Genomic DNA, 57671 nt, shown 5'->3' with positions numbered 1-57671 from the left:
AGCTGAATCTGCATCGTTGAAATCTCCTTTCTTTGAGAGTTTGACAGATTTCTCAAGGCTGCACTGGGGAATCTTCGTAGCGCTTGCATGTGTGTTTATTATGTGGTTCTTGCTCGAAAAAACAACTCGTGGATATGAGCTTCGCTCTGTAGGATTTAACCAGCATGCATCTCAATACGCTGGGATGAATGTAAATGGCAATATCATTCTTTCAATGGTCATTTCAGGTGCCTTCGCAGGTCTTGCAGGGGCAATGGAAGGACTTGGAACATTCGGTTACGCATCAATCAAAGGCGGATTCACAGGTGTAGGATTTGATGGGATCGCCGTTGCATTATTGGGTGGTAACGTTGCAATCGGTGTTGTGTTTGCAGCACTCTTATTCGGTGGACTCAAGGTAGGGGCATTGAATATGCCGCTGGAAGCAGGTATTCCAAACGAGTTGGTCGATATTATCATCGCTCTTATCATTTTCTTTGTAGCTTCAGGCTATATGATCCGTTATTTAATTCAACGATTCAGTAAAAAGGGGGTGAAATAAGTGGGTATAATGGATATTTTATTAATACTTATCCCTTCTACATTATTATGGGCTTCGCCACTTATTTTCACTGCTTTAGGCGGAGCGTTTTCAGAACGATCCGGTATTGTAAATATCGGCCTCGAAGGTTTGATGGTCATTGGTGCTTTCTCCAGTATCGTTTTTAATATTGCGTTCGCTGATACGTTCGGTTCTGCAACCCCTTGGGTAGCACTTCTAGTGGCGATGTTAATGGGCGGGCTGCTGGCTGTTCTTCATGCTGTAGCTTCCATTACATTCAGAGCAGACCAGGTAGTATCTGGTGTAGCAATCAACTTACTGGCAATTGGTTTAACATTGTTCTTGGTCAAACGCATCTATGGAAAAGGTCAAACAGATATTATTTCTGAAGGCTTTGGTAAAGTGGATGTTCCACTCTTACACAAGATTCCAGTGATTGGTGACATCTTCTTCTCAAATACGTATTGGCCTCCATTTGTAGCCATTATCGTATCTGTCATCGTCTGGTATGTCATGTTTAAAACGCCATTCGGTTTACGCCTGCGTTCTGTTGGTGAACATCCGATGGCTGCTGATACAATGGGGATTAATGTAACTAAGATGCGTTATATCGGAGTTATCATTTCAGGTGCCTTCGCAGGTGTCGGCGGTGGAGTTTATGCTCAATCCATTTCTTCTGATTTCAGCCATGCTACGATCAGTGGACAAGGATTCATGGCACTTGCAGCTTTGATCTTTGGTAAATGGCACCCGCTTGGTGCAATGGGAGCAGCGCTATTCTTCGGATTTGCACAGAGCTTAAGCATTATTGGGAGCAGCATTCCATTATTCGAAAATATTCCAAGCGTGTATTTACTAATCGCTCCGTATGTGCTGACAATCTTAGCGCTGACAGGATTCATCGGCCGTGCCGATGCACCGAAAGCATTAGGAACACCATACGTAAAAGGAAGCCGTTAAAATAAGAAAAAGAGTGTCTATGTTGAAAAATCAACACGGGCACTCTTTTTTATATATTTGTAAATGATTATCAAATTAATATACATAGCTGATTTTATTAAAATTGAATGTGTTCTAATCATGTTAAGGGAGGTTCCAGCTGTTGATTGGAGTGCAAGACGAAGACTCCTGCGGGAAAAGCGAGACAGGTGAGACCCCGCAGGAGCAGAGCGACGAGGAGGCTCACCGGCGCCCGCGGAAAGCGAAGTCTTGCGCGGAAATCAACAGCGGTGTTTAACAGCCTATCATAGATATTCTTAACCTGTTCTTCTAAACATATAATGAATATCATGTGTCAATTTTCCCAACAGAGGAAGATGCTTGAATTCTTTCTATTATAACATGTATAGTTAAAATAAAATACCGCACAATAAAGGTGTTTATATCTTTTTCAGGTCTATGTGTATGTAAAAAAGAAAGTATGGACAAGGAGGACGGTACAATGACGGACATTAACGAAGTCGTTAAGAAAAAGCAAGGCTACACATTACATATCGTGAAGACGGATAAGTATAAAACGAATAACCTTGTGATGAAAATGAAAGCCCCCTTAGATCAGGAGACTGTCACACTGCGAGGGCTTCTGCCGCACGTCATGCAAAGCAGCACAAAGACGTATCCAAATACAACAAAACTCCGTACTTATTTAGATGAATTATATGGTGCCAGCTTTTTTACCGACTTAGCAAAAAAAGGCGAATATCATATAGTCAGCTTCTCGGTTGAAATAGCGAATGAGAAATTCCTGAAGGATTCAGAGCCGCTGTTGGAAAAAGGGCTGGAATTCCTTTCAGACGTGATATTGAACCCCAATATTGAGGACGATCAATTTGATGAGCGTACAGTAGAGAAGGAAAAACGGAACCAAAAGGTGAGAATTCAGGCTGTTTATGACGATAAGATGCGTTATGCCAATTCGAGGCTTGTAGAAGAAATGTGCAAAGATGAGCGGTTTGCACTTCATGTAAATGGAATGAAAGAGAACGTCGACTCGATTAACTCAAAAGAATTATATGAATATTACCAAAATGTGATCAGTGAAGATCAAATGGATCTCTATGTTATTGGAGACGTCGACATCGATCAGGTGGAAAATTTCTGTGACAGACTGTTTTCACTGCCGGAACGGAAAGCTGTTCAGGTCGATTCTTCAGAAGTTAAGCGTAAAGAAAAGGAAAATGTAGTAAAAGAAAAGCAGGATGTCAAACAAGGAAAGCTGAATATGGGATACCGCACAAATACCCAATTCGGTGACAAAGACTACTTTGCACTTCAAGTATTCAATGGGATTTTCGGAGGTTTTTCCCACTCCAAGCTGTTTATAAATGTCAGGGAGAAGGCAAGCCTGGCTTATTATGCAGCAAGCCGGCTGGAAAGTCATAAAGGACTCATGATGGTCATGTCCGGTATTGAATTTAAAAACTATGACCAGGCTGTCGGTATCATAAACGAGCAGCTGGAAGCAATGAGAAATGGTGATTTTACCGATGGGGAAGTTGAACAGACCAAGGCTGTCATCAAAAACCAGCTTCTTGAAACGGTGGACACTTCAAGGGGGCTTATCGAAGTCTTGTATCATAATGCTGTTTCCAATAAGCAAATCGACCTCAAGACATGGCTCGGCGAAGTTGAAAGAACGACGAAAGAAGAGATCATTGCAGCAGCGAACAAAGTGGAGCTTGATACAATTTACTTCTTAACAGGAATGGAGGAATAATGATGAAGAAAATTTCCTTCGATCAGATACAAGAAAATTTATATTATGAGAAGATGTCTAACGGACTGGATGTATACATTCTTCCGAAAAAAGGATTCAATAAGACCTATGCAACCTTTACAACGAAATACGGAAGCATCGATAATCATTTTGTGCCATTAAATGAGGACGATTTTGTGAAAGTGCCGGATGGCATTGCTCACTTTCTGGAACATAAGCTATTTGAAAAAGAGGACGGTGACGTATTTCAGCAATTCAGCCGTCAAGGGGCTTCTGCTAATGCCTTTACTTCTTTCACAAGGACTGCCTATCTATTCTCAAGCACAAATAATGTAGAAAGAAACCTTGAAACATTAATCGATTTTGTTCAAGATCCTTACTTTACCGAGAAAACGGTTGAAAAAGAAAAAGGCATCATAGGCCAGGAGATTACAATGTATGACGATAATCCGGATTGGCGTTTGTACTTCGGTGTTATCCAGAACATGTACAAGAATCACCCGGTTAAAATTGATATTGCAGGAACGATTGATTCGATTACTCCAATTACGAAAGATATGCTGTATCAATGCTACAATACTTTCTACCACCCGAGTAATATGCTTCTATTTGTAGTAGGTCCGGTGGATCCAGACCAGATTATGGACCAGGTCCGTTCAAATCAGGAAAAGAAGCCCTATGAAAAAATGCCGGAGATCAAACGTCAATTTGATGAAGAGCCGGATGCTGTTGCCGAAACAAAGCAAGTGCTTAAAATGAATGTTCAATCACCTAAGTGCCTGGTAGGTTTAAAAGCACCTGAACCGACTCAGCAAGGAAAAGAAATGCTGAAACAGGAACTCTCGATGAACGTCTTCCTGGATTTATTATTCGGAAAGAGCTCCACTTATTATTTCGACCTTTATAATGAAGGGCTCATTGATGAAACATTCCATTATGATTACACTCAGGAGAACGGCTTCGGATTTGTGACCGTCGGAGGGGATACTGAAAAACCAGACCTGCTTGCCGAGAAACTGAAGGAGCTTCTGTTGAAAGCAAAAGCAGAATCTCTGTTTACAGAAGAAGGTCTTGAAAGAACGAAAAAGAAGAAAATCGGTGCTTTCCTCCGAGCGGTGAATTCACCAGAATTCATTGCCAACCAATTCACACGGTATGCATTTAATGAAATGGATTTATTTGATGTAGTGCCTACATTGGAATCCTTGTCATATGATGATATTCAAAAAGTGGCGGACTCAATCATCAGTGAAGAGCGTTTCACTGTATGTCAAGTTGTTCCAAAATCATAATTACGATAGGAACTACCCTTGCAGCGGGGTGGTTCTTATCTTTGTAAGGGAGGCAGTGTATGAAATTTGCTTTAATTACAGGCGCTTCAGGAGGCATCGGAAGAAGTACGGCTTTGATACTAGCGAAACAGGGATGGAATCTTTATCTTCATTATCATACTGATCAGAATAGTATCGATGATCTAATGCTGGAAGTTAGGGAGATCGGGGTAGAAGCGATCCCAATAAAAGCAGATTTAACCCAGCCTGGTCAGGTAAAGAAGGTCGTTGATTCCATTTTTCGTATAGATGGTATTGTTTATTCCAGTGGAGTAGCGGGCTGGGGGCTTTTTCAGGATCAGACGGAACAGGAAATGGACAGAATGATCAATATACATGTGAAAAGTCCGATGATGCTTATTCAAGGGCTTCTTCCAAAGCTTATGGAGTATAAAGGAAATATTGTAATTGTCAGTTCGATCTGGGGCCAAATCGGCGGCGCTTGTGAAGTTGTTTACTCTACGGTAAAAGGAGCTCAGCTTTCCTTCGTCAAGTCGTTGGCAAAAGAAACGGCTTTAAATGGAGTCAGGGTGAACGCAGTAGCTCCTGGTGCAGTGGCTACGAATATGATGAAATCTTTTACCGATGAAGAAACCCGGCAGGTCATGGAAGATATACCAATGGGAAGACTGGCTATAAGTGAAGAAGTTGCTTCATCCATTTATTTTCTTTTATCTGAAGACTCCTCCTACATAACCGGTCAGACCTTAGCTGTTAACGGAGGATGGCATACGTAATAATTTCATCTTAATGCGCATATTTTCTCCTCGATGATACAAACTAACATTGTATTTCAATTAAGAGGAGGTTCATTACGATGTCTGTATTAGATAATTGGTCAGAGTGGAAAAACTTTTTAGGGGATCGCCTTAATCAAGCTCAGCATACTGGAATGGAAAACGAAACGGTTTCAGATTTAGCTTATCAAATTGGAGATTATTTAGCTAACCAGGTTGAGCCTAAGAACGATCAGGAAAAAGTTTTAGCGGATTTATGGTCTGTAGCTTCTCCTGAGGAACAACACGCTATTGCAAACATGATGGTAAAGCTAGTGAACAATAACGGCACTCGTTAAGGAGAGGGAATTTTCCTCTCCTTTTCTTATTCCCGTTTTTACAAATGGTGATGAGGGCTGCTTCTTTGTAATAAATTTAATCATCGGCTCCTCCTAAAGAACTGTTTAAGGATTGGTTATGCAGAAATTGTATGAATTCTATAGGTTTTCCTTTTCTATTAGATGAAAATCATTTATTATAAAAGCTAGATGTTTCAAGTGATAATATCGAAAAATCCCCTATGTTGTCGGAATATGTGGTCACATAGAATTTCAGGAGGTAACCAATGGAACGAAAAGAATGGTATTTAGAATATGAAATTCAAAAAAATCGTCCCGGCCTCTTAGGTGATATTTCCTCCTTATTAGGGATGCTTTCTATAAATATTGTGACGATTAACGGTGTTGACGAAGGAAGAAGAGGGATGCTTCTTCTTGCTAATAATGAAGAACAAATAACGCGTCTTGAATCGATCCTGCAGACAATGGATACGATAAATGTGACGAAATTAAGGGAACCTAAACTAAGAGATAGACTTGCGGTCAGGCATGGCCGTTATATTCAGCGTGATGCAGATGATAAAAAGACATTCCGATTCGTACGGGATGAGCTTGGATTGCTTGTGGACTTCATGGCCGAGCTTTTTAAGCAGGAGGGTCATAAGCTTGTAGGAATCAGGGGGATGCCACGTGTAGGGAAAACTGAGTCAGTGGTGGCTTCAAGTGTGTGTGCAAATAAGAAATGGCTATTTGTATCATCCACATTATTAAAGCAGACGATAAGGAGCAAGCTGATTGAAGATGAATATTCTTCAGAAAACCTCTTCATTATTGATGGAATCGTGTCCACTCGCCGTGCAAGTGAAAAACATTGGCAGCTGGTACGTGAGATCATGCGGCTGTCAGCTGTGAAAGTCATCGAACATCCTGATGTATTCGTTCAAAATTCAGAGTATTCATTAGATGACTTTGACTATATCATTGAGCTGCGAAACAATCCTGAAGAAGAAATTACATACGAATTAGTGGACCAAAATAATCTTTTTCAAAATTCCGATTTTGGAGGTTTTGATTTTTAATATTGGAAGGTGTTAAATAGTGACGGAATTAGGAAAACGTCTGAAAGAAGCGCGTGAAGCCAAAGATTACAGTCTTGATGACTTACAGAGAGTAACGAAAATACAAAAACGATATCTTATCGGCATTGAAGAAGGCTCATATGATATGATGCCAGGGAAATTCTACGTCCGTGCTTTCATCAAGCAGTACTGTGAAGCAGTAGGGCTGCAGCCGGAAGTGATTTTTGAGGAATATAAAGAAGATATCCCAACAACGTATGAAGATGAGATCCCGGTCTCCCTTTCCCGTGTACAGTCACGGAAAGGAGTTTCAGGCGGTTCTTCCAAGGCCCTCGATGTAATCCCGAAGCTTTTGATTGCTATATTTGTCATAGCCGTGTTAATTGCACTGTGGGTATTCGTGCAAAATAAGGTAGCTGATAATGCCGGCACTGCAGGTACCTCTAATAAAGAGCCGGTAGCGGTCGACCAGCAGGATCTGCCTAGTGAAGAAGAACCTGTTAAAGAGGAAGACAAAGAACAAAAAGAATCGAATGAAGAAACTGAATCTGCAGAAGAGAAAGAAAACAAAGAAGAAGAGAATGCCGGGCAATCACTCGAGGCCGTCAAAACTGAAGGTACTATAACGACCTATGAGCTCAAAAACACAGACCAGTTCAAGCTGGAATTAGCTGCTAAAGGGGACGCCTGGGTAGCCGTGTACAATTCAAAAGACGAAGTATTGTTCCAGGGGATGTTGTACAATGGGGATAAGAAGGAGTTTGACCTTACAGCTGATCAGCAGGCGTATCTCGTTATCGGTAATGCCGCTAACACTGCTATCACAGTGAATGGAAAACTGCTTGAGTATAAGATTCCTACGGATACTGTCAGACAGGATATTATTATCCAATACAAACCTGCAGAATCACAACAATAAGTAGAATGGAGTAAATGACTCCATTTAACAACCCAGTATACATTTTGTTTCTAAGTATTGGAGGTAGAAAGGTGAATTTACCTAATAAGATTACAATTTCGCGGATCTTTTTGATTCCACTATTTTTAATTATCATGCTTGCGCCCTTAAATTGGGGAGAAATGGTCTTCCTCGGGGCTGAAATGCCAGTGAAGCATTTTATAGGCGCGTTGATATTTATTATCGCATCAACCACTGATTGGATAGACGGATATTATGCAAGAAAGTTTAATATGGTAACCAATTTAGGTAAGTTCCTTGACCCGTTGGCAGATAAGCTTCTCGTGTCTGCTGCACTAATCGTACTGGTCGAGCTTGGACTTGCACCTTCATGGATCGTCATCATTATCATCAGCCGTGAATTTGCAGTTACCGGTCTTCGACTGGTGCTTGCTGGAGAAGGTGAAGTAGTGGCAGCCGGTCAGCTTGGGAAGATTAAGACTTGGGCACAGATCATCGCTGTTTCTGCTTTGCTGCTCCATAATGCCATCTTTGAATTATTCAATTTCCCATTTGCGACCATCGCATTATGGGTTGCCATGTTCTTTACAATTTGGTCCGGATGGGATTATTTCAAGCATAACAAGCAAGCGTTTGTTAACTCCAAGTAATTTCTGAAGCTTGGAAACTGGACGCCTGTTCCTTACCGTTATAATCTAGAAGAGATGATCTTGAAATGGATCATCTCTTTCTTTATATTGAATTTCTACTAAAGGGGGAAAACGGAATGAATGCAGAAATCATTGCAGTGGGTTCAGAATTATTATTAGGGCAGATTGCCAATACAAATGCACAGTACATATCAGAGCAGCTTGCTGAAGCGGGTGTGAATGTATATTACCATACCAGTGTAGGGGATAATCCAGTCCGGCTGAAACAAGCAATCGAGGTTGCCCGGGGGAGAGCAGATCTGCTTATTTTCACAGGGGGACTGGGACCGACTAAAGACGATCTGACGAAGGAAACGATAGCAGCGGCCTTAGGGACCGGGTTATCGATGGATGAAGAGGCATTACGATCCATCAAAGAATACTTTAATAGAACGAATCGTGCCATGACACCTAACAACGAAAAGCAGGCTCTCATACTCAAAGGATCAGAGGTGTTAAAGAATGAACATGGAATGGCACCGGGCATGTTTTTCAAAAAGGGAGGAAGATCCTACATGCTGCTTCCCGGGCCGCCTTCTGAAATGCGTCCTATGTTCAGTAAATACGGAATACCAGCCATTTTACATACCTTAAAAAGAAAAGAAATCATTTACTCCAGGGTTCTTCGTTTCTTTGGCATCGGCGAAGCGCAGCTCGAAACAGAACTGGAAGAACTGATCGATACCCAGACGAACCCCACGATCGCTCCTCTCGCAGGAGATGGAGAGGTTACGATCCGTATGACTGCCAAGCACGGGTCAAAGGAAGTGGCGGGTGAACTGCTGGATAATTTGGAAGAAAAGATTTTAAGCATTGCGGGAGATTATTTCTACGGATACGATCATGATTCCCTGGTCGAAGTGGCAATGAGATCGATGAAAGAAAAAGGTTTTACCCTTTCTTGTGCTGAAAGCCTGACAGGGGGACTTTTTCAATCGGAAATTACAGCCCAGCCCGGTGCCTCCGAGGTACTTAAGGGAGGCGTGGTTTGCTACCAGGATGAAGTGAAAAAGAATGTGCTTTCAGTAAATGAAAACACATTGAAACTGCATTCAGCTGTAAGCGAACAATGTGCGATTGAATTGGCTGAAAATGTGCGAAGACTCTTTTCTTCCGACATCGGTATCAGTTTTACCGGTGTGGCTGGTCCAGAAGATCATTATGGAAAAAAGGCGGGCACAGTATGGATTGGTCTCTCAATAAATGGCCAAGATACGAAAGCATTCCTTTTGAATCTTGCAGGAGGCAGGAATGCGAATCGAAAGCGAACGGCAAAATACGGCTGGCATTATCTACTTAAAGAATTAACGTGATCAAAAATGAAAAACTGTCTTCAGTAGCAGCTGCGAGACAGTTTTTAAATTGTTTATCCGAGGGATGACCATTTGCAAAAAACCGAATGGATGTTCGACTTTTTTCTTGTTTTCTACTAAAACATGGTTTATAGTATAGATAGGTTGGATTTGAGACAAGCTTATAAGTTGTCTTTAAGTTCTATATTCAAAGGAGGAAGATTAGTGAGCGATCGTAAAGCAGCCTTAGATATGGCGTTGAAACAAATAGAGAAACAGTTTGGAAAAGGCTCTATCATGAAGCTTGGGGAACAAACTGATAGAAAAATAGTGACTTGTCCGAGTGGATCCCTTGCACTTGACGCGGCTCTGGGAGTCGGCGGGTATCCTCGCGGGAGAATTGTTGAGGTGTATGGTCCGGAATCCTCAGGTAAGACAACCGTTGCACTTCACGCAATCGCAGAAGTACAGGCTCAGGGCGGACAGGCAGCGTTCATTGATGCTGAGCACGCACTTGACCCTGTATATGCACAAAAGCTTGGAGTGAACATAGATGAACTATTGCTCTCTCAGCCTGATACAGGCGAGCAGGCATTGGAAATCGCTGAAGCATTGGTACGAAGCGGTGCCGTTGATGCCATCGTGATCGACTCTGTAGCAGCACTTGTACCTAAAGCCGAGATCGAAGGTGAAATGGGAGATGCACACGTGGGTCTTCAAGCCCGTTTGATGTCACAGGCCCTTCGTAAGCTGTCAGGTGCCATCAACAAATCGAAGACAATCGCGATCTTCATCAACCAGATTCGTGAAAAGGTCGGAGTCATGTTTGGAAATCCAGAGACGACCCCTGGTGGACGCGCGTTGAAATTCTATTCTTCAGTTAGACTAGAAGTGCGTCGTGCCGAAACCCTTAAGCAAGGCAATGAAATGGTTGGTAACAAAACAAAGATCAAAGTTGTGAAAAACAAAGTGGCACCTCCTTTCCGTGTAGCGGAAGTGGACATCATGTATGGACAGGGAATCTCCAAAGAAGGGGAAATCGTCGACCTTGGATCCGAGCTTGATATCGTTCAGAAGAGTGGTGCATGGTACTCTTATAACGAAGAACGTCTGGGACAAGGCCGTGAAAACGCGAAAATCTTCTTGAAAGAGAATCCTGAGATCCGTAATGAAATCATGCTGAAGATCCGTGAGCATTATGGATTGGATACAGGCGCAGCCGAAACCGAAGATCAAAGTGAGCTTAATCTATTAGAAGATTAAGGTTGATAAGAGGCTGGGACAAAGGTGTCTTAGGCTAAGTAAAACCCGACCTAATTGGATTCTAGGATTCAAATTAAGTCGGGTTTTTTATTGGATTTGTTCAAGTGTGCATTTAGTTTTAACTTGTTCCAGCGGTTGATTGGAGTGCAAGACGAAGACTCCTGCGGGAAGAGTAGCTAATGTGAGACCCCGCAGGGAGGTACGACCGAGGAGGCTCACGGGCTACCCGCGGAAAGCGAAGTCTTGCACGGAAATCAATAGCGGTAATAAGAGCCTACACTGAAATTGTTCGTCTTTTGGAAGGGTTTATAAGTTTTGTCCCAGTCTCTTTTTTTAAAACCTATCTCTATAATCAATCTGTTCAACATAATAATATTATGTTTACTAATAGACTAATTCCTATCGATTTATGTCGAATTGCAAGAAATCCTTGAGAAATCCAGCGATAGAACGGACAACCCCTTGACAATAAATTTTCTGAGATTTAAAATTAACATGTATATTTTACAAATTTTTCGAATGAATATTTGAAAGCCTAGCGCTGTATATTGAGTTCAATTGAGCAATGTACAAGCCGACATGTAAAAGACATGATGACAGTTCATAGCAAGAGGAGGTGAAATAATGCAACCCATAACAATCATCTCCATTTTGCTTGGCCTTATCGTCGGTGTAGTTGTTGGATACTTTATTCGTAAGTCCATTGCTGAAGCGAAAATTGCTGGTGCCAGAGGTTCAGCAGAGCAGATTTTAGAAGATGCTAAGCGCGAGGCAGATGCTCTGAAGAAAGAAGCACTACTGGAAGCAAAGGACGAAAATCATAGACTTCGCACTGAAATGGAAAATGAACTTCGTGAACGAAGAAATGAATTGCAAAAACAAGAAAATCGTTTAATGCAAAAAGAGGAAAACCTCGATCGTAAAGATGATACGCTTGATAAGCGTGAAGCTTTACTGGAAAGAAAAGAGGCAGCTCTTAACGAAAGACAACAACATATTGAAGAGATGGAAAGCAAAGTGGACGAGATGGTACGATCACAGCAAACTGAGCTTGAACGTATCTCGAGCTTAACTCGTGATGAAGCGAAAGGAATCATTCTCGACCGTGTGGAAAATGAGCTCTCCCATGATATTGCAATCATGGTCAGAGAACACGAAACACGCGCGAAAGAAGATGCTGACAAGAAGGCGAAAGAAGTCCTTTCACTTGCAATTCAACGTTGTGCTGCCGAACACGTGGCAGAAACAACAGTTAGTGTTGTGAACCTACCAAATGATGAGATGAAAGGTCGAATTATTGGGCGAGAAGGACGTAACATTCGTACGCTGGAAACATTAACAGGAATTGATCTCATAATTGACGATACTCCTGAAGCAGTTATTCTTTCTGGTTTCGATCCGATTCGTAGAGAAACGGCTCGAATTGCATTAGAGAAATTAGTACAGGATGGACGTATCCACCCTGCACGAATTGAAGAAATGGTAGACAAATCCCGACGTGAAGTGGATGAATATATCCGTGAAATCGGTGAGCAGACAACCTTTGAAGTTGGTGTTCATGGCCTTCACCCGGATTTAATCAAGATTCTGGGCCGTTTGAAGTATCGTACAAGTTACGGACAGAACGTATTGAAGCATTCAATGGAAGTGGCCTATCTTTCCGGATTACTGGCTGCGGAGCTTGGGGAAGACGAAAGACTTGCCAAGCGTGCCGGTCTACTGCATGACATCGGGAAAGCCATCGACCATGAAGTAGAAGGAAGCCACGTCGAAATTGGTGTGGAACTCGCAACGAAGTACAAAGAGCATCCTGTTGTCATCAACAGTATTGCTTCTCACCACGGTGATACGGAACCAACATCAATCATTGCGGTTCTCGTAGCTGCTGCCGATGCTTTATCAGCAGCGCGTCCGGGTGCAAGAAGTGAAACGCTTGAGAATTATATCCGCCGTCTTGAGAAGCTTGAAGAGATTTCTGAGTCCTATGAAGGAGTGGAGAAGTCCTTTGCGATTCAAGCGGGGCGTGAAGTGCGCATCATGGTAAGACCTGAAGCCATTGACGATTTGGAATCCCACCGTTTGGCAAGGGATATCCGTAAGAGAATCGAAGATGAACTGGATTACCCGGGTCACATTAAAGTAACGGTCATCCGTGAAACAAGAGCCGTTGAATATGCGAAATAATCAGGTTGACTCCGAAAGGTTGATTTCTTTCGGGGTCAGCTTTTTTATTAGTCCTCGTATACCCTTCCTTCATGAATAGAATAAACGATAAATGTGTTACAATATACTACGTAATAAAGGCTAACAAGTTACAAATACATATAGAGAAGGGAATTTTCATGAGAATTTTATTTGTTGGAGACGTAGTCGGCTCTATGGGCCGTGAAATGATTACAGAGTATTTATCAAAACTGAAAAAGAAACATCAACCTGACTTCACCATCGTAAATGGGGAAAATGCGGCATCAGGCAGAGGGATTACAGAAAAAATTTATAAAAAATTTATTCAGGATGGCGCTGACATGGTGACCTTGGGAAATCATACATGGGACAATAAAGATATTTTTGATTTCATTGACTCATCAAAAAAAATGGTGCGTCCTGCTAATTTTCCTGAAGGCACTCCAGGTAAAGGGTTGCTTTATGGAGAAGTTCATGGAAAGACAGTGGCTGTGATCAATGTTCAAGGGAGAACATTTATGCCGCCGCTTGACGATCCGTTTAAAATAGTAGATGACTTAGTGGATGAAGCCAAAAAGAAAACCTCCATCATCTTTGTTGACTTTCATGCAGAAGCGACAAGTGAAAAGCAGGCAATGGGTTGGTTTCTGGATGGCAGGGTATCAGCAGTCATCGGAACACATACTCACGTACAGACGGCGGATAATCGAGTCCTTCCTAATGGCACAGCTTTTATGTGCGATGTAGGAATGACAGGTCCCTATGATGAAGTATTGGGGATGAATAAAGAGTCAGTACTTAAGAGGTTCCAAACAAGCCTGCCGGTACGATTTGAAGTTCCGAAAGAAGGCAGGAAAATATTAAGTGCATGTCTGATCAATGTCGATCAGAAAACAGGGAAAGCTAAAAAGATAGATAGGATCCTTATTAATGAGGATCATCCATTCATAGCTGAATATTAATGTTTTTCCTCCTTTTTCAGACATACCGGAATGAATTGTCCATTTCTTGAATATAGTAGCAGTGGAATCATTTATACCAAGTTTGTTCTTTACCACGGACATACGGTATGGGGGAAATGACAAGGAGGAAAAGGAATGGAAATATTAAAAGTTTCAGCAAAATCTAATCCTAATTCTGTAGCTGGTGCACTCGCCGGTGTTCTTCGTGAGAGAGGGGGAGCTGAGATTCAGGCAATTGGAGCCGGAGCATTGAACCAGGCGGTGAAAGCAGTCGCAATTGCCAGAGGATTTGTAGCTCCCAGTGGTTTAGATTTGATTTGTATCCCGGCCTTTACAGATATACTGATTGAGGGAGAAGAACGCACGGCCATAAAGTTAATAGTAGAACCAAGATAAAGGTAAAGCTGTTCCTTACACATAAGGATGCTTATACCCAGTCTTTTTATGAAGCAGGGCTGTTCGTTAAAGATCTTTCTTTAGTGGACAGCCTTTTTATTCTGATATTATAGTATATATCTGAATAAAGGAAGGAATGAAGATATATGATTTTTGACGCTCATTGTGATGTCTTGATGAAACTTTTTGTGTACCCTGATAAACTATCGTTTCAATCAAAAGAAGATATGCACATTACATACCCACAGTTGAATGAAGGAGGCTCTAAAGTACAGTTGTTCGCGATTTATATACCTTCTTACTTAAAGCCCGGACAACGATTTCAAGCAGCTTTGCAGATGGTCAACCTTTTTCATAACAGGATTATTGATCCGCATCCTGATGTGAAATTCGTTACTTCTAAAGAAGACATTGACAAGCTTTCACCTCATGAGATAGGGGCAATGCTGACCTTAGAAGGAGCAGAAGCAATCGAAGAGGATTTGGGAAAGCTTGAAACGCTGTACCGGCTCGGTGTCCGTTCTGTGGGATTGACATGGAATTGGGCCAATGCGGCAGCGGATGGTGCACTTGAACCACGAGGAGGCGGCCTGACTGCCTTTGGCTTTGAAATGGTCCGTTTCCTAAATGAAAAGAAGATGTGGACCGATGTATCCCATCTATGTGAAAGAGCATTCTGGGATACGATAGAAGCAGCTCAATATCCGATTGCTTCCCATTCCAATGCATTTTCTATTTGTCCTAATCCACGAAATTTAAAAAATGAACAAATTGAAGCACTAATCAAGAAAGATAGTGTAATGGGCGTAACCTTTGTGCCGCCATTTTTAAATAAGAAAGGCAATGCCGAATTAACCGATATTGTAAGGCATATTGAGCATATTTGCAGCCTGGGCGGAGAAAATCATGTTGGCTTCGGTTCTGATTTCGACGGAATTGATCAGACGGTAAAAGGGCTGTCATCTTATCGGCAATATGATAATTTGATTCGGACCCTGCAGCGATACTACAGTGATAAACAAATAAGAAAATTCTTATTTGAAAATTTTCACAAACGGATCCCATTCAATAAAACACGCTGATCTTCCAATGCGAAGGTCAGTTTTTTTATGTCGAATGGTTCAGACAGTAGTGATTTCTAGTGAAAAGTGATAAACTTGTTTAGTACGTATTTAATAGAAATATATGAGTTATCTATCCATAGATTTTATCTTTTTTTGGTGAAATGATGTAAATAAGAGACCTGTAAGAAAGGGTGATATATATGAAAGAACAACTTTCATGGAAGGTTGGCGGACAGCAAGGTGAGGGGATAGAAAGCACGGGAGAGATTTTCTCCATGGCATTGAACCGCCTTGGGTATTACTTATATGGATACCGCCATTTCTCCTCGCGTATCAAGGGAGGACATACAAATAATAAGATTCGCGTCAGCACTACTCAAGTTCGTGCGATTGCAGATGACTTAGATATTTTAGTAGCTTTTGATCAGGAAACAATCGATGTGAACTATAAAGAGCTTCACAATGAAGGTGTCATTATCGCAGATGCTAAATTCAAGCCTGAGAAGCCTGAAGATACAGAGGCTTCTTTATATATTGTGCCTTTTACTGAGTTAGCTGCAGAGCTTGGGACATCACTGATGAAGAATATGGTTGCTGTCGGCTCAACATGTGCTGTTTTAAACCTGGATCCTGAAGTGTTTAAAGAAGTAGTGGAAGAGATCTTCGGACGTAAAGGTGAAACGGTAGTCGAGAAGAACATGGAAGCAATCAGACAGGGATTCGACATCATGAAAACAGAGCTTGGGAAAAAAGCAGGTTCCCTGCAGTTGAAAGAAGCAGACGGACATAAACGTATGTTTATGATTGGTAACGACGCGATCGCACTTGGTGCTTTGGCAGGCGGTGTGCGGTTGATGGCTGCTTATCCGATCACTCCAGCATCTGAAATCATGGAATACTTAATTAAGAAGCTTCCAATGGTAGGCGGTACGGTTATCCAAACCGAAGATGAAATCGCTGCGGCTACAATGGCAATTGGTGCAAATTACGGAGGAATCCGTTCATTTACTGCTTCAGCAGGTCCTGGTCTCTCTCTTATGATGGAAGCAATCGGATTATCAGGAATGACTGAGCAGCCCCTTGTTGTAGTCGATACCCAGCGCGGAGGTCCATCCACAGGATTACCTACAAAACAGGAACAATCTGATTTAATGGCTATGATTTATGGTACACACGGTGAAATACCTAAAATTGTAATGGCCCCTAGTACAGTACAGGAAGCTTTCTATGACACAGTGGAAGCATTCAATCTTGCCGAAGAATATCAATGTACGGTCATTATTCTTTCAGACCTGCAGCTTTCATTAGGAAAACAAACGGTTGAACCGCTTGATTACAGCAAAGTTGAGATACGCAGAGGCAAGCTTGTCAATGATGAAGCCCAACTTGAAGAATTGGAACCTAAAAAATACTTCAAACGTTTTGAAGTCACTAAAGACGGGGTATCTCCTCGTGTAACTCCCGGAATGAAAAATGGGATTCATCATGTCACAGGAGTGGAGCATGATGAAACTGGAAAACCATCAGAATCACCTGTAAACCGCCAAGCACAAATGGACAAGCGAATGCGCAAAATTGAAAACATCCGTTTCAATAACCCTATTCATATTGCAGCCCCTCATGAAGAAGCCGATTTGCTTCTAGTAGGCTTTAATTCTACCCGGGGTGTTATAGAAGAAGCCATGGCCCGTTTGGAAGAGGAAGGCATCAAAGTGAATCATGCACATATACGCTTGATCCATCCATTCCCTGCCGAAGATTTACAGCCGCTAATGGAAAAAGCGAAGAGGGTAGTGGTAATCGAAAACAACGCTACTGGGCAGTTATCAAATATTATCAAGATGAATGCAGGATATGGGCATAAGATCAAAAATATGACGAAGTATGACGGCACTCCATTCTTGCCTCATGAAATTTACTCTAAGTGTAAGGAGCTGAGCTGATCCATGGCTACCTTTAAAGATTTTCGTAATAATGTAAAGCCTAACTGGTGTCCTGGATGCGGTGACTTCTCGGTACAAGCATCCATACAGCGTGCGGCAGCGAACGTTGGACTTGACCCTGAGAATTTAGCAGTTGTATCAGGAATCGGATGTTCCGGGCGTATTTCAGGATATATTAATTCCTACGGTTTCCATGGGATTCATGGACGTTCCCTGCCAATCGCTCAAGGTTTAAAAATGGCAAACAAGGATTTGACGGTTATTGCCTCTGGCGGTGACGGCGATGGATTTGCAATTGGTCTTGGACATACCATACACGCAATCCGACGGAATGTTGATATCACATATATTGTCATGGATAACCAAATTTATGGGTTAACAAAAGGGCAGACATCCCCTAGATCATCATCAGGCTTTAAAACGAAATCAACACCGCAAGGATCGATCGAACCCGCACTTGCACCGATGGAAATGGCATTAACAGCCGGTGCAACATTTGTGGCACAGAGTTTCTCGTCTGATTTAAAAGAACTTACAGCATTGATTGAAGCGGGATTAAATCATAAAGGATTCTCTTTGATTAACGTTTTCAGTCCTTGTGTTACCTACAATAAGATTAATACCTATGACTGGTTCAAAGAAAACCTGACGAAACTCGGAGATGTGGAAGGGTATGACCCTTCTAACCGCGAGCAGGCAATGAATACGCTGATGGAAAAAGACGGACTCGTTACTGGTTTGATTTATCAGAACAATGAGCAGCCTTCTTATCAGGAGTTAGTCGCAGGATACTCGGAAGAACCGCTGAATACACATGATTTGAAACTTGATGATGAGACATTTGATGGATTATTAAAAGAATTTATGTAATCAATAAAGCCGGCCCGCCAAGATAATGGTGAGCCGGCTTTTCCATTAAGGCTTCTTCTTTATATTCTCAATAAGAGGTTGTTTAGGTCGATTTTGAATGATATGCGTTTGGGTTCTCTTTTGATGCTCTATAAGCCTCTTTAAATCAAATAAATTTTGAGACACCTTATCATTAGAGTCCCTGATTGATTCGATTTCACTTATAAAATCGATAAACTTCCCTTCAACATCTTCAAATCTACTTAAGATATTCTCATTTTGCTCTTTGAATTGAATTTCGTGTTCATATTCGATCAAATCTATTCGTTCTTCTTGTTTTTGGGTACGACTATCGATATCGGCAAATTGCGCAGAGAACCACCACTCGTTTTCCTCGATAGTTCTCTGATACTGAAGCAGCATATCTTTAATGAATTGCATCTTCTGCTTCTCTGCCTGAATCAGTTGTTCCTTGGCATCCTCCAAAGATTCGATCATGTGTTTACGTTCTGCTATATGTTTTTCCAGTTCTTCTGTTTTGGATAACAGATTAAAAAATACTTCCTTCTTGGATTCTTCAGAAGTTGCCAATGCCTTGCTTAAATCGTTGATATGAAACTTCTGGCTTTTGTTTTCTGATTTCAACCTTTCTGAGTTGGCAACCAGGTTTTTGTTATCTCTCAAGAGCTGATCATTTTGAAACGATAGCTTCCCATTAATGTCTTCAAGTTGAGACAAATCTCGTATTTGGTTTTTATTTTCTATTTCTAATTGAAGAAGATCTTTTTCTAATGTTTTAATATGTTGACCCTGTGTTTCAATATGTGCTTCTCTGTCATGTAGTGCACTATGAAGGAACAATACTTCTTCTTCCAGCTTTTCTTTTCCTTCTCTAAATTTGTTTCTTTCCATAATGAGTTCATGTTCAGTTGTTTGATTGATTTTTATGTGAGTATAAAGTTCCTCGATTTCCTGTTCCTTTTTCTGGATGACTCCTTTATAATAATCAGCTTCTGCATATAAATGACTTTCTTTTATTTTCCGGATTATTTTTTTCAATCGATTGATTTCCGAATGAAGATAATGTTTCTCCTGATTTTCAATATTATACATGGGGGATTTCATTGGTTTATCGATCAGAACCTCCTCCTGGGTATATGTCTTACTTTACCTTATGCATCACAATAACATCCAGTTACTGGGTGGAAGCCTATTTAGAATGGGATGTATGAAGTTTGGAACAAATTTCGACAGTTCTGCATCTCTATTGTATAAGCCTAAAAAAACCTTTATACTGTTATAATGTGCAAGTGTAATTGTCAGCCTTACTATTACGAATTTTATAATAGAAGAAATCGGTTTATTATTCGTTTGTTATAGAGTTAGAAAGGGGAATTTTCATGAACGAAGAACAACGCAAACATGGGCAGCAAGCGAAGTCAGATACTCCATCGGACAAAAAATCCGAAAAGGATTACAGTAAGTACTTCCAAAGCGTCTATATTCCGCCATCTTTGAAAGATGCGAAAAAACGGGGAAAAGAAGAAATAAAATACCATAATGATTTTACAATTGATGATCAATATAGAGGATTGGGGAACGGTAAGAAGTTCTATATCCGTACCTATGGGTGCCAGATGAATGAACATGACACTGAAGTTATGGCAGGTATCTTCATGGCACTAGGTTACGAAGCGACTCATTCAACCGAAGATGCGGATGTTATTCTTTTGAATACATGTGCCATACGTGAAAATGCTGAGAATAAGGTGTTCGGTGAGTTAGGTCATTTAAAACACTTGAAGCGCGAGAAGCCTGAACTTCTTATCGGAGTCTGCGGCTGTATGTCCCAGGAAGAAGCTGTAGTGAATAAGATTCTAAAAACCTATCAGCAGGTTGATATGATTTTCGGAACGCATAATATTCATCGTCTTCCACAAATATTATCCGATGCCTATATGTCTAAGGCAATGGTGGTGGAAGTTTGGTCAAAAGAGGGAGATGTTATCGAGAATCTTCCTAAAGTCCGCCGGGGTAATATCAAAGCTTGGGTAAACATTATGTACGGCTGCGATAAATTCTGTACGTATTGCATCGTACCTTATACCCGCGGGAAAGAGCGAAGCAGACGACCTGAAGAGATTATCGCCGAAGTGCGTCATCTAGCAGCACAAGGGTACCAGGAAATCACCCTTCTTGGACAAAACGTAAACGCGTATGGAAAAGATATTGAAGATCTTGAGAATTATGGTCTTGGTGATCTGATGGATGAGCTGCGGAAAATTGATATTCCACGCATCCGTTTTACTACAAGCCATCCAAGGGACTTTGACGATCACTTAATTGAAGTTCTTTCCAAAAAAGGGAATCTCGTAGAACATATTCACCTGCCTGTTCAATCAGGGTCTACCCCTGTATTGAAAATAATGGCGCGTAAATATTCACGTGAACAGTTCCTCGAATTAGTCCGAAAGATAAAAGCGGCTATGCCTGAAGTTGCACTGACAACTGACATCATTGTAGGATATCCTAATGAAACTGATGAGCAATTCGAAGAAACACTTTCACTTTACCGTGAAGTAGGATTCGAATCTGCATACACATACATTTACTCTCCACGAGAGGGTACTCCGGCAGCGAAGATGAAAGATAATGTACCGATGGAAGTGAAGAAAGAACGCTTAAGACGTCTGAATGAAGTCGTGCGAGAGTATTCTGCAAAAGCACTTAAGAAATATGTAGGTACTACAGTAGAGGTCCTTGTTGATGGAGAAAGCAAGAAAAATCCTGAAGTGCTGGCAGGGTATACCCGTAGAAGTAAACTGGTAAACTTTAAAGCACCAAAAACAGCAATCGGTAAAATTGTAAAAGTGAAGATTACGGATGCTAAGTCCTGGTCATTAGACGGGGAAATGATTGAAGAGGGCCGGATAGGTTCTGAATTTTTAGAAGCGGCAGAGGTGAAATAATATGGCAAAATACACAAAAGACGATATTATGAAAAGAGCAGAAGAATTAGCGGATATGATCGCTGAAACAGAAGAGGTGGATTTCTTCAAACGTGCTGAAGCGAAAATTCACGAAAATCAAAAAGTACGTGAAATGATTGCAAGTATCAAGAGCTTACAAAAGCAAGCTGTTAACTTCCAACATTACGGAAAAACAGAAGCGTTAAAAATGGTCGAAGCCAAAATAGAAAATCTTGAAAAGGAAATTGATGAAATCCCGGTTGTTCAGCAATTCAAAGAGTCTCAAACAGACGTAAATGATTTGCTGCAAATCGTAGCATCTGTTATTTCTAACAATGTCACAGATCACATCATCGAATCCACAGGCGGAGACCTGCTTCGTGGAGAAACAGGATCTCAAGTGAAAAATTCGACACCTGGCAGCTGTTCATAAGCAGGACGCTTTATAAGGAATATATTAAAAGACGAAAGCCATGAAGACAATTATCTTCAAGGCTTTCGTTTTTTTCTTCTATTTGGTTATGTTGAAATTTATGATTTCGAGACGTTACAGCTGTTGATTGGAGTGCAAGACGAAGACTCCTGCGGGAGAAGTGGCCAATGTGAGACCTGTCTAGCTGCGGGGCTTAGAGGCACAAGTCATAAGTCAACTCGTCCAAGAAGGTAAAGAGCGCGCCTTCGTGGCCGATTCGCCTTATGCCACCTGCCTCTGAGCAAACCCCCTCCGCTTTTCTGACCCGCAGGAGCTTTTGCGACGAGGAGGCTCACGGGTCACCCGCGGAAAGCGAAGTCTTGCAAGGAAATCAACAGCGGTATTAACAGAGCATTCCTTTAAGCAAAGTTCATACATTTATGAGCTCCTCAAAAAGCTTTTAGGGAACATTCACTGGGTATTCGCATACAATACATTATCTCGCAACAATCCCATTATGTAATAAAATTTTCTCGCACAAACACCTAGACAGTCGCATAAGATGAATTGAAAATGAATGAGGAGGTTCGCTCGAATGGCAGAATATAGAGAGATTATTACGAAAGCGGTCGTAGCGAAGGGACGTAAATTCACACAGTCTCATCATACGATTAGCCCGCCGCATAATCCATCGAGCATTTTAGGCTGCTGGATAATCAATCATAGGTATGAAGCACACAAAGTAGGCAAGAAGGTGGAAATACACGGTTCGTTTGAGGTAAACGTATGGTACTCTCACAGTGACAATACGAAGACGTCTGTTGTAACTGAAAGAGTCGATTACTGTGATGAAATCAAACTCAAATACCGTGATCCGGACGTCTTGGATGATATCGAAGTATGTGCGCGCGTACTCCAACAGCCAAATTGCTGCGAAGCGGTGATTTCACCAAACGGTAACAGAATCATTGTTCATGTGGAACGTGAAATCCTGGTAGAAGTTATCGGAGAAACCAAAGTATGTGTACTCGTAAATCCTGAAGGCTGCGACGATGACGACTGGGATTGCGACTTAGATGATGAAGAATTTGAAGAGCTCGACCCAGAATTCTTAGAGGGAGTAGAAGAATAGCCTGTACTAGGAAGACGGCCTCTTCCTAGTTTTTTTCTTCTGCCTATTAAGAATCAAAGAGGCTCAAATTAGAAAGCTTCAACCATACATGAGTTAACAAAGTAATGAATATCTTACAAGAGCGTCTTTTGCTGGATGCTCTTTTTTATCGTTTTCAAATATCTAAAAAGGCAGCATATATCTTATTGCTGCCTTTTTAGATATTTATGGTTAAATTATGAACAACAGACTGATGACTGCACATGTAATCGATGCGATCAATCCTGTAAGCAAGGGTTTGAAACCGAGCTTTGAGAGGTCCTTGATACTGACTTGAAGCCCCACTGCCGCCATGACCATGATAATCATAAATTTTGAAAGGGATCCAAGAATTCCTTCCATGATGTCAGGTATCACGCCAAATGTATGAAGGATTGATACTCCAAGGAACATCAGTACAAACCAAGGAAATGCCTTTCGATATGTCGAACCTTTTGAAGGAGTATCACTTTTTAACATGAAGGGTAATAAAAACATGACAGGAATCAGAAAGAGAGTGCGGGCGAGTTTTACTGTCGTGGCTGCTTCACCAGCATGATCACCATAACTGTAACCGACCGCAACCGCCGAAGAGGTATCGTGTACAGCAGTCCCTGCCCATATACCAAACGAAACCTGTGATAATCCAAGCAAGTGTCCGATAATAGGAAAAGTAATGAACGCGACGAGATTAAAGAAAACGATGGTGGACAATGCATAAGCCGTTTCATTCTCTTTTGCACCGATGATACCCTTCACAGCAGAAATGGCTGTTGCCCCACAAATGCTTGTTCCGATTCCAATCAGTAAACTCAGCCTGGGGTTGATGCCGAGTAGTTTACCGACAACATAAGTGACACTGATACCTACAACCACAGAAACAAAGATGATCCAAACTGCAGATTGTCCTATTTTCATGATTTCTAAAAGACTTAACCCCACCCCTAAAAAGACAATGGCCACTTTTAAAAGCCTTTTTAAGGTGAATTGGATGCCAGCTTGCCATGAGGCTGCGAGATTAGTTGTATTTCGAAGGGTGACCCCTATCAGAATAGCGAATAAAAGACTTCCTACCAATGGGAACCAAGTGCCCAGACCTTTTGCGATTAAGCTGATCAGTAGGATGAAAAGTAACCCGGGGGTTACCTTGGGAAGTTTAATATCTGAATGTTGATGCACGATGATGTTAGCTCCTTCTTTAAAAAATCTATTTATAAGTATAGTATATTATAAGAGTAAAGGGGACCCATTACTGATTTATATTGTATGTTAAAATAGAAAGATACTTAAAGATTATTGCGAAAGGAAATTATTATGAAAAAAACATTAGTACTGGCAGAAAAGCCTTCTGTCGGCCGAGATATTGCAAGAGTGCTTCAATGTACGAGTAAAGGAAATGGATTTTTGGAAGGAAAAGAATATATTGTGACCTGGGCCCTCGGGCATCTTGTTACATTGGCAGATCCTGAAACCTACGATGAAAAGTACAAATCATGGAAGCTTGAAGATCTCCCGATGATGCCTCCTTCACTGAGACTAGTCGTTATCAAGAAAACCGGAAAGCAGTTTAGTGCAGTGAAATCCCAGATGAACCGTCCAGATGTCGGCACCATTGTAATCGCCACTGATGCAGGGCGGGAAGGTGAACTTGTTGCTCGCTGGATCATCGAGAAGTCAAGGGTGAATAAGCCGCTCAAACGTCTATGGATTTCTTCTGTAACGGATAAAGCCATTAAAGATGGTTTCAATAATTTGAAAGACGCCAAGAAATATGTGAATTTATACGAAGCCGCACAAGCAAGGTCTGAAGCAGACTGGTATGTGGGCATGAACGCGACAAGAGCATTAACGACGAAACATAATGCCCAATTGTCATGCGGCAGAGTGCAAACTCCAACATTGAGTATAATCGCACAGAGGGAAGAAGAGATAAATCAGTTCAGACCCAAAGCTTATTATGGTTTGAAAGCAGCAACTGACAAAGGTTCCTTTCTTTGGGCAAATTCCAACGGTGATTCCAAAACCTTTTCCAGAGATGAAATCCATGGAATATTAACTACAATAAAGAATGAGAAAACCGGCATCGTTACGTCTATGAAAACGACATTAAAAAAACAATTTGCGCCGTCCCTTTATGATCTTACTGAATTACAGAGAGATGCACATAAGATTTATGGGTTCAGTGCCAAAGAAACACTTTCGATCATGCAGAAGCTATATGAGCAGCATAAGCTTGTAACGTACCCCCGCACCGACAGTAAGCACCTGTCATCTGACATTACCGATACTTTAAAAGACCGCCTAAATGCGATTAATGTACAGCCTTACCGTGCTTCTGCAAGTAAAGCCTTGAAAAGCTCTGCATCATTGTCAAATGCATATGTTGATGACCGGAAAGTCAGTGATCACCATGCGATTATCCCTACCGAGGAGACGCCCTTCCTCCAGCGTTTGAATGACAGGGAAGTAAAGATATATGACCTGATTGTAAAACGTTTTCTGGCGATTTTCTTTCCTCCTTACCAATATGAACAAACGAAGGTCGAAATGAGGATTGGGAAAGAACAATTCCATACAAAAGGGAATCGGGTTACAAATAAAGGCTGGAAAGAAGTATATGGATTCGATGATGAAGAAGATCAGTTTTTGGGAAGAATGGAGATACATGATGAACTCAACCTTCTTTCTGTAATGGAGACGGAAGGTAAAACCACTCCTCCAGGCCGCTTTAATGAAGGAACCCTTCTAGCAGCCATGGAAAATCCCGTAAAATATATGAAAGAAAGCGACAAGCAGCTTCAGGAGGCCATCGGTGAAACAGGCGGCCTTGGGACCGTTGCTACCCGGGCGGACATTATTGAGAAGCTTTTTAATTCCGGAGTCATGGAGCAGAAAGGCAAAGAAATACATCTTACTTCCAAAGGAAAACAGTTATTGGATCTTGCCCCTAGAGAATTGCGTTCGCCTTCCCTTACAGCTGAGTGGGAGCTGAAACTCGATAGTATTGCTAAGGGCTCTCTTGAAAAACAGGAATTCATAAAGGAAATTAAAGATTATACAAAAAAATCGGTTCACGAAATAAAAAATTCCGAAAAGAAATTTTCCCATGATAATCTCACCGGAACAAAATGTCCTGATTGCGGGAACCTAATGTTAGAGATAAAGAATAAAAATGGTAAGAAATTAGTTTGTCAGGACCGCGAATGCGGACACCGCAAAAATATAAGCAAGAAAACAAATGCACGATGCCCGAACTGCCATAAGCGGCTGGATTTACGTGGAGAAGGCGAAGGTCAGATGTTCGTCTGTGTGTGCGGACATAAAGAAAAACTTTCAACATTCAATGATCGCAGAAAAAAGGAGAAACACAATAAGGCAAGCAAGCGTGATGTGAATAAGTATCTGAAGACTCAAGAAAAAGACGAACCAGTAAACACAGCATTAGCAGACGCACTTGCAAAATTAAAACTGGATCAATGATAGAACAGGAAAGATAGGGACTACTTAGAAAGTCCCTATCTTTTTTGAATATATATTGATAGAATATTCTTAATAATCATATAAATGAGGTGAGAAGGATGACACCGGTTACTGTAAAAGGATTTTTCTCCGCCATACAAGATGGGAACATAGTACTCGTAGAACAGTCATTACAAGCAGATACGAATTTATGTAATGCCGAGGATGAAAACGGATTGATCGCACTGGGGGTGGCCGCACATTATGGAAAAGTCGATATCGTACGGCTTTTATTAAATTATGGTGCTGATATCAATTCGGTTTCAAATTCAAAAATAGCCTATATACCATCCAACAGTGCACTGCATGCCGCAATAGCAGGTAAAGCACCTAAAGAATTAGTAGAGTTTTTATTGTTAGAAGGTGCAGATATCCACGGGGCCGATTCAGCAGGTTATACTCCTCTTCATATTGCAGCTTTTGATGGGGATGAGGACCTTACCACCCTCCTGCTGGAATTCAGCGCCGACCCGGATTGTAAAAATCCAGCCAATCAAAAAACACCTCATGATATCGCCTTGGAGAGAGAAAATAAAGAATTTATCAGGGCGTGTGAAAGATATTCCACAAAGTTATAAGGTATTGGTATAGAAGAAGCATATTCCAGTTTTGGAGTATGCTTCTTTATTTGATTTTCCATAGACCTTAATTTATTCCTGAATGTTGAAATTCCTCTCATATCAATGTGAAAAATATAAATTTTTTTCGGGCTGTATGTAATCCCTTACATGATTGACATCATTGAATTCACTTGAAAAATTACCTCTTCTTATTATCAGAAAAAATAATCTTTTTAGAAAATTCTGTTGTTATTTGTCGTTTTACGTATTAAAATGAATCTTAATTTCATCTGAGGGGAGGACAACTAGATGCTTACATTTCTTGCATCAGTCTGTATTTTAGTAGCTGGTTATTTTATATATTCAAAGGTGGTCGAGAAGATTTTCGGCATTGATGACTCGAATATCACACCTGCATATGCGAGTAAAGACGATTTTGATTACATGCCGATGCCCTGGTGGAAAGCAAGCTTGGTTCAATTATTGAATATCGCGGGCCTTGGACCGATTTTTGGAGCGATACTAGGGGCTTTATACGGACCGGTTGCCTTCATATGGATCGTTGTCGGAACACTTTTCGCAGGGGCAGTCCATGATTATTTTTCAGGAATGCTGTCACTCCGACACAATGGAGCTCAATTTCCTTCCTTAGTAGGTAAATATCTCGGCAGACATGTCAGATCTGTCATGAATATTCTTTCTATCATTCTGATGATCCTGGTAGCGGCAGCGTTTACTTCAGGGCCAGCCCAATTGATGGCCGAAGTGACGCCCTTAACCTTCATGGCATCATTGCTGATTATTTTTACATATTTTATACTTGCCACTATTTTACCGGTAAATAAAATCATCGGGAAGATTTATCCGATTTTCGGTGCTGTGCTTGTATTTATGGCAGTCGCGATTGGGGTAGGATTGTTTTTCTTTGAACATCCCGTACCCAACTTAACGCTTTCCAACTTACATCCGCAGGAACTTCCATTGTGGCCGTTACTGATGGTGACCGTTTCATGCGGTGCGATTTCAGGATTCCATTCTACACAAAGCCCAATCCTTGCCAGAACCTTAAAGAAAGAAAGCGAAGGAAGAAAAGTGTTTTATGGAGCAATGGTTGCCGAGGGGATCATCGCACTGATCTGGGCCGCTGCGGGTATGGCATTCTTCAATGGTACAGGCGGGCTTCAGGAAGCATTGGCTGCCGGAGGTCCTGCAGGAGTGGTGAATGAAATCAGTAAAACCACCCTTGGAACTCTTGGTGGGATCCTCGCAGTACTAGGTGTCATCATCTTGCCTGTCACAACCGGAGACACTGCTTTACGTTCTTCAAGAATGATGCTTGTTGATCTATTGGCTGATTGGAGGAAAGAAGAAGAGCTGAAAGGGAAATGGCTGCCTGCGCTTTTGGTAATCCCTGTAGCATTACCGACATTTCTGCTGACTCAGATAGACTATACTTTCCTTTGGAGATACGTAGGCTGGTCCAATCAGGTAGTAGCAACTGTCATGTTGTGGACTGCTGCAGTTTATCTGCTTCAAAATCAGAAGTTTCACTGGATCTGCAGTATTCCCGCTTTATTCATGACAGCCGTGGTAAGTTCTTATATTTTCTATGCTCCTGAAGGATTTCATCTTCCATACACAGAATCCATGCTCATCGGAGCTGTCATCTGGACTGCCGTGCTAATCTGGTTCATACGCCAGCTGCTTAAATATCGCCCGGTCAAGCAGAAAACTTTTAACGTTAAATCAGTAAATTCATAAGATCATATTACGTAACTGTACGAAAGTGTTTTATAACATAAGTAAACCCGGACTAATTTGCCTCCTACCTGGCAAATTAGTCCGGGTTTTTAGTTTAAATGTCTATTTAGATGTTAGCTCTTTCCAGCGGTTGATTGGAGTGCAAGACGAAGACTCCTGCGGGAATAGTAGCTTATAAGAAAAGCGGAAGGGCTTTGCTCAGAGGCGGGGGGCATAAGACGAATCGGCCTAGAAGGCGCTCTTTGCCTTCTTGGTCGGTTTGGCTTATGACCTGTGCCTCTAAGCCCTGCAGCTGGACATGTGAGACCCCGCAGGAGCGCAGCTCCAAGGAGGCTCACGGGCTACCCGCGGAAAGCGAAGTCTTGCACGGAAATCAATAGCGGTATTTAGAGACAGTTCTTAAACGTTTGTCTTTAGACAGTGTTTTCTAGATTTGTCCCAGCCTCGTTTTTGTAGATTAGATAGAGCATATTGATAGTTTTCTGAAAATTTTGTCGATAAAAAACGAGCAGTTTTAAAGAATTACTCTAAGTATTTTACAAATTTCGCACACTCCATATGCTAACGTTAATTCAACTCCTATAAATAGTTTATTCTATTTTAGAATATACATAGTGACAAATAGTCAAAGGAGCTGATTTTACATAGTGTATAGTGCAATTTAGAATTGTACAAGTTAAAATGAGTTGAAAAGACAAAATATTCAGACATCAATAAACCTTGCGAAAAGTAGTAAGTGTCACATGAGCATCAAAATACATGAAAGCGCTTACTATTTACTTTAATCTATTAGTCTAGGAGGAATGGGGATGTCAGACAAAGTGAAGATTGGTCTAATTCAAGCTACTCATGAAGTGGATGGCAGTGAACCGGTAGAGGTCCACAAACAGCAATCCATTAAAAAACACATTGATCTAGTAAGGGATGCAGCAAAAAAAGGAGCGCAAATCATTTGTTTGCAGGAGATTTTCTACGGCCCCTATTTTTGCTCGGAACAAAATCCTAAATGGTATGATTCAGCTGAAGAAATTCCAAACGGACCTACAACGAAACGCTTTCAGGAATTAGCTAGAGAGTTGAGTGTCGTTATCGTTCTGCCAATCTATGAAAGAGAAGGTATTGCTACCTATTACAACACAGCGGCTGTGATTGATGCTGATGGATCTTATCTTGGCAAATACCGTAAACAGCATATTCCACATGTTGGGGTAGGCAGTGAAGGATATGGTTTCTGGGAGAAATATTACTTTAAACCGGGTAACCTTGGATATCCTGTATTCGACACGGCCTATGCAAAAGTGGGTGTGTATATCTGTTATGACCGGCACTTCCCTGAGGGTGCAAGATTATTAGGGTTGAAGGGAGCAGAAGTCGTATTTAACCCGTCTGCTACTGTGGCAGGGCTATCGGAATATTTATGGAAGCTAGAACAGCCGGCTCATGCTGTTGCAAACGGCTATTATTTGGGGGCGATTAACCGGGTCGGTTATGAAGGACCTTGGAACATGGGGGAATTTTACGGTCAATCTTATCTGGTAGATCCCCGCGGAGGGTTTGTGTCTATCGGGAGCAGAGACAAGGATGAAGTCATCATCGGGGAAATGGACAAGAAATTGATCCGTGAAGTGAGAGATACGTGGCAGTTCTATCGTGATCGCAGACCTGAGACATATAACGAAATGACAGCATTGCTGCCTTAAGGAATCAGGCTGATATCGAAACGCTCCCAAGAGCATTCTTTGTCAGCCCGAAACTGTTTGATTACACGAAATTATTAACAGTGGAAAAGGGGGAAGCCAGTTTGTCCAAGTCACATTCACTATCGAATCTTGAGGAGAATTTTCAGGAGGCTCATAAAGGCTTATCCAATAGAGACGCATTGGAAGAAGCGAATCGATGCTTGTATTGCTACGATGCACCTTGCATTCAAGCTTGTCCCACGGGAATTGACATCCCTTCTTTCATAAAGAAAATTGCATCGGGGAATCTGAAGGGATCCGCAAAGACGATCATGAGTTCAAATCCAGTCGGTGCCAGCTGTTCAAGAGTCTGTCCGACAGAAGAACTGTGCGAAGGTGCCTGTGTTCTCAATCATTCGACCAAACCGATTATGATCGGTGACCTTCAGCGCTATGCCACCGATTGGGCACGTCATAATGATGCGGTTTTATTTGAAGCGGGTGAACCAAACGGAAAGAAAGTAGGTATTGTGGGAGGCGGTCCTGCAGGTCTTTCCGCAGCCAGGGAATTAGCACGTATGGGTTATGAAGTAACCATTTATGAAGCGGCAGAGGAAGCTGGGGGGTTGAATACGTATGGCATTGTTTCATTCCGGCTTCCACAAAGTATTTCTTATTGGGAAGTGGATCAAGTCAAGAGACTGAACGTTGATATACGTACCAATACCAAGGTTGGAGAGGATATTTCTGCAGAAGAAATCCTGGATTCCCATGATTTTGTCATTCTTGCGGCTGGTATGTCTCAAGTGCCTCCGCTGAATATTGAAGGAGAAAATCTTGAAGGAGTTCATGATGCCATTGAATTTGTTAAGTCTACAAAAAGCGGAGGGATTTCCAAAGAGTATGTTGGGAAAAAAGTGGTTGTAATCGGAGCCGGTAATACTGCCATTGACGGTGCAACTTGTTCAGTTCGATTAGGAGCTGAAAACGTGAAGATCCTGTATCGGCGTACATTGGAAGAAATGACGGCTTATGACTTTGAATATGAATTCGCTAAACAGGACGGAGTGGAATTCCGCTGGCTTACAGCACCTAATAGGATTATCGGGAACGAAGACGGCAAGGTGATTGGAATCGAATGCTTGAAGATGGAGCTTGGTGAACCGGGAGAAGATGGAAGACGGCGTCCAGTTCCTGTAGCAGGGTCGGAATTCACCTTACCTGTAGATGCTGTTATTAAGGCGATAGGTCAAACGAGGCATCACTCTTTGATCGATCAATTCCAATTGGAACATAAAGACGGAGTTGTTCAAGTTGATAGGGAAACACTTCAAACGTCCAATCCGAAAGTGTTGGCTTGTGGAGATGTCATTTTCGGAAAAGGAATTGGAGAAGCGATGGTTGTTACGGCAGCTGAACAAGGGAAACAGGCTGCCTACCACCTTCATAGGAGATTGACTTCACTTCAAATGAATTAAGATTTGTTCAGGGGGGGAAATACATGGCAAATTTAAATATCGATTTAGCAGGAATTAAATCTCCTAATCCTTTTTGGCTGGCATCAGCACCGCCGACCAATTCGGGTTATCAAGTACAGAGAGCGTTTGAAGCCGGTTGGGGAGGCGCGGTCTGGAAGACGCTTGGGGAACCGATTATCAATGTATCGTCAAGGTTTGCTGCAGTAAGTTATAACGGTCAGCGTGTAGCGGGCTTTAATAATATCGAGCTGATTACGGATCGTCCATTAGAAGTAAATTTGAAGGAAATTTATGAAACCAAAAAGCGTTTCCCGAATCATGCAATCATTGCTTCATTAATGGTAGAACCGAAACAGGAGAAATGGCATGAGATTGTTAAAAAAGTGGAAGATGTCGGTGTCGACGGGTTAGAACTTAATTTCGGCTGTCCGCATGGAATGGCTGAAAGGGGGATGGGTGCAGCATCAGGTCAGGTACCGGAATTGGTGGAAAAACAGACGTACTGGGCTAAGGAAATGGCTAAAACCCCTGTCATCGTTAAATTGACTCCGAATATAACCGATATCACCGTTACAGCTGAATCAGCCGTAAAGGGCGGTGCTGACGCAGTTAGTATGATCAATACAATCAATAGTCTTGCAGGGGTCGATCTTGACAGCTGGAACACCATTCCACATGTAGCGGGTAAAGGTGCACACGGCGGTTATTGCGGACCTGCCGTAAAACCAATTGCACTGAACATGGTGGCTGAATGTGCACGTAATCCGCGTATAAATGTGCCGATTTCCGGAATGGGAGGGGTTTCAAATTGGCAGGACGCCGTTGAATATATGCTGATGGGTGCATCTGGCGTTCAGGTGTGTACAGCGGCCATGCATCACGGATTCAGAATTGTTGAAGACATGCTTGATGGACTTAACAATTATCTTGATGAGAAAGGCATTTCCTCTGTTCAGGATCTGGTCGGGAAATCAGTCCCGAAATATTCAGACTGGGGGAATTTAGACCTGAACTACAGTGTGGTGGCGAAAATAAACAATGATGTCTGCATTAATTGTAATAAATGTCACATCGCTTGCGAAGATACGTCTCACCAATGTATTGATATGCTTAAAGATTCTCAAGGTAACAGTTATCTTAAGGTGCGCGAGGAAGATTGTGTCGGTTGTAATCTATGTTCGATCGTCTGTCCGGTAGATGGAGCGATTGATATGGTGGAAGTGCCAAGCGGACATATGCCAATGACGTGGAATGAGCGTCAGGCTGCAGTCGGTAAATTGGCTCAATGTGCAACGGATGCAGTTAAATAATCAGGAGGGTGAGCAATGAAAAAAATAATCCAGAACGGAACAATCGTTACAGCAGCGGATATGTATAAAGCCGATATTCTTATAGAAAATGAAAAAATCATCAGTATAGGAAATGGTTTTGACACAAGTGATGCTGAAATCATTGACGCAGCAGGAAAGTATATTTTTCCTGGAGGGATCGATCCGCATACTCACTTGGAAATGCCATTTGGCGGTACTGTATCAAAAGATGATTTCGAGACCGGCACCGTGGCAGCTGCATTTGGGGGAACGACTACACTTATCGATTTTTGTTTAACCAATAAAGGTGAGCCCCTTCAAAATGCAATTGATACGTGGCATGCAAAGTCAAAGGAAAAGGCAGTGATTGATTACAGCTTTCATTTAATGATCGGTGAAATCAATCAGGAGGTATTGAATCAGCTGCCTGAAGTGATTGAAAAAGAAGGTATTACTTCTTTCAAAGTTTTCATGGCATATAAAAATGTTTTTCAGGCCGATGATGAAACCTTGTTCCGGACTCTAGTGGCAGCAAAAGAACTTGGAGCGCTGGTCATGGTGCATGCCGAAAACGGCGATGTCATCGAGTACTTAACTGAAAAAGCTCTGGCTGAAGGGAATACTGACCCCATTTACCATGCGTTGACAAGGCCGCCTGAACTTGAAGGAGAAGCAACTGGAAGAGCAGCGAAGTTAACAGGATTGGCTGACTCTCAATTATATGTTGTTCATGTATCCTGCTCGGAGGCTGTAAAGCAAATCGCTGAAGCCAGGAGCAAAGGACTTAACGTTTGGGGTGAAACTTGTCCTCAATATTTAGTGCTCGATCAAACTTACTTGGAACGGCCGAATTTTGAAGGTGCCAAGTACGTATGGTCACCTCCACTGCGTGAAAAGTGGAATCAGGAAGTGTTGTGGAATGCTTTGAAAAGCGGAGAACTCCAAACCCTGGGTTCAGATCAATGTTCTTTTGACTTTAAAGGACAGAAAGACCTTGGAAAAGGGGACTTCACCAAAATTCCGAATGGCGGACCGATCATTGAGGACCGTGTATCAATATTATTCTCAGAAGGAGTTGATAAAGGCAGAATTACCTTGAATCAATTTGTAGATATAATGTCCACACGAAGTGCGAAGCTGTTTGGTCTTTATCCTCAAAAAGGAACCATTGCGGCAGGCTCAGATGCAGACATTGTGATTTTTGATCCGGATGTTGAAAGAGTCATATCCGCAGAGAAACACCATATGGCTGCAGATTATAATCCGTTTGAGGGGATGAAGGTCAAAGGGGAACCTGTCTCTGTATTATCAAGAGGTGAATTTGTCATTAAAGATAAGCAATTCGTGGGCAAATTGGGGAAAGGAAAGTATGTTAAGAGAGCGAGATACGGTAAACATCTTTCAAGAGAAGAGAGCGAAGTCTTACAACCTTCTAAATCCTAGTATCACTCGACTTATGAATCTTGCTTAATAGTAGAATAGAACAGCTCCTGCATGCAGAGTAGAAAGAGAGATTTTTTTTGATTCTTTCTGCTCTCATGACTCTCTCTAAGATCCGTTTGGTTTTGCCATTTGAAGCAAACAAAAAGGAGTGTTCAAGTTGAAAACAAGCTATTTGAAGTCACCCGATTTACTGCCAGTAAAAGAGAATGAAAGAAAGATCACGAAATTAGGATATTCATTCATGTGGGTGGGTATGGTGGTCGTGCTTGCCACATTTGCCATAGGAGGAGCAGGAGTGATTTCTTTGCCGCTTCCTCTTGTCCTGTTGGCCACGCTGATAGGCTCGATAGCAATTGGACTTTTTATCACATTGACAGGTGATATTGGAATAGAGCACGGATTATCATTTCCTGTTTATATGAGGGCTCCATTCGGCACGTTAGGAACTCATATTCCTTCCGTGGTTCGAGGCGTGGCAGCCTCCATGTGGTTTGGTATCAATACCTATTTTGGGGCAACCGCAATGAATGGAATCTTGAATCTCTTATATGGTTTTGATAACTGGTTTGTGTGTTTCATGATTTTTGCACTCTTGCAATTAGTCAATACAGCACTGGGAATCAAAGCGGTAGAAAGATTTGCGGACCTTGCAGCTCCCGTCATTATTCTAATATCTGTATGGATGTATTCGTCTTTGTCAGATTCTGCAGCAGCAGAAGGAAGAGATATCTGGAACTGGGTGGAAAGTCCTGTTACAGGAGGGGCGGCTGTCACAGCATTTCTCGTTGTCATTTTCAGCAACATGGGATTCTGGGCTACACTGGCGGCAGATATCCCCTCGATTTCTCGATTCATAAAAGCACCTCGAAATGAAAAAAATTGGTTCAAACGCAATAAAAGCTCTTTAATCGGGAACTTAATCACTCTACCGATCACGCAGACATTTATGGTAATGATCGGTGCTGTATCCTATATTGCTGTTTTGAATTATGATCCTGTCATTGCGCTGCAGGAAGCTGCAGGCGGCTTAGTCCTTGGTATCTTGCTTCTCATGATCGTCCTTGCTCAATGGTCAACGAATATTGCGGCAAATGTTGTTCCGGCAGCGACGATTTTCTCAAACGTAGGCGGACCCAAATTCCCTTTCTGGGCAGGAGTTTTGACTGCAGGTATAGTCGGCACTCTTGTTCAGCCTTGGAACCTGTTTGGAGTCATCATTCCTGTACTGCTGTTTATCGGAGGGATATTATCGGCGATTGTCGGAATTCTTGTGGCAGATTACTATTTAATTAGAAAGAGAAGAGTGAATGTTCCGGCTCTCTATGAAGATCATGGCCAATATAAATATATGAATGGAGTGAACATGGCAGGCTTTATCGCTTGGATTATCGGTGCGGTTGCATCATATTTCGTTCCAAGCTTTTCATTCATCGTAGGATTTGGTGCAGGTGCTGTTTGTTACTACTTCCTCGCCAAGTATTGGTGGTTCCGAAAGTATGAGCAAGCGGAATTGCTCGACCCGGATGACGATAAGTATTTAGGCATATCAGTTGGACGGGATTGGGAAATAGACCGTGAATCCCAAAGATCAGTGGAAGAAGCACCAACTGGTACAAGTGCTACCATATAATGATTTGGCTCTGTATGGCTTGTTGATGATTTCACCAGTAGTTTGTTTGGAGCGGACATCAACATCCTTTTACAGAGTACTTAGTAAAGGCTTCTATGGAAGATTCTTCAAAAGAAGCCTTATATAAACCATTAAGTAGATTTGGGAGGTTGCACATGTCGGAATATCAAGAATTCTTAAATGAACGGGATAAAATTGATTTTCTTTTGCAAAAAGGATTTAAAATTGAAAAAGTGACAGAAAACCTAAGCGGTGCATTTGTACTTTTTAAGCACACAGAAAACAATCGGAGTGCAACGCTTCACATTAAAACGGCAAATGCAAGAAAGTACTTTTCAAATCTTTTGATCCATTCATAAGACGAGAGGGGGATGTAAATGGAGAACCTGCCTGAAGGGGGCGCTGAAAAGATTACTGAGATGAATAAACTTCAATTTCTTCCGGAAATTATGTACACGCCGGAGGATTTAATTGAATGGATGTTATCCTTCCTGTCTTCATCTGAAATATCGGTAGAAGAATGGATGAAGATCTATCATTCAGAGGTTCACATTTTGATCCCTGCAGAAGGGTAAAGGGTTGGTCATGCCAATCCTTTATCTATTTATTTCTGCGCTATTGAACTTATCAAGCCATAAGAAGGAGACAATGATGAAGAGTCTATATTATCACTCTGTAGAATCGATTCTTTCCAGAAAATATTTTGATCATGCAAGGATCATCGCAGGTAAAAAAGGTCTCCAGCGCCAGGTGAAATGGGTTCACGTCGTTGAAGTGATCTCAATAAAAAACTTACTTAACGGTAATGAATTGATCCTTACAACAGGATTGGCATTAAAGGAAGAATCAGCTTTCATTTGCTTGCTGGAACAACTGATTGAAAGTGAAGCTGCGGCCCTTTGTGTCGAACTTGATACGAACATCTCAGCCATTCCTCGATCAGTGATGGACATGGCTGACCTTTACGATTTTCCAGTTATCGTGTTTGAAAGAGAGGTGCCATTCGTCAGTATCACACACGATATTCATTCTGTACTCATCAACCAGCAGTATGAAATGATGAAAAAATTAGATGATTTTGCTCAAGTGCTTAACAAGAGGCTGCTGACTGTCAATCATACTCAAGAAATCCTGAATGTCTTACATAAAGAGTTGGAAGTACCAGTTATTTTTCAATTGAAAGAACAAGATCCTCAGTTTCATCCTCCTATGAAACGGACCGAAGAAATAAAAATGCTAAATCGGTATGAAAATCATTTGGGTAATCCACGGGGTGATTTCACCTCTGCAAAAGTCATCCTTTTTGATCAGGAATATGCAGAACTATTCATTTACAGGGACGAACATCCATTTAGTGAATATGAAGTTTTACTATTAGACCGAACATCCACTGCACTCGCTCAATTTTTAATGAGGGAACTTTATTTTAATGAAAAAAAGAGAATTGAAGAATCTAAGTGGATCATGTCCTGGTTAAAAGGGGAGCAGTCCAATGAAAGACTTGATACTTATCTAAGAGGTTTAAAGATGAATTTTCATGGTGGAGTCGTTTGTGTTTTTAGTGATTCGAAAGAACAAGAAGCACGTGATTACACATATTTCAATTTAGTTGCGAGAAGTATTTTCGAACAGCAGGGATTCCACGCTTTACCAGAGAAAGACGGGGATGATCTTTTATTCATACTACTGGATACCAGGAAGCGGAGTGATTGGAAGAAGCGTATCAAGACAGCGTTGGAGAAAATCCAGAAATCACATTTTCTTCAAAATGGAAAAGAGACTATCATCTCAATCGGTAAATATCAAGAAGAGATGATGGACATTCACTTGAGTTTCAAAACTGCGCGGGAGAGCTTGTTATTTCGTTCGATAATAAAAGGTCAGCAACGGGTCTTTTTCTTTGATGACTTACACCTCTATCGATTAATCTCAATCGTAAACAATAATGTAAACCTCTGGGAGATGATCGAGGAATATTTGAATCCGATCATTGAGTATGATGAAGAAAATGACGGCAGTTTATTATTGACTTTAAAAGTGTTCTTAAGCTGTCAGGGTTCTAAACAAGAAACAGCTAAGAAATTATTTATCGTAAGACAAACGCTGTATCATCGGTTGAAAAAAATTGAAGAGCTGCTGGGTGATGACTACATGAGTTCCGATAAAAGATTAGCTATCGAATTTTTATTGTCGGCTCATGATTATCTCGGTCCCTTGAAAAAAGGTTCAAGAAAATCGGCTGTTAAATGATGGCTTCCAAAAATTGCTCCACTGAACGAAGGTCTTTAAATAGGCAGCCGTAACTAACTGGACAAACGAACTGTCCAATATACTAACCTGGTTACGTTACATTATGTCTAATGAAAGCCTTTACATCATCTCTCATAATGTTCTTATACACTTCATAACGCTTATTAGCTTCCTGGTGAATATCAGATCGTTCAAAAGTAATCAAGGAGGAGATTATATGACGGTAATCAAAAAAGATGTAGCAGTATTAAAAAACTATATTAATGGGAATTGGGTGGAGTCACGAAGTTCACAGACCATGAAGGTCATCAATCCAGCAACGAATGAAGAACTTGCTAGAGTCCCTATATCGACTAAAGAAGATGTCGATCTAGCGGTAAAATCAGCTGAAGAAGCATCGAAGATCTGGAAGAAAACCCCGGTTCCAAAGAGAGCGAGAATCCTTTATAAGTACCATACGCTATTGTCAGACAATCATGAAGAGCTGGCAAAACTCGTTGTACAGGAAAATGGAAAGTCTTATAAAGAAGCTTATGGTGAAGTTCAGCGTGGACTGGAATGTGTAGAATTTGCCTGCGGAGCCCCGACCTTAATGATGGGTGAAACGCTTAGCGGGATTGCTGAGGAAATAGATTCTGAAATGTTCCGATACCCGCTGGGAGTGGTCGGGGGAATTACACCATTCAATTTCCCGATGATGGTTCCGCTGTGGATGTTCCCTCTTGCTGTTGCATGTGGAAATACGTTCGTGCTTAAACCATCGGAACGAACACCTATCCTAGCCAACAGGCTTGCCGAATTGTTTACGGAAGCCGGATTCCCCCATGGAGTACTAAATGTGGTACATGGGGCGCATGATGTAGTGAACGGGTTAATTGAACATAAGGATATATCTGCTATATCGTTTGTAGGCTCTCAGCCGGTTGCGAAATATGTATATGAAAAATCGGCATCTTACGGAAAGCGGGTCCAAGCTCTTTCCGGTGCAAAAAATCATCACGTGGTGATGCCGGATGCAGATATGGATAAAGCGGCGGACCATATCATCAGTTCAGCATTTGGAAGTGCAGGACAGCGCTGCATGGCATGCAGTGCCGTCGTTGTTGTAGGGGACAATGAACCATTCGTCCATGCACTGAAGAAGAAAGCGGATAACCTTTGTATCGGAAATGGCATGGAAGAAGAAGTGCTGCTGACCCCTGTGATCAGAAGCGAACATCGGGACAGGACCCTTAAATATATTGAGAAGGGCTTGGAGGAAGGAGCTTCCCTGATTCGTGACGGAAGAAAGGAAATGGATGAACTGAAGGAAGGAAATTTTTTGGGAGCAACTATCTTTGATTATGTGACTCCGGAGATGACAATTGCAAAAGAAGAAATGTTTGCCCCTGTATTAAGCCTCCTCAGGGCTAAAGATTTAGACGAGGGACTGGAATTTATCCGTAAATCACGTTTCGGAAACGGAGCTACATTGTATACAAAGGATGCAAAAGCAGTGAGGCAGTTCAGAGAAGAAGCAGATGCGGGGATGTTGGGAATCAATGTAGGGGTTCCGGCAACCATGGCATTCTTCCCATTCTCAGGGTGGAAGGATTCTTTTTATGGAGACATGCATGTAAACGGCAAAGACGGAGTAAATTTCTTTACAAGGAAGAAAATGATCACATCAAGGTTTGATTTCTAAAAGCAAAGTAAAAGAATAATTCCAAGAGGTCCAGCCACAGACTCCTGCGGGGGATAGCGGGGAGGAAGGCAGTCGATGAGACTCCCACAGGATTTTGAAGTAGTATCTTAATGAAATAAGGAGGGGTTTCCATTGGTGAAAACTGGTCAGGATAAATGGCTGAAGCAGGATGAACAATTTATCTGGCATTCCATGAAGCCGTATAGTCCCACGGGAACAATGGTGGTGACAGAGTCCAAGGGTTCGTGGGTGACAGATCATGACGGTAAGAAATACTTAGATGGAATGGCCGGGTTGTGGTGTGTAAATGTGGGGTATGGGAGACAGGAACTCGCGGAAGCAGCTTATGAGCAGCTGAAAAAAATGGCCTACTTCCCTCTTACACAGAGCCATCAGCCGGCGATTCAGCTGGCTGAAAAATTAAACGAGCTGCTAGGAGATGAATATGTGATATTTTTCTCTAACAGCGGCTCTGAAGCCAATGAAACTGCATTCAAAATTGCCCGCCAATATCACCAGCAAAAAGGAGAAGGGGAGCGGTATAAGATTGTTTCCAGGTACCGAGCATATCATGGAAACTCGATGGGAGCCCTTGCCGCTACAGGGCAGGCACAAAGAAAATATAAATACGAACCGCTGGCCCCAGGTTTCGTCCATGTTGCCCCGCCGGACTCGTATCGGGATGAAGCAGATTCAAAAGCACCGTTAGAGTTGCCGGGAGTGAAAGCAATCGATCAGGCAATGACTTGGGAGCTCAGTGAAACGATCGCTGCCCTCATTATGGAACCGATTATCACTGGCGGAGGTATATTAGTACCTCAGGAAGAATACATGAAAGCTGCTAAGGAAGTCTGCGAGAAGCACGGAGCATTAATGATCGTGGATGAAGTGATTTGCGGATTTGGCCGCACAGGAAAGCCGTTTGGCTTCATGAATTATGATGTGAAACCGGATATCATTACAATGGCAAAAGGGATCACTTCCGCATACTTGCCATTGTCTGCAACCGCAGTTAAACGGGAGATATATGATGCCTTTAAAGGAACTGAAGAATATGATTACTTCCGACATATCAATACATTCGGAGGAAATCCTGCTGCTTGTGCGCTGGCTTTGAAAAACCTCGAAATCATGGAAAACGAAGACCTGTTCACAAGGTCGGCTGAGTTAGGTGAAACGGTCCTTAATACACTGAAAAATCAGCTGCAGCAGCATAAACTTGTCGGTGACATCAGAGGCAAAGGGCTGCTGATAGGTATCGAAATGGTAAAGGATAAACAATCAAAAGAGCCATTGGAAGTGGATAAAGTAAATAAGGTTATTTCTTACTGCAAACAAAATGGCGTTATCATTGGAAAGAACGGAGCGACTGTGGCGGGATACAATAATGTCTTGACGCTTTCACCTCCGCTTACGATCGAAGTTGAAGATCTTGAATTACTAATTAATACAGTCATTGAAGGGATCAATAATGTGAAATAGTAAAAAGAGCAGCTGCAAAAATGCTGCTCTTCTTTTTTTGTAAATATCTAACTATTTATTAGAATAAGGTGATAAACTTTATCTATCAACCATTGAAAGAGGAGAGTAAACATGTCTGTAGCATTTAAAGGAATAGATCATATTCAATTGGCTGCACCAGAAAATTGTGAACATGAAGCAAGAAGGTTTTATGTAGAAATGATAGGGTTGAAAGAAATTCCGAAACCTGAAAACTTAAGAGGCAGAGGTGGCTGCTGGTTCCAGTTCGGGCCCCAGGAGATTCATGTAGGCGTTCAAAAAGATTTTGTACCAGCGACAAAAGCTCATCCCGGCTTACTTGTAGAAGGCTTAGAAGACTTCCGGAATTCATTGGCTATGAAAGGTATAAAAATAAAAGAAGACGCTCCTATAAATGGGAGAAGCCGCTTCTTTGTTTCAGACCCATTTGGAAATCGGATAGAGTTTTTGGAATATCATTGAAGGAACTGAAGAAAACAAGCATCTCCACCTTTATGAGATGCTTGTTTTTTTATAGGCTATGTTACAGATTATTGTTGATTTGGATCTCTTCTGGTAAATCCTTTGTAGCTGGAGGCACCTCTCTTTTTTTAACGTTGACCGTCTCTGATGAATGGATGGTTACAATTAGCTGTCCACCGTAGATTTTTGAACGTATCAACAGGGGTTGGTTATAGATGTTTCGAAAAGTGAAATCAGGACCATACCAGCTTACAGTTGCATCCCTTCCCTGAGGTACATAAGGCACTCTTTTACTGTGGTGATAACGTTCTACGATCTCAACGCCGGCAAGGTCGACAGCGTTGTATAAAGTGGACGAGACCTGGCAGATACCTCCTCCGATGTCTTCCGAAAGTTCTCCTCGTACAATGACGGGGGCTTTTTTGTAACCCTTCTCTTTTGTACGTTTTCCAACTGTTTTGTTGAATGAAAAGACTTCACCGGGAAACACAACCGTATTATTGATCTCGTGTGCTGCAAGTGAAATATTATGAGAGCGTTCAATATTGTGATGATTAAAATAAGTGACGTAATGTCCGATTTGATTTGTCCGGATTGAAGAAATGAGTTCACTATCTACTCTTGGATATATGATTTGCAATGGTACTTCGATTGAAACTGAACCTTTTGAGAGCAAGGCTACTAACAGTTGATCTCTGAATTTCTCCCGATGCAGTTTATATCCATTTTCATGGTGGATGATGTGATTGCTTCCGTCCAAATATGCATCCCTCGGGGGAGCTGACACTTTCTTATTGATGTCATCTAAGATCATATCACTCACCGCGGGATTAAGGAGCGGTTCATCAATTTCTTTAAAGGATAAATCGGTTTTTAAATAAGAAGAAAGGAGGTTTTCTTGAAAAATAATATCAATTCTATCATTGGGAGGTTCTTTCATAAGAGGAAACGAAAGAAGGCTGATTAAAATGATTTTTGTGAAAAGCTGCATTTGTGATCATTCCCTTCACCTGTAGTATAAGTAGGTTAAATACTTTCATGTAGAAAAAGAAGAAGATAATGATTTCCAATAATTACAGCTTATTCATTTTTCATTCAATCAAAAACTATAGAAAAAAGGTATGGTTCAGTATGTGTTATGTAAGGGCAATGATTGTTTTTGCACTTTTCTTTCTTGTAGTTGGAAAAGTTGAAGGGGAGATGATTAAAGATGAAAGGGCCATTCAAGTCCCCCTTCCTTCTTTTTCGATTGAAATTCTGCCATGGAATAGTGTGAATAAAATGATACCGAAGAAATCTTTTTTCACCATCATCGATGTGGAAACGGGTCTCAGTTTCAAGGTGCAGCGAAGGGCAGGAAGTAAACATGCTGATGTACAGCCTGTTACAAAAAAAGATACAGCTATCATGAAAAGCATTTACAGTGGTAAATGGAGCTGGGATAGAAGAGCTATTCTGATTCAATACAATGACCGTTTAATCCCTGCTTCGATGAACGGAATGCCACATGGGGCGGGTGCCCTCCAAAACGGATTTCCGGGTCACTTTTGTGTCCACTTTTATGGCAGTACCACACACAAGACTCCGACACCCGATTTAGCCCATAAATTAATGATTCTTAAAGCTGGTGGTGAACTCCATAAGTATTTATACAATATGGACCCGTATGAAAGCCTTCATGTGATGGAAATAGCAATCAATCAGCATGATGACAAACTTCTTTCACTTGTTTTAGTGGAAGGTGAAAAAGGAACAGCCAAAAAATTGATAAAGGAGATTGAACACATCGATATTACGGAACTTTCCCTGCTGCCATCAGAGGATTTACATCCGTTCTTTGCACTGGAAGTGAAATTGAAACTGAAATGGATATCAGGTGATCAAACACAATCGGTTAAAAGAGGTGAATTGATCATCCGAAAAGCGGGTCCGGAAGATCAATGGGGCATAGACGTCGAGGCACTCAAGGAATTGATACACTAGGTTCTGGGGGATTTACAGTTATTTCATTTAATGTATGTAAAAATCGAAGCGGGGGAGTTTTTTATCCTTAAAAGAGGGAAATGGTTAATTAAACAAATCGTGGAGGGAAGGAACTCATGTTAGAGTTTATTATAAATATAATTAAAGAAATGGGGATGTGGGGACTATTTGCAGGGAATGCAATTGAAGCTTCGTCTTTACCTTTTCCCGGGGTATTAGTCACACTTACCTATGGATATCTCCTTGATCCTTCATGGGGTAAGCTGATCACTCTTGCTGTTTTCAGCAGCGTGATCTATACCGTTTTCAGCTATATACCATATGTGATCGGTTTTAAAATCAAGCATACAATCAAAGATAAAACGAATGAAAAAAACACAAGAAAAGTGGAGAGAGCACAGAAGTGGTTCAGAAAATATGGGGTTTGGAGCATAGCTCTTTCACGACCACTCGGAATAGGGAATTATATTTCATATGCGTCCGGTATTAGTAAAGTAAACAAGTTTAAGTTTGGTGTTCTTACGTTTATGGGGATTTTCCCCGTTACATTTATCATGCTCATAGTGGGAAAAAACGGGCATTTGGAGTCTGTTCAGGCATTAATGAGTAGTGTACAGAACTATATCTTCATCGGCGGAGCTGTTTTGCTCATCCTTTACATTGGATATAAATTTCTATATTCAACAAGAAAGAAGAAAAAAGAAGAATCATCTCAAAATAAGGTTGCGCCCAAAGTGGCAAAGCAAGGTGATTCATAAATCAGTGCAGGCTGGTTATTCTATACTTTCATGATTCGTCCCTTAATAGAAGGGGCGTTTTTTGTATGTGTGTAAGCCGATCCGTCTTATGCCAGCCGCCTCCGCTTTTGAGGTGCTCGCTTTTCCATTGTTGTGATATAATGAATAGTCGAGATTAGTAGAATTAGCATGAAAGGTTTGATTCGAACCATGACTCAATATACGCCGATGATCAGGCAGTATTTACAGGTGAAGGCAGATTATCAGGATGCCTTTTTATTTTTTCGATTAGGTGATTTTTATGAAATGTTCTTTGATGACGCGATTTCGGCATCACAAGAACTCGAAATAACGTTAACAAGCCGGGATGGGGGCGGCGAGGAAAGAATTCCTATGTGCGGGGTCCCATATCATTCTGCTCCCAATTACATAGAACAATTGATTGACAAAGGCTACAAAGTCGCCATATGCGAACAGACAGAGGATCCGAAGCAGGCAAAGGGAGTCGTACGCAGGGAAGTGGTGCAGCTGATTACACCTGGTACCGTGATGGACGGCAAGAGATTGAATGACAAGGAAAACAATTATATTGCTTCTGTAACTGCTTTTGACGATCACACTTTTGGCCTTTCGTACAGTGACCTCACAACTGGTGAATCTAAAGTGACCCTCGTGACAGAAGGGATTCAAACATTATTAAATGAACTATCGACCATTGGCGCAAAAGAAGTCGTGCTTCCACCCGATATTGAGGAAGAAACGCAAAAAAGGATTAACGAAAGAAATGAGATTACGCTTTCATTTGAACAGGAAAGTCAAATTGATTCATCCTTTTCCCATCTTCTTGCAGCCCTTGAACAAGATAAACTGAAAGAGGCTTCCGCGAGACTTTTTCAGTATCTTTTCCGTACTCAGAAAAGAAGTCTTGATCATTTACAGGAAGTAGAGACGTATCAGATTTCTCAATACATGAAGATGGATTACTATTCCAAAAGAAATCTAGAATTAACCGAAACGATCCGTTCCAAAGGGAAGAAGGGTTCACTGCTCTGGCTGCTTGATGAAACGATGACGGCCATGGGAGCCCGCCTCCTTAAACAGTGGATTGACCGTCCCCTTATCCAACAAAAAGAAATTCAAAAACGGCAAACGGTGGTAGAAGTACTGTTAGAAAGATTCTTTGAGAGACAGGATCTGAGGGAACGGCTCAAAGAAGTGTATGATTTAGAGCGTTTAGCAGGAAGGGTTGCCTTCGGAAACGTAAATGCACGTGATCTCATCCAACTGAAAAAATCACTTCAGCAGATCCCTGTACTCAGGCACCTTGTAGAGTCTATGGAAAATGAAGCGACAGATGAACTCGTTGCAGAACTGGATCCATGTGAAGACCTGACGGATTTATTGGAGCAGGCACTTGTGGACAACCCTCCCCTTTCAATCAAAGAAGGCAGCATTATCAGGGATGGTTACCATGATGAATTGGATCAATACCGGGATGCAAGTAAAAACGGTAAAAGCTGGATTGCAGAACTTGAACGTAAAGAGCGTGAACGAACAGGAATCAGGTCACTGAAAGTCGGTTTTAATCGTGTATTCGGTTACTATATCGAGGTGACAAAAGCCAATCTTCAACACTTAGAAGAGAACCGCTATGAAAGAAAGCAAACATTAACAAATGCAGAACGATTCATTACACCCGAATTGAAGGAGAAAGAATCTCTCATTCTTCAAGCTGATGAGAAGTCAGTGGATTTAGAGTATGAACTATTTACAGCGATACGTGAAACTGTAAAAGAGTATATTCCCCGACTTCAGAAATTGGCCAGGCTCGTGAGTGAACTTGACGTTCTTCAATGTTTCGCAACGATAAGCGAAAAAAGGCATTACAACAAGCCTTCTTTTAATAGTGAACGTAAAATCATTCTTAAAGACGGTCGTCATCCGGTCGTTGAAAAAGTCATGGGTGCACAGGAATATGTACCAAACGATTGCTACATGGATGCAGAACGGGAAATGCTGCTAATCACTGGGCCAAACATGTCCGGTAAAAGTACGTACATGCGCCAAATTGCCTTGACATCGATCCTTGCGCAGATTGGTTGTTATGTACCTGCACATAAAGCAGACCTGCCGATTTTTGATCAAGTATTTACCCGTATCGGAGCTGCAGATGATCTTATTTCAGGACAGAGTACATTCATGGTTGAAATGCTTGAAGCAAAGAATGCAATCGTCAATGCGACGCAGCAGAGTCTGATTCTATTCGATGAAATAGGACGTGGAACTTCGACTTATGATGGGATGGCACTTGCACAGGCGATTATAGAATACATTCATGAAAATATCGGCGCAAAAACTCTGTTCTCCACGCATTACCACGAACTGACCATCCTGGAAGATGATTTATATAAGGTGAAAAATGTGCATGTCAGTGCGATGGAGCAGAATGGAAAGCTTGTCTTCCTTCATAAAATAAAAGAAGGAGCAGCCGATAAGAGTTATGGTATTCATGTAGCTGAACTTGCAGATCTGCCGCAAGCACTTATCTTGCGAGCGAATGAAATATTATCACAGCTGGAGCAAAAAGAAGACCAGCTATCCATATCCAATCAAGAAGCAGCTGTCACTAAACAGAAAGAGTCCGAAGCCTTGGAGATCAATGAGGAAATCTCTCAGCTATCCTTCTTTCAAGCAGAAAAGAAGCAAACAAAGGAAACAACCATTTCATCTAAAGAAAAGAAATTATTGGATGAACTTAAAAAACTCGATATTCTTGAAATGACTCCATTGGATGCCATGAACACTTTATATGGTATTCAAAAAAAGTTAAAAAACTAAAGGCGGTGTAAACGTGGCAAAAATCTTTCAACTAGATGACTCGCTTTCAAACAAAATTGCCGCAGGCGAGGTTGTTGAAAGGCCCGCTTCAGTCGTAAAAGAACTCTTGGAAAATAGTATTGATGCCAATGGAAACGTAATAGAAATTCATATAGAAGAAGCGGGTCTCAACTCAATCCGCATCATCGATAATGGGGATGGGATCGAAGAAGAAGATGTTAAGACGGCTTTTAGGCGCCACGCCACCAGTAAGATAAAAGATGAAAATGATCTATTCCGCATCCGGACCCTTGGTTTTAGAGGAGAAGCCCTGCCCAGTATTGCCTCAGTTTCCCATTTTACATTGAGTACAAGTACAGGTGAAGGGCCGGGCACGTTTATTGAGCTGCAGGGCGGAGTGATTAAAAAGCTTGAAAAGACATCATCAAGAAAGGGCACCGATATCACGGTTTCCCAGATTTTCTTTAACACACCAGCCCGTTTGAAATACTTAAAGACCATTCATACAGAACTTGGAAACATCACTGATGTAGTAAATCGCATAGCGCTTGCTCATCCTGATGTCTCTATTAAACTTCTTCATAATGGCAAATCACTTCTTCACACAAATGGAAATGGTGATGTTCTTCAAGTATTGGCGGCTATATATGGTGTAGGTATCGCAAAAAAAATGGTTCCCATCGATGTAAGTACGCTTGATTTCCGTGTAAACGGGTATATTTCTCTTCCCGAGGTCACTCGTGCATCCAGAAATTATATTTCCACAATGATAAACGGGCGGTTCATTAAAAATTACGCCCTGGCAAAAGCGATAGGTGAGGGGTATCATACGTTACTGCCGATCGGCAGGCACCCCATTGTATTATTGAACATCGATATGGATCCCGTGCTCGTGGATGTAAATGTACATCCTTCCAAAATGGAAGTGCGGATCAGTAAGGAGAATGAATTAAATGCTCTTGTGACAGAGGGGATAAAGCGTGTCTTTAAGCAAAAGGAGCTCATCCCTTCCGGAGCCCCGGTTCCAAAACCAGCAAAAGCAAAGTCTGAACAAACCTTCATGGACCTGGAACCTGGATCTGGATCCGTTAAGAAGGAGGTACGTCCATCTTCCTGGTCAGTAAGGGAACAAGGTCTTGGACAAGAGGTCAAGAATGATCTTTATGATGTACGTGAAGAGAAAGAAGATATAAATCCTCCATCTCCAGAGTTAAAGCCATCCAAAACAGATGAAATGGATGAAGGGACGCAAGAAGAGCCATTTGGGGAAACGGTCGAAGTTTTTGAGCAGGAAGTTACTGACTCACCACGGGTGCCGCCGCTCTATCCTGTAGGCCAGATGCACGGTACTTACATTTTTGCCCAAAATGATCAAGGGCTGTATATTATCGATCAGCATGCCGCCCAGGAGCGCATAAAATATGAATTTTTTAAAGAAAAAGTAGGACAAGTGGCGAAGGAACTTCAAGAACTGTTAGTGCCGCTGACTTTGGAGTATTCTACGGATGAATGTATTAAAATCAATGAAAACCGGTCAGCGCTTGAAGAAGTGGGGGTCTTCCTTGAAGAGTTTGGGCAAAACAGCTATATAGTCAGGGCCCATCCCCAATGGTTTCCGCCAGGGGAAGAAAAAGATACCATCGAAGATATGATTCAACAAGTACTTAAGATGAACCGTGTGGATATCTGGAAGCTTCGGGAGGAGGCGGCAATCATGATGAGCTGCAAAGGCTCCATCAAGGCGAATCATCATCTTCGTAATGATGAAATTCTTGCATTACTGGACGAATTGAGAAGAACCACCGACCCTTTCACATGTCCTCACGGTCGTCCTATCATCATCCATTACTCTACCTATGAAATGGAAAAAATGTTCAAACGAATCATGTAATTAAAAAGAGACTGACTGGGACATATGTGTGTTGGTTAAATATAAATCCGAACTAAAATTCAAATTCTTTTTTTTAGAATTCGAATTAGTTCGGGTTTTTTGTTTTGTTAGAACAAACACGTACTTATTAGCTTGTTCCAGCGGTTGATTGGAGTGCAAGACGAAGACTCCTGCGGGAAGAGTAGCTAATGTGAGACCTGTCCAGCTGCAGGGCTTAGTAGCACATGTCATAAGTCAAATCGACCAAGAAGGCATAGAACGCCTTCGTGGCTGATTCGCCTTATGCCACCCGCCGCTGTGCAAAGCCCCTCCGCTTTTCTTTCCGCAGGCAAAGCCGAGGAGGCTCACGGGCTACCCGCGGAAAGCGAAGTCTTGCACGGAAATCATTAGCGGTATTTAGAGCCGGCTCTAAAATGTTCGTCCTCAGACAGTGGTTTTATAGATTTGTCCAAACCTCATTTTTTCACTAGATACAATAATAATATTATGGAAACTAAACGAAATAGATATTTTTCCAACTCCATATTGAATTATTTCTTTTTTAGTGTAAAATTACACTAAAAGGAATTAGTTAGGAGAGTTGGAAATGTTTATAAATCTCATAAAGAAAAAAAGATTCATTTTTATACTTAGTCTCTTACTCATTTACTCTTCAGTTTTTACTTTTATGGCTGCAGACAAAACAGAAGATGTCATTACCGATGTGGGGCGGTTAATGCCAACTAAAATCAAGAAAATAGTTAAGGGAAAAGAAGAGGACAGTATGATAGAAACAGTCAACGAGGCGAATGAAAATGATTTAAAAATTTCGATTGCCGGAAAACGACACAGTCAGGGGGGACATACCTACTATCCTGATGCAGTGGTTATGGATATGACAGATTATAATGAAATTCTTCACGTTGATCCTGACAATAAGACGATACACGTACAGAGCGGGGCAACCTGGGATGATATTCAACGCGCGGTCAACCCCTATGGTTTAGCGGTGAAAGTGATGCAATCACAGAATATATTTACCATCGGAGGTTCGCTTTCTGTAAATGTTCATGGCAGGGATATTCGTAACGGCTCCTTAATCGAGACAGTTAACTGGTTCAGATTATTGAAACCGGACGGAAAGGTCATCAAAGTATCCAGGAGTGAAAACAGTGAATACTTCCCTTTGGTAATAGGAGGGTATGGCCTGTTCGGAGTCATTTTGGATGTGGAACTTCAATTAACAGAAGATGAATTATATGCGATGAGAATAGAAGAAATGTCATTCGAAGAATACCCAGGCTATTTTAAGGAGCATGTATTAGAAGATAATGAGGTGAAGATGCATCTCGCGAGGATTTCGACAGCTCCGGATTCCTTTTTGAAAGAGATGTATGTAACTGACTATTATTCTAGTGAAAATCAAAAGGAATACAGCCAATACAGAAAACTTAAAGAGGAGAGATTCACTTTTTTAACGAAGTTCCTGCTCGGGGTATCACGTGACTTTGATTGGGGAAAAGATGCATTTTGGGATATGCAGAAAGCATTCTTTCATAACAGGAATGAGAAATTGGTGACGAGAAATAACGTCATGAGATCTGAATCTGAATTCCTTGAATATGAGGCTGAGAATGATACTGATATTTTGCAGGAGTACTTTGTCCCTGTAGATGAGTATGAGAAATATATCAATGACTTAAGGACCTATCTTCAGGACAGAGAATTAAATCTGATCAATATTACTGTCAGGTATGTTGGCCGTAACAATGATGCGCTCATGTCATTTGCAAATGAGGATATGTTTGCGCTCGTGCTCCTCATTAATCAAGGTATGAGTGAAGAGGATATTTTAAAGACAGGGGAAACAGTAAGGGGGATGATTGATATTACATTAGACCATGGAGGCAGTTATTATTTACCTTATTATGAGTATCCAACAAGAGATCAGCTGAAGGAAGCTTATCCAAACAGTGACGAATTCTTTCGAAAGAAGAGAAAGCTGGATCCTGAAGAAAGATTCATGAATCAATTTTATCAGGAGTATGGTCTATGAAGTGGTTCATATTATCACAAAGTTTCGCAATGACAGCGGCTAGTGTATCATTTCCGTTCTATTTGCTGTTTATTCAGAATATAGGCAGGTCCTTTTCTTCCTTTGGGTTTGCGTATGGATTGTTCACCTTGAGTGCAGCGCTCAGTCATCGCCTGATTGGGAGATTAGCAGATAAGTCAGGTGGGATGAGACTTCTGATCTTATACGCTATTGGAATGAGTTTTCTCTTTCTCCTCATACCATCTGTTACCACAATCGAGATTGTCTATATCATTCAGATTGTTCTCGGTGTGCTGGGAGCCGTACAGAAGACGAGTGAAAAGCTGGTACTCAGTGAATTCTCTTATGATGGCAGCAGGGGAAAGATGATAGGAAACTACCACTTTTGGACGTCGTTATGCTCAAGTTTTGCCGTCATGGGGACCGGCCTATTATTGAATTACTTTACAATCCATTATATTTTTTACGGGTGCTCCATCTTCTTTCTGGCAAGCGGTATAAGCCTCATTATAAGTCATACAGATTACTTACCATCCTACAAACAGCGGGTGAAAAGAACGAAAGCGAATTGAATCCATTTTGATCTTTTGCTCTTCCATATTTTGAAAATAAGAAGGAAATTACTAATAAAAAGCTAATATGTAAACAAGGACGGATATTTCTGAATTTTCCATAAAATATACAGGGGGAGTAAGATGAATGGTGGAGTAGAGCTTCAACCGATAAAAAAGAAGAAACGGTCTGTAATTTTACTATGGACGCTTGGGATATTGGTTTTTCTTTTGGCAGGAGGGATCATAGGGGTAAACTTCTATGTTGAGAGATCATTACCTTTGACTTCTGGAACCGTTTCATTAAACGCTTTGTCTCAAAATGTAGAGATTATCAGAGATAATCAAGGCGTTGCTCATATATCGGCAAAGAATGAAAAGGATTTGTTTATAGCCCAGGGTTATGTCCAGGCTCAAGACCGATTATTTCAAATGGACTTAAGCCGAAGGCAGGCATCAGGCCGATTAAGTGAAGTCATAGGTGAAAAAACAGTAGAACGTGATAAATTTTTCCGCACTTTGGGACTGCGCAGGGCTGCTGAAGTTTCTTATACAGCCTATCCTGATGAAACAAAACAAATCCTTGAATGGTTTGCAGAAGGAGTCAATGCATACATAAAGGAAGCGAAAGAGGATGGCAGGATGCCGGTCGAATTTACACTTCTGGGGTACAAGCCGGAAAAGTGGACGCCCATAGATTCATTAACCATAGGTAAATATATGGCATTTGATTTAGGGGGGCACTGGCAGGGGCAGGCTTTCAGGTACTGGGCCTTGAAGAATCTATCTGAGGATAAGGCATATGACCTATTCCCTTCGTACCCTGAAGGTGCTCCAGAGATCCTTTCTTCCATCGGGGACCTTTCAATCAACATTGAAGAATCTTTTGCTGGAGCCGTGATTCCTCCTGAATTTAATGGGAGCAACAACTGGGTGGTCAGCGGGGAAAAAACGGCAAACGGAAAACCATTGCTTGCTGATGATCCGCATTTATCACTGGGGACACCTTCCATTTGGTATCAGATGCATTTAAAATCACCCGAAGTGAATGTAAGCGGAGTGATCTTCGCCGGAATTCCAGGAATCATCTTAGGTCATAATGAAAAAATCGCCTGGGGAGTAACTAATACTGGCCCTGATGTACAGGATTTATATATAGAAAAAAGACACAAAAAGGATTCTTCACTTTTTCTATATGATAACCGGTGGGAGGAAGCAACTTTCATTCAGGAACCCATTCTCGTGAAAGGGAAGGATGAGATCCCATATGAAGTGATTATTACAAGACATGGACCTATCATTTCCGATTTTGCCGGGCAATCAGATGAAGAACATGCGCTCTCCCTAAGATGGACCGCTTTAGATCCGAGTTTAGAACTTCAGGCCATCATCAACATTAATAAAGCAGGTAACTGGGAAGAGTTCGAGAAAGCACTGGAAGACTTTCATACGCCTACCCAAAACTTTGTCTTTGCCTCACAAGACGGGACCATTGCTTATAAAGCAAATGGTAAAATACCGATTCGTAATAAAGGGGACGGAATGCTGCCGGTTCCGGGATGGGACAAGGAATACGAATGGAAAGGATTTATACCATTCGACAAACTTCCTACTGTCGTAAACCCTGAGAAAGGGTTTGTAGCTACTGCAAATAACAGAGTCATTGACGAAAGCTATCCTTATCATATCAGTCATCATTGGGCACAGCCTTACCGATACATGAGAATCGCTCGGTATCTGGAAGGGAAAGATGATTTAACGGTACAGAATATGAAAGAGCTCCAAATGGACCAAGTCAATTTACACGCCGCTGAATTTGTGCCGATTTTTTTAAGAGATTTAAGAGACCAAGAATTAACTTCCAAACAAGAACAAGCTATTGAAATCCTGGCAAAGTGGGACTATAAAGATGAAAAATCTAAATCAGCACCATTGCTGTTTCACTCATGGATGAACATCCTATCCAAGGAGATGTTTAAGAAAGAGGTACCACCAGAATTGATGGAACTTTTTGAAGGCCGTCAAAGTATTGTAGATGAAATGCTGCGGAAAGCTCATGAAGGGGAAGTATCTTCCTGGTTTGAACCTTACGGTGGATATCATGAGTATCTGCAGAGTTCCTTAAACAAGGCCTTACTCGAATTGGAGGAGTCTTATGGTACCGACATGGGTAAGTGGAAATGGGGGGATTTCCATAAAGTTTATTTTGAGCACCCTATATCTGGAGCTTCACCAATATTGGAATGGTTCTTTAACAGAAAAGATCCCATCCCTGTCGGAGGAAGCAGGGTCACGGTCCAGGCAGCGAGTTATAATCAGGAAGGAATTGTTAACCACGGTGCTTCCTGGAGGTTTGTAATTGACGCTGCAAACATGTCTGAAGGGTATCATATTGTAGGGCCGGGCCAGGCTGGCCACTTCAAGAGTGATTGGTATGATAATCAAATAGATGCCTGGGTGAAGGGGGAGTATCACAAAACGTCTATAACTGATGTTGAAGCTAAAAATAAATTAGTATTAAAGGCTGAATAAACTGGCGTCTTATCCCCTTTATACAAACTCAGTTATAAGGGTATAAGACGACTTCTTTAATCAAGATACAAGAAACCGAATAAAAAAATAGAAAAAGGGTATACTAACAAGATGTGATTTTATAAACTATTATGGTACGATAATATGTAAGGGAAGATTTACATAGAAAGCAGTGAAAGTATGCCTCACACTACCAAACCAAAACTGATCGTGCTCATCGGCCCGACCGCCGTAGGGAAAACCAGAACAAGCATTCAGCTTGCCAAAACGTTTGATGCAGAAATCATCAGCGGGGACTCCATGCAAATATACAAAGGAATGGACATCGGTACTGCGAAAATAACCGAGGAAGAAATGGAAGGGATTCCGCACCATCTCATTGATATTAAGGACCCTCACGAATCGTTTTCGGCAGCAGAATTTCAACAGCTTGTCAGAGAAAAAATCGCAGAAATCGATTCACGCGGTAAGATGCCTATGATTGTTGGTGGAACAGGACTGTATATTCAATCCGTCATTTTTGATTATCAGTTTACGGATGCACCAGGCGATCCTGAATATCGTTCAAGATTGGAAGAAAAAGTCGAGGAAAAAGGTATTGCCCCTCTTTTTGATCACCTCCAGCGCGTTGATCCGGAAGCAGCAAAAAATATCCATCCTAACAATATAAGAAGGGTGATCCGGGCTTTGGAAATCTTTCATTGTACCGGAAATACAATGACCGGCTATCAGCAAAGTCAATCAGATGAACTGCTTTATGACACAGCGTTGATTGGCCTGACCATGGATCGGGAGAAACTTTATAACCGAATTAATATGAGGGTTGATTTAATGATAGATGAAGGGCTCATCAAAGAGGTGAAAACTTTATTTGACCTTGGAGTGCGTGATGTCCAATCCGTTCAAGCTATCGGTTATAAAGAGATTTATGAATACCTCGATGGAAGCATAAGTTTAGATCGTGCCATCGAGAACTTAAAGCAGAATTCACGAAGATATGCAAAGAGGCAGTTAACGTGGTTCCGTAATAAGATGGATGTAACCTGGTTTGATGTGACCGATGAATCACACCAAAAAATTATTAAAGAGATTTCCAAATTTATTGCAGGAAAGATTGAACTAAAGTCGAATAAGTAAGTAGAGATAGAGGAGGAGGACTAAACATGAAACAATCCATTAATATCCAAGATCAATTCCTGAACCAATTGCGAAAAGACAGTTCACTATGTACGGTATTCCTTTTAAATGGCTTCCAAATCCGCGGCCAGGTAAAGGGATTTGACAATTTTACCGTTCTATTTGAATGTGAAGGGAAACAGCAGCTTGTCTATAAGCATGCCATTTCGACATTCGCTCCTCAGCGAAATGTTCAAATAAATTTTGAAGAAAGTAACTAAACGTTTAGTTCTGGTTTTAATCATTTGATACTGATAAAGCTGCCTTTATGCATCGGGCAGCTTTTTTATTTTGAAGATGAACCGGGAGCTGAAATTCATTCTCGAGTTAAGGAATTCAGCTTTCTCCGTTTAACTCTGACTTTATTTTAAAACAAATAATCTTTAAAAAAATATACTTTTAATTAATGAATTAGATAAAGGTTGAATAGAATGATATGAGAATCCATCTGTATATTTTCTAGATTAAATAACATGAAGATATAGCAGGGATTGTTTTCATTGTATAGTTGTTCATGAACGTTCAGTATTCTGTATATTTCTCGGGAAAGCGCATGATATGACAGAATTCTGCGTTTTTTTCATTTCGTTTTCTTTCGTTTATCGCTGCCTGTCGAAATAAAGGAGAGAATATAGGCATTTGTCACCCAAAAGGCCTCTAAGCGTATACTGTCTGTAGAATAGTGAGGTGAAATTTTTGGATCAGCAACCAATGAGAATGAAAAATAATGGACAAATCAGCATTGTACTTAATTCACAAAAGCGTAATTCAGTTAAAGATACACTTAAGCCGGATTCCCTGCACCAATCATTCCCTCAGGAGCATGTTGCGTTAAAGGAGATTGAAGAAGAGTTAGGATCTCTTGTCGGGATGGAAGAAATGAAAAAGATGGTTAAAGAGATCTATGCATGGATATATGTGAACAAGAAGCGTGAGGCAATGGGGCTGAAAGCTGGGAAGCAAGCACTTCACATGATGTTTAAAGGCAATCCGGGTACAGGGAAAACGACTGTGGCAAGAATCATCGGCAAACTATTTTTGAAGATGAATGTTTTATCGAAAGGTCATTTAATCGAAGCTGAAAGAGCGGATTTGGTTGGGGAATATATTGGCCATACTGCCCAAAAAACAAGGGATTTGATCAAAAAATCTTTAGGCGGGATCTTATTCGTTGATGAAGCGTATTCTTTGGGAAGAGGGGGAGAAAAGGATTTCGGGAAGGAAGCGATCGATACCCTGGTCAAGCATATGGAAGATAAGCAGCATGAGTTCATCCTGATCCTTGCTGGATATTCAAAAGAGATGGATCATTTTCTCACGTTGAATCCAGGGTTGCAATCAAGGTTTCCTCTCGTATTTCACTTTCCAGATTATTCTGTCGATCAATTGATGGAAATCGTAAAAAGGATGCTGGATGAAAAACAATACTTATTAAGTTCTGATGCCGAACGGAAAATCCGGGACCATTTATACTCAGCAAAGAATAATCTATCCCCGATGGCATTTTCAAATGGAAGGTACGTTAGGAACATACTCGAAAAATCGATCCGGGCACAGGCAATGAGACTTCTCTTGGAGAATTGTTATAGTAGAAATGATTTAATCACCATCAGGAGCAATGACTTAATTTTCACCAAGGGGACGTTAGATTAACTGTTCTAAAAGGTAGCTGGTATGAAAGAGGCGGGGACTAAACATATAACACATACCAAAAGACGAATAATTTCAGTGGAGGTTCTTATTACCGCTAATGATTTCCGTGCAAGACTTCGCTTTCCGCGGGCGGTTGGTGAGCCTATTTAAATTCAAAGGGGTCACCTGTCCAGCTACAGGGCTTAG

The 57671-nt window shown here is 41.4% G+C and carries 47 protein-coding genes and 1 pseudogene (1 of these 48 running past the window's edge); 45 read left to right on the top strand and 3 right to left on the bottom strand.

Annotated elements, in window-relative coordinates; all coding sequences use genetic code 11:
• From AAEO50_RS03130 to AAEO50_RS03050, 17 genes are all read left to right on the top strand, one after another.
• A protein-coding gene (locus AAEO50_RS03130; RefSeq protein ID WP_341980324.1) for an ABC transporter permease crosses the window boundary here: on the top strand, positions 1-541 show its 3' portion. Its footprint begins 509 nt before the window's first position; 541 of the gene's 1050 nt are visible here — the last part of the coding sequence; the start codon falls outside the window, past its left edge; it ends in the stop codon at positions 539-541.
• The gene (locus tag AAEO50_RS03125; protein WP_341980322.1) at positions 542-1501 is read left to right on the top strand and encodes an ABC transporter permease; all 960 of its coding nucleotides are present in this window, start codon (positions 542-544) and stop codon (positions 1499-1501) included.
• A gap of 481 nt (positions 1502-1982) precedes the next feature.
• Positions 1983-3257 carry an EF-P 5-aminopentanol modification-associated protein YfmF gene (yfmF, locus tag AAEO50_RS03120; RefSeq protein ID WP_341980320.1) on the top strand — a complete coding sequence of 425 codons (1275 nt, stop codon included), beginning with the start codon at positions 1983-1985 and terminating at the stop codon, positions 3255-3257.
• Between the two features lie 2 nt (positions 3258-3259).
• Positions 3260-4549: an EF-P 5-aminopentanol modification-associated protein YfmH gene (gene yfmH / locus AAEO50_RS03115; RefSeq protein WP_341980318.1), complete on the top strand. Its 1290-nt coding sequence runs from the start codon at positions 3260-3262 to the stop codon at positions 4547-4549.
• Positions 4550-4608: 59 nt separating this feature from the next.
• A complete protein-coding gene (ymfI, locus tag AAEO50_RS03110) occupies positions 4609-5325 on the top strand; it encodes an elongation factor P 5-aminopentanone reductase (protein ID WP_341980316.1) in 717 nt (238 codons plus the stop codon).
• A gap of 80 nt (positions 5326-5405) precedes the next feature.
• On the top strand, positions 5406-5663 hold the full coding sequence (locus AAEO50_RS03105) for a DUF3243 domain-containing protein (protein ID WP_341980314.1): 258 nt from the start codon (positions 5406-5408) through the stop codon (positions 5661-5663).
• Between the two features lie 266 nt (positions 5664-5929).
• Positions 5930-6721, top strand: coding sequence for a DUF3388 domain-containing protein (locus tag AAEO50_RS03100; RefSeq protein ID WP_341980312.1), 792 nt, complete (start codon positions 5930-5932; stop codon positions 6719-6721).
• Positions 6722-6740: 19 nt separating this feature from the next.
• Positions 6741-7640, top strand: a complete 900-nt coding sequence (locus AAEO50_RS03095; RefSeq protein WP_341980310.1) for a helix-turn-helix domain-containing protein — start codon at positions 6741-6743, stop codon at positions 7638-7640.
• A gap of 71 nt (positions 7641-7711) precedes the next feature.
• Positions 7712-8290: a CDP-diacylglycerol--glycerol-3-phosphate 3-phosphatidyltransferase gene (gene pgsA / locus AAEO50_RS03090; protein WP_341980308.1), complete on the top strand. Its 579-nt coding sequence runs from the start codon at positions 7712-7714 to the stop codon at positions 8288-8290.
• Between the two features lie 116 nt (positions 8291-8406).
• A complete protein-coding gene (locus AAEO50_RS03085; protein WP_341980306.1) occupies positions 8407-9642 on the top strand; it encodes a competence/damage-inducible protein A in 1236 nt (411 codons plus the stop codon).
• A gap of 204 nt (positions 9643-9846) precedes the next feature.
• Positions 9847-10884 (top strand): recombinase RecA, encoded by a 1038-nt coding sequence (recA, locus tag AAEO50_RS03080; protein WP_341980304.1) that lies wholly within the window; start codon positions 9847-9849, stop codon positions 10882-10884.
• A gap of 624 nt (positions 10885-11508) precedes the next feature.
• Positions 11509-13068, top strand: a complete 1560-nt coding sequence (gene rny, locus AAEO50_RS03075; protein ID WP_175989082.1) for a ribonuclease Y — start codon at positions 11509-11511, stop codon at positions 13066-13068.
• A 158-nt stretch (positions 13069-13226) separates the two neighbouring features.
• Positions 13227-14030: a TIGR00282 family metallophosphoesterase gene (locus AAEO50_RS03070; protein WP_341980300.1), complete on the top strand. Its 804-nt coding sequence runs from the start codon at positions 13227-13229 to the stop codon at positions 14028-14030.
• 135 nt (positions 14031-14165) lie between these two features.
• Positions 14166-14426 carry a stage V sporulation protein SpoVS gene (gene spoVS, locus AAEO50_RS03065; RefSeq protein ID WP_341980298.1) on the top strand — a complete coding sequence of 87 codons (261 nt, stop codon included), beginning with the start codon at positions 14166-14168 and terminating at the stop codon, positions 14424-14426.
• A 146-nt stretch (positions 14427-14572) separates the two neighbouring features.
• Positions 14573-15508, top strand: a complete 936-nt coding sequence (locus tag AAEO50_RS03060; RefSeq protein WP_341980296.1) for a dipeptidase — start codon at positions 14573-14575, stop codon at positions 15506-15508.
• Between the two features lie 182 nt (positions 15509-15690).
• Positions 15691-17433 carry a 2-oxoacid:acceptor oxidoreductase subunit alpha gene (locus AAEO50_RS03055; protein ID WP_341980294.1) on the top strand — a complete coding sequence of 581 codons (1743 nt, stop codon included), beginning with the start codon at positions 15691-15693 and terminating at the stop codon, positions 17431-17433.
• A 3-nt stretch (positions 17434-17436) separates the two neighbouring features.
• Positions 17437-18303, top strand: coding sequence for a 2-oxoacid:ferredoxin oxidoreductase subunit beta (locus AAEO50_RS03050; RefSeq protein WP_341980292.1), 867 nt, complete (start codon positions 17437-17439; stop codon positions 18301-18303).
• A gap of 45 nt (positions 18304-18348) precedes the next feature.
• Here AAEO50_RS03050 and AAEO50_RS03045 read toward each other — a convergent pair whose 3' ends face one another.
• Positions 18349-19395, bottom strand: coding sequence for a hypothetical protein (locus AAEO50_RS03045; protein ID WP_341980290.1), 1047 nt, complete (start codon positions 19393-19395; stop codon positions 18349-18351).
• Between the two features lie 287 nt (positions 19396-19682).
• On the opposite strand from AAEO50_RS03045, the gene miaB reads away from it, so the two are divergent.
• From miaB to AAEO50_RS03030, 4 genes and pseudogenes are all read left to right on the top strand, one after another.
• Positions 19683-21251 (top strand): tRNA (N6-isopentenyl adenosine(37)-C2)-methylthiotransferase MiaB, encoded by a 1569-nt coding sequence (gene miaB, locus AAEO50_RS03040; RefSeq protein WP_341980288.1) that lies wholly within the window; start codon positions 19683-19685, stop codon positions 21249-21251.
• Between the two features lies 1 nt (position 21252).
• Positions 21253-21684 (top strand): RicAFT regulatory complex protein RicA family protein, encoded by a 432-nt coding sequence (locus tag AAEO50_RS03035; RefSeq protein WP_341980286.1) that lies wholly within the window; start codon positions 21253-21255, stop codon positions 21682-21684.
• 304 nt (positions 21685-21988) lie between these two features.
• Positions 21989-22186: pseudogene (locus tag AAEO50_RS21380) on the top strand (hypothetical protein); the annotation flags it as partial.
• Positions 22187-22258: 72 nt separating this feature from the next.
• Positions 22259-22795 (top strand): outer spore coat protein CotE, encoded by a 537-nt coding sequence (locus AAEO50_RS03030; RefSeq protein ID WP_341980285.1) that lies wholly within the window; start codon positions 22259-22261, stop codon positions 22793-22795.
• Positions 22796-23005: 210 nt separating this feature from the next.
• On the opposite strand, the gene AAEO50_RS03025 is transcribed toward AAEO50_RS03030, so the two are convergent.
• Positions 23006-23992, bottom strand: coding sequence for a YeiH family protein (locus AAEO50_RS03025; RefSeq protein ID WP_341980283.1), 987 nt, complete (start codon positions 23990-23992; stop codon positions 23006-23008).
• 135 nt (positions 23993-24127) lie between these two features.
• Here AAEO50_RS03025 and AAEO50_RS03020 point away from each other — a divergent pair, with 135 nt between their 5' ends.
• From AAEO50_RS03020 to AAEO50_RS02955, 14 genes are all read left to right on the top strand, one after another.
• The gene (locus tag AAEO50_RS03020) at positions 24128-26293 is read left to right on the top strand and encodes a DNA topoisomerase III (RefSeq protein ID WP_341980281.1); all 2166 of its coding nucleotides are present in this window, start codon (positions 24128-24130) and stop codon (positions 26291-26293) included.
• A 98-nt stretch (positions 26294-26391) separates the two neighbouring features.
• Entirely contained in the window at positions 26392-26910 is a 519-nt protein-coding gene (locus tag AAEO50_RS03015) for an ankyrin repeat domain-containing protein (protein ID WP_341980279.1), read from the top strand.
• 291 nt (positions 26911-27201) lie between these two features.
• Positions 27202-28653 carry a carbon starvation CstA family protein gene (locus AAEO50_RS03010; RefSeq protein ID WP_341980277.1) on the top strand — a complete coding sequence of 484 codons (1452 nt, stop codon included), beginning with the start codon at positions 27202-27204 and terminating at the stop codon, positions 28651-28653.
• 809 nt (positions 28654-29462) lie between these two features.
• Positions 29463-30353 (top strand): nitrilase-related carbon-nitrogen hydrolase, encoded by an 891-nt coding sequence (locus AAEO50_RS03005; protein WP_341980275.1) that lies wholly within the window; start codon positions 29463-29465, stop codon positions 30351-30353.
• Positions 30354-30454: 101 nt separating this feature from the next.
• A complete protein-coding gene (locus AAEO50_RS03000) occupies positions 30455-31810 on the top strand; it encodes an NAD(P)-dependent oxidoreductase (RefSeq protein WP_341980272.1) in 1356 nt (451 codons plus the stop codon).
• A 23-nt stretch (positions 31811-31833) separates the two neighbouring features.
• Entirely contained in the window at positions 31834-33120 is a 1287-nt protein-coding gene (gene preA / locus AAEO50_RS02995; RefSeq protein WP_341980270.1) for an NAD-dependent dihydropyrimidine dehydrogenase subunit PreA, read from the top strand.
• A gap of 15 nt (positions 33121-33135) precedes the next feature.
• On the top strand, positions 33136-34563 hold the full coding sequence (hydA, locus tag AAEO50_RS02990; RefSeq protein ID WP_341980268.1) for a dihydropyrimidinase: 1428 nt from the start codon (positions 33136-33138) through the stop codon (positions 34561-34563).
• A gap of 157 nt (positions 34564-34720) precedes the next feature.
• Positions 34721-36193 carry an NCS1 family transporter gene (locus AAEO50_RS02985; RefSeq protein ID WP_341980266.1) on the top strand — a complete coding sequence of 491 codons (1473 nt, stop codon included), beginning with the start codon at positions 34721-34723 and terminating at the stop codon, positions 36191-36193.
• A gap of 155 nt (positions 36194-36348) precedes the next feature.
• Positions 36349-36552, top strand: coding sequence for a hypothetical protein (locus AAEO50_RS02980; protein WP_341980264.1), 204 nt, complete (start codon positions 36349-36351; stop codon positions 36550-36552).
• A gap of 18 nt (positions 36553-36570) precedes the next feature.
• The gene (locus tag AAEO50_RS02975) at positions 36571-36768 is read left to right on the top strand and encodes a hypothetical protein (RefSeq protein ID WP_341980263.1); all 198 of its coding nucleotides are present in this window, start codon (positions 36571-36573) and stop codon (positions 36766-36768) included.
• A gap of 76 nt (positions 36769-36844) precedes the next feature.
• Entirely contained in the window at positions 36845-38443 is a 1599-nt protein-coding gene (locus tag AAEO50_RS02970) for a PucR family transcriptional regulator (protein WP_341980261.1), read from the top strand.
• Between the two features lie 217 nt (positions 38444-38660).
• Complete coding sequence (locus AAEO50_RS02965) at positions 38661-40127, top strand: CoA-acylating methylmalonate-semialdehyde dehydrogenase (RefSeq protein WP_341980259.1); 1467 nt, start codon at positions 38661-38663, stop codon at positions 40125-40127.
• Between the two features lie 132 nt (positions 40128-40259).
• Positions 40260-41609 (top strand): aspartate aminotransferase family protein, encoded by a 1350-nt coding sequence (locus AAEO50_RS02960; protein ID WP_341980257.1) that lies wholly within the window; start codon positions 40260-40262, stop codon positions 41607-41609.
• Positions 41610-41720: 111 nt separating this feature from the next.
• Positions 41721-42089, top strand: coding sequence for a glyoxalase (locus AAEO50_RS02955; RefSeq protein ID WP_341980255.1), 369 nt, complete (start codon positions 41721-41723; stop codon positions 42087-42089).
• Positions 42090-42150: 61 nt separating this feature from the next.
• On the opposite strand, the gene AAEO50_RS02950 is transcribed toward AAEO50_RS02955, so the two are convergent.
• Complete coding sequence (locus tag AAEO50_RS02950; protein ID WP_341980251.1) at positions 42151-43080, bottom strand: VanW family protein; 930 nt, start codon at positions 43078-43080, stop codon at positions 42151-42153.
• 158 nt (positions 43081-43238) lie between these two features.
• Here AAEO50_RS02950 and AAEO50_RS02945 point away from each other — a divergent pair, with 158 nt between their 5' ends.
• From AAEO50_RS02945 to spoVK, 10 genes are all read left to right on the top strand, one after another.
• Positions 43239-44072, top strand: a complete 834-nt coding sequence (locus AAEO50_RS02945) for a hypothetical protein (RefSeq protein WP_341980249.1) — start codon at positions 43239-43241, stop codon at positions 44070-44072.
• A gap of 116 nt (positions 44073-44188) precedes the next feature.
• The gene (locus AAEO50_RS02940) at positions 44189-44830 is read left to right on the top strand and encodes a DedA family protein (protein WP_341980247.1); all 642 of its coding nucleotides are present in this window, start codon (positions 44189-44191) and stop codon (positions 44828-44830) included.
• Positions 44831-45019: 189 nt separating this feature from the next.
• Positions 45020-47647, top strand: a complete 2628-nt coding sequence (gene mutS, locus AAEO50_RS02935; protein ID WP_341980245.1) for a DNA mismatch repair protein MutS — start codon at positions 45020-45022, stop codon at positions 47645-47647.
• A 13-nt stretch (positions 47648-47660) separates the two neighbouring features.
• Positions 47661-49538, top strand: coding sequence for a DNA mismatch repair endonuclease MutL (gene mutL / locus AAEO50_RS02930; RefSeq protein WP_341980243.1), 1878 nt, complete (start codon positions 47661-47663; stop codon positions 49536-49538).
• 601 nt (positions 49539-50139) lie between these two features.
• Complete coding sequence (locus tag AAEO50_RS02925) at positions 50140-51573, top strand: FAD-binding oxidoreductase (RefSeq protein WP_341980517.1); 1434 nt, start codon at positions 50140-50142, stop codon at positions 51571-51573.
• Positions 51570-52145 carry an MFS transporter gene (locus tag AAEO50_RS02920; RefSeq protein WP_341980241.1) on the top strand — a complete coding sequence of 192 codons (576 nt, stop codon included), beginning with the start codon at positions 51570-51572 and terminating at the stop codon, positions 52143-52145. The genes AAEO50_RS02925 and AAEO50_RS02920 overlap by 4 nt, the downstream gene beginning before the upstream one ends.
• 123 nt (positions 52146-52268) lie before the next feature.
• Positions 52269-54656, top strand: coding sequence for a penicillin acylase family protein (locus AAEO50_RS02915; protein ID WP_341980239.1), 2388 nt, complete (start codon positions 52269-52271; stop codon positions 54654-54656).
• A 180-nt stretch (positions 54657-54836) separates the two neighbouring features.
• A complete protein-coding gene (miaA, locus tag AAEO50_RS02910) occupies positions 54837-55793 on the top strand; it encodes a tRNA (adenosine(37)-N6)-dimethylallyltransferase MiaA (protein WP_341980236.1) in 957 nt (318 codons plus the stop codon).
• Between the two features lie 26 nt (positions 55794-55819).
• Positions 55820-56053, top strand: coding sequence for an RNA chaperone Hfq (gene hfq, locus AAEO50_RS02905; RefSeq protein ID WP_341980234.1), 234 nt, complete (start codon positions 55820-55822; stop codon positions 56051-56053).
• Positions 56054-56543: 490 nt separating this feature from the next.
• The gene (gene spoVK, locus AAEO50_RS02900; protein WP_341980515.1) at positions 56544-57485 is read left to right on the top strand and encodes a stage V sporulation protein K; all 942 of its coding nucleotides are present in this window, start codon (positions 56544-56546) and stop codon (positions 57483-57485) included.
• Positions 57486-57671 lie beyond the last annotated feature (186 nt).

The sequence above is a fragment of the Rossellomorea oryzaecorticis genome, from assembly GCF_038405515.1.
GTDB lineage: Bacteria > Bacillota > Bacilli > Bacillales > Bacillaceae_B > Rossellomorea > Rossellomorea oryzaecorticis_A.
This window is presented reverse-complemented; position numbering and strand designations above follow the sequence as displayed.

Bases quoted from the DNA above. Each gene is read 5' to 3' on its own strand.
- AAEO50_RS03050 (WP_341980292.1), top strand. From the start codon at position 17,437: ATGGCTACCTTTAAAGATTTTCGTAATAATGTAAAGCCTAACTGGTGT.
- yfmF (WP_341980320.1), top strand. From the start codon at position 1,983: ATGACGGACATTAACGAAGTCGTTAAGAAAAAGCAAGGCTACACATTA.
- mutS (WP_341980245.1), top strand. From the start codon at position 45,020: ATGACTCAATATACGCCGATGATCAGGCAGTATTTACAGGTGAAGGCA.
- AAEO50_RS02950 (WP_341980251.1), bottom strand. From the start codon at position 43,080: ATGCAGCTTTTCACAAAAATCATTTTAATCAGCCTTCTTTCGTTTCCT.
- AAEO50_RS02965 (WP_341980259.1), top strand. From the start codon at position 38,661: ATGACGGTAATCAAAAAAGATGTAGCAGTATTAAAAAACTATATTAAT.
- AAEO50_RS02970 (WP_341980261.1), top strand. From the start codon at position 36,845: ATGAAGAGTCTATATTATCACTCTGTAGAATCGATTCTTTCCAGAAAA.
- AAEO50_RS02915 (WP_341980239.1), top strand. From the start codon at position 52,269: ATGAATGGTGGAGTAGAGCTTCAACCGATAAAAAAGAAGAAACGGTCT.
- spoVK (WP_341980515.1), top strand. From the start codon at position 56,544: ATGAGAATGAAAAATAATGGACAAATCAGCATTGTACTTAATTCACAA.
- AAEO50_RS03055 (WP_341980294.1), top strand. From the start codon at position 15,691: ATGAAAGAACAACTTTCATGGAAGGTTGGCGGACAGCAAGGTGAGGGG.
- AAEO50_RS03060 (WP_341980296.1), top strand. From the start codon at position 14,573: ATGATTTTTGACGCTCATTGTGATGTCTTGATGAAACTTTTTGTGTAC.
- AAEO50_RS03105 (WP_341980314.1), top strand. From the start codon at position 5,406: ATGTCTGTATTAGATAATTGGTCAGAGTGGAAAAACTTTTTAGGGGAT.
- AAEO50_RS02955 (WP_341980255.1), top strand. From the start codon at position 41,721: ATGTCTGTAGCATTTAAAGGAATAGATCATATTCAATTGGCTGCACCA.
- AAEO50_RS03030 (WP_341980285.1), top strand. From the start codon at position 22,259: ATGGCAGAATATAGAGAGATTATTACGAAAGCGGTCGTAGCGAAGGGA.
- AAEO50_RS02940 (WP_341980247.1), top strand. From the start codon at position 44,189: ATGTTAGAGTTTATTATAAATATAATTAAAGAAATGGGGATGTGGGGA.
- AAEO50_RS03045 (WP_341980290.1), bottom strand. From the start codon at position 19,395: ATGTATAATATTGAAAATCAGGAGAAACATTATCTTCATTCGGAAATC.
- AAEO50_RS03035 (WP_341980286.1), top strand. From the start codon at position 21,253: ATGGCAAAATACACAAAAGACGATATTATGAAAAGAGCAGAAGAATTA.
- AAEO50_RS02980 (WP_341980264.1), top strand. From the start codon at position 36,349: ATGTCGGAATATCAAGAATTCTTAAATGAACGGGATAAAATTGATTTT.
- ymfI (WP_341980316.1), top strand. From the start codon at position 4,609: ATGAAATTTGCTTTAATTACAGGCGCTTCAGGAGGCATCGGAAGAAGT.
- AAEO50_RS03020 (WP_341980281.1), top strand. From the start codon at position 24,128: ATGAAAAAAACATTAGTACTGGCAGAAAAGCCTTCTGTCGGCCGAGAT.
- yfmH (WP_341980318.1), top strand. From the start codon at position 3,260: ATGAAGAAAATTTCCTTCGATCAGATACAAGAAAATTTATATTATGAG.
- AAEO50_RS02975 (WP_341980263.1), top strand. From the start codon at position 36,571: ATGGAGAACCTGCCTGAAGGGGGCGCTGAAAAGATTACTGAGATGAAT.
- hydA (WP_341980268.1), top strand. From the start codon at position 33,136: ATGAAAAAAATAATCCAGAACGGAACAATCGTTACAGCAGCGGATATG.
- AAEO50_RS02920 (WP_341980241.1), top strand. From the start codon at position 51,570: ATGAAGTGGTTCATATTATCACAAAGTTTCGCAATGACAGCGGCTAGT.
- AAEO50_RS02945 (WP_341980249.1), top strand. From the start codon at position 43,239: ATGATTGTTTTTGCACTTTTCTTTCTTGTAGTTGGAAAAGTTGAAGGG.
- miaA (WP_341980236.1), top strand. From the start codon at position 54,837: ATGCCTCACACTACCAAACCAAAACTGATCGTGCTCATCGGCCCGACC.
- AAEO50_RS03085 (WP_341980306.1), top strand. From the start codon at position 8,407: ATGAATGCAGAAATCATTGCAGTGGGTTCAGAATTATTATTAGGGCAG.
- AAEO50_RS03070 (WP_341980300.1), top strand. From the start codon at position 13,227: ATGAGAATTTTATTTGTTGGAGACGTAGTCGGCTCTATGGGCCGTGAA.
- miaB (WP_341980288.1), top strand. From the start codon at position 19,683: ATGAACGAAGAACAACGCAAACATGGGCAGCAAGCGAAGTCAGATACT.
- hfq (WP_341980234.1), top strand. From the start codon at position 55,820: ATGAAACAATCCATTAATATCCAAGATCAATTCCTGAACCAATTGCGA.
- AAEO50_RS03010 (WP_341980277.1), top strand. From the start codon at position 27,202: ATGCTTACATTTCTTGCATCAGTCTGTATTTTAGTAGCTGGTTATTTT.
- spoVS (WP_341980298.1), top strand. From the start codon at position 14,166: ATGGAAATATTAAAAGTTTCAGCAAAATCTAATCCTAATTCTGTAGCT.
- AAEO50_RS03015 (WP_341980279.1), top strand. From the start codon at position 26,392: ATGACACCGGTTACTGTAAAAGGATTTTTCTCCGCCATACAAGATGGG.
- AAEO50_RS03100 (WP_341980312.1), top strand. From the start codon at position 5,930: ATGGAACGAAAAGAATGGTATTTAGAATATGAAATTCAAAAAAATCGT.
- preA (WP_341980270.1), top strand. From the start codon at position 31,834: ATGGCAAATTTAAATATCGATTTAGCAGGAATTAAATCTCCTAATCCT.
- rny (WP_175989082.1), top strand. From the start codon at position 11,509: ATGCAACCCATAACAATCATCTCCATTTTGCTTGGCCTTATCGTCGGT.
- AAEO50_RS03005 (WP_341980275.1), top strand. From the start codon at position 29,463: ATGTCAGACAAAGTGAAGATTGGTCTAATTCAAGCTACTCATGAAGTG.